This window comes from Flammeovirga sp. AWQ4_249, from assembly GCF_056161045.1.
This window is the reverse complement of record NZ_JBSWYJ010000009.1, coordinates 1-57,671: the sequence shown is the minus strand read 5'-3', so window position 1 is coordinate 57,671 and position 57,671 is coordinate 1. Positions and strand designations below refer to the sequence as shown.

The window sequence follows — 57,671 nt, the reverse complement described above, 5'->3', positions numbered from 1 at the left end:
AAAATACTAACAACTGTGACAATTTAATAACTTCAAAATGAAATGAACATGAAAGGAAATTTTTTTACACTCACTATTGATAGCTCAGATGATGACTTTTTCTCTTTGGGCACAAGACGTAGTCTATGATTTTTCAATTGATAATCAAGGCTGGACTGACTATAATGCAACGGATAAAACAGTTCACCTCGTAGATACTTATGTAGATTCTAAACTTTATGAAGTGGCTTTTTTTCAACTCCTTCGCATAATAAGGTAATTTTCCTTTCAGATGTTCATAAGTAAGTTCCTTATACATGGGATTTCCAGGATGAAAGTAAACTTCAAGTTCAGGAAGCTCCATTGTTAAAAGCTCAACAATACTTTTCGGACCTTCATTAACTTTATGAAGATAACTTTTTACGGTATTTTTACTAATACCTAATGTTCTCGCGATAGGTTTAATACCTTGCCCTTGATGATGTAAAGTCAGTAATTGTTTTATACTACTCATATCTTTTGGTTTTCCTGCCATACCTCTCTGATGTTAGTGAAATTCACTACAAGAAAGCTAAATAAAAGTATTGAAGGGGTCAGTATACTCCATCACTTTTATAGTAATTTTGAGGGGTCAGTATCTGCCATCGTGACATGAGCTATTATAGCTACATTAAGCCTGTTTTTGGGGGCAGCTTAGTCCATTGTATCCACATTATCACGCTGATCTTTTGGTATTTCTTTAAGAACTTTTATTACATCTTCAGATTTTACACCTTCAACCAAGGCGATTAAACTGCCTTGTTTTCCTCCTGCTAGTTTATTGGTGGCAATCGTATATAATTCTCCATTGGATAAAGAAGTTTCATCAATACCTATCGAGGTGGAAATATTTTCAGGAAAAAAAAGGTTATTGTCATCAGAGTGTTCATTTACCCATTCAGTAAATTCACTCAAATGCTTTTTATGACTTCGAAGAAAATTAGAGCTTTTAACACCATAGAAAGTAGAAAGACGTTGGCTACTTATGGCTTCAGTATCGAGCAAGTGCTTTTAAAAAAGACGCGTACTCTTCAGACATATGTGTTCCTTTTGCTACTAATTTCCAATCTCTTGACAATTTTAAATGATTATCTTTTTCTGCCCATCTACGACGTTTTACGATCAACTTTACCTTTTTGCCACGAATAGGGAAATCTTCAATTGTCTTAGGCTTATGAAAACCTCTTTTCTGGAGTTCTAAATGTGAATATTCTACAGGAGGAATATCTTTTTCTTTTAAATAAATTTGAAGTTCTGTGGAACTGTTGGTGTAGTCTTCTATTTCGAAGTAATCTAACATCCCTTCTGGGAAAAACAAGGCTAATAAATCATCATTCATAATGATGACAAAGATAAAAATATTATGCGGTTTGCCCACTTTTTGTTATTGACCCATAAAAAGTTGTAGAAGTATTGTTATATAATTAGTATTACAAATACAAATAACTTTAACTTCATAAAAAAACATTTTTGTTGTAGACACTTTATAGTTTATTCACTCTTGTTTATAAATATTACTTAAAAAATATATTAATGAATTAATGAAATGAACATGCAAAAAAGAATTTCTACACTAATATTTTTTATGGCTCAAATTTTAAGCTTCTCTCTTTGGGCACAAGACGTAGTCTATGATTTTTCAATTGACAATCAAGGCTGGACTGACTACAATGAGACAAGCAAAGTAGTTCAGCTTGTAGGTGACTATGTGGATAAAAAACTTTATGAAGTGGCTTACGTGGATATTGAAGGAGAGGTGAATCAGAATGAATTGAATAGAATTGACATTGTAGCTTCTAATTCAGGAGCCAATACAGCTTACGAATTTATTGTTTATGATAAAGGAAGTGCTGTTGTAAATGATGGTGTAAGGTTTGCTTTTACAGTACCTTTTGGAGCTGTCAACGAAACAATTTCAATCTACTACAATAATCCAGATTTAACAGATAATTTACTGGAAAGAATTGGGGTTAGAGCAGCAGGCGCTGAAAGTGATGTAGATCTATCTATTTCAAAAGTGACACTTGTAAACACTTCATCAAGCAATCTAGATATTGTGTATGATTTCAACTCAAAAGCAGCTGTAAATCTTACAAATGCGACAAGTGGAGCCAATGAAAGTATGTCAGCGAATGGAGAGTTGAAGGTTGATTTTGTAGGTGGTTATGATAGACTCATTTTTACGTTACCAGAAGCATTAGATCAAAGAATTTATAATCAAGTCAAAATAAAGATCAATAATAATGGCGGTCATTCTAAATGGGATATACTTAAATTTAATGCATTTGAACCAGCAGATTATGCTACGGGTGATGCGAATTGGGAGAGAAGTGATTTTGAAATATCTACCAATAATGAGTTTGTTACTTATACGATCAATATTCCTCAAAACGCCAACCTTACAGACAATCAATTCAAAGGATTTGGATTAAGGTTACAAAATAGTCAAGTTGGGTCACATTCAGTATTGATTGAGTCAGTGACTGTTGTGGCTAATGAGAATGGCTATGTTTGGAATTTTGATGAGAACGGTAATGTTGAAAACTGGAAGCCGCAAGGAGCGTCAACATTAACTCATGGAGGAGATGGTACGATTAGTTTAGGATGGGATAATGGTAATGCTTCTCCAGAGATGAGAGTATCAGATTTACATTACACTGCTGAAGATTACCCAGTCGTACAATTGAAATTAAAAAATAATACGCCAACCGCTGATGATATTACATTAGTAGCTCAAACTGATGCTGGTTTTGCTTCTGTGACATTTGTAGCAACAGCAAGTGATGCTGAATTTCAAACGTATAGCGTTGATTTATCTAGTAGATCTGCATATACAGGATTGGTTTCAAGTTTAAGGCTGAAAGGCGTTACAACAGGAGTAGCAGGAAGTATTGATGTGGATGAAGTTAGACTGCTTGCAAAAAATGAGATATCAATGGATGCAGGAACGTATGTAGATTCAGAAAATGGGCTAACTTATTTAAACGAAGAAGCTTATTTAGGAAGTGATCTAACAATTTTAGGAAGCGCTACTTCTGGTTTACCTTTACAGTATAAATTAGATGAGGCTTCAGTAGGTAAAGCCACAATTACAGCATCGGGTGTACTTACTCCTTTACAAGGTACAAGTGGTGTGAAGGTAATTGTAAGTAGTGTAGGTAATGATCAATATGCGGATGCAGAGGAAGTATCTTTCTTTGTGAAATTGAACAAAGGGCAACAAAGCATTACATGGGACCAAGATTTGACAGGGTTTACTTACACAGGAGCTGATCAAGAAGTGGTTCTAACTGCCGATAATGGTATTGAAGAATCAAATATTTGGTATAGTGTTAGTGATTATTCTGTAGCTAATGTTGAGGACGGAGTATTAATCATTAAAAATGCAGGTAGTATTACTGTTACAGCTAATGCTCCTGGTACAGATAGTTATGAAGCAACAACATTAGAGAAGGAATTAATAGTAGCGAAAGCCGATCAAACGATTACTTTTACTCAACCAGAAGATCAAGAAGCTGGAGTTGAATTTGATCCAGGTGCGACATCAGATTCAAACCTTCCGGTTTTTTATACGACTTCAGATGAAACAGTAGCTTATGTGACAGAAAGTGGGTTGATCAAAACTGTTAAAGCAGGAACAGTGACGATTACAGCAACTCAGCCTGGTAATGATAATTATAATGCAGCTACAGTAGAGCCTTCATTTGAGATTAATATCTTAAAAGGGAGCCAAACGATTACATTTGAGGATGATTTATCTTTACTTTTCTACGGTGATCCATCTGTAACACTAACAGGTTATTCTAATTCAGAATTAGCAATTACTTATACGGTCGATGATCCAGCTGTTGCCACTATTTCAGGAAACGAATTAACAATTGTTGGTTTAGGAACTACAACGATTAGGGCAAACCAAGCTGGTGATGATAATTTTACAGCGGCAGAGGAAGTGACAAAAACAATTACTGTAAGTAAAAAAGATCAATTCATTACTTTTGATCCAATTGATAAGGTAGCTGTTGATACGGACCCATTTGAATTGGTTGCCACAGCGTCTTCTGAGCTAGAAGTTTCTTTTGTAAGTTCAAATACTGAAGTAGCTACAATTTCAGGAAATACATTAACTATAGTAGGAACTGGAAGCACTGTTATTACAGCTTCACAAGAAGGGAATGAATTTTACAATAGTGCTCCTGAGGTAAGTATAACATTAATAGTAGATGAAGTATTGTCAATTGGAGATAATGTTTTTGTAAAATCATTAACTGCATATCCAAATCCAGTCAATGATTTTATGACGATAGATGGCTTAATGGACAAAGCACAAGTAGCTGTTTATACTGTAAATGGTAATATTGTTTTAAATACAGAATTATTACCAAATGAAGCTCTTGACCTTTCAGGTTTAACAGCAGGCGTGTACATGATTAAAGTACAAACAGAGAAAGATTTAGGAGTGATTAGAGTGTTAAAAAAGTAGACTAATATATACTACAAACAATCTTATTTGACTATAATATAATACCCCTCTATTCTCAATTGAGAAAGAGGGGTTATTTGTTCACTGGCTTGATATATGATTTATCATAATAATTTATAAAAAATGAAACAATTATTTTTAGTTCTACTTTTATTTTTGAGCTATACACTATTGGGGAATGATCGCCCAAACATTGTATGGATTACTTGTGAAGACATCAGTCCTTTGCTTTCTATGTATGGAGATAAGACAGCAAACACTCCAAATTTGGATGATTTGGCAGCAAGAGCAACCGTTTATACTCAAGCTTATGCAACAGTAGGTGTATGTGCGCCTGCAAGATCTTCTATTATTACAGGTATGTATCCAATTTCTATTGGAACAATGCACATGAGGACAGCGAAAGATGTAGCTTCATGGGGAAATAGAGTGTATAAGAAAGAAAGTGAGGCGGTAGATATAGATGGAAATGTAGTACCCCAATACAGTGTAGTGACGCCTGAAAAGGTGAAATGTTTTACAGAATACCTACGTCAAGATGGATACTTTTGTACGAACAATAGCAAAACAGACTATCAGTTTGCTGCCCCTGTTACTGCTTGGGATCAAAATAGTGCAACAGCACATTGGCGAAATCGTAAGGAAGGTCAACCTTTCTTTTCTGTGTTTAATATTAATGTAACTCATGAATCAAGAATATGGAAAAATAAAGATAAACCACTTACTGTAAATCCTAAAGAGGTTCCATTACCAGATTATTTTCCAGATACAGAAACAGTTCGTAATGATGTGGCTAGAGTTTATTCAAACATCGAGCTTATGGATCAAGAATTAGGTTTAAGGATCAAAGAGTTAGAAGAAGCGGGTTTGTTGGAGAATACAATTATCTTTTTCTTTAGTGATCATGGAGGTCCATTACCAAGAGGAAAAAGAGAACACTATGTTTCAGGACTTAATGTACCCATGATGGTAAGTATACCAGGACAAAAATCTTATTTTGATCAACAGATGGTTTCTTTTGTAGATTTAGCACCAACAGTATTGTCATTAGCAGGAGTAGAAATACCAGAACACTTACAAGGAAGAGTATTTGTAGGTGAAAACTCTTCTAATGATCCAAAAATGATTTTTGGCTCAGGAGATCGATTTGATGAGTTTTCAGATAGATCAAGAAGTATTATCACAAAAGATTTCGTTTATGTAAGAAACTACTATCCTAATCTACCATCCTACAAAGATGTGGCCTATAGAAAGAATATTCCAATGATGAATGAATTGATAGAAATGCATGAATTAGGAGAGCTTAATAATAATCAAGACTATTATTTCAGAAAAGAGAAAACGAAAGAAGAATTTTATGTGCGATCTAGTGATCCTTTCAATCTTAAGAATAAAATAGGTGAGAAAAAATATCAGCGTCAAATAGCCAAATTGAGAAAAGAAATGGATAAGTGGTTGGCTGATGTAGGAGATAAAGGAACAATACCAGAGAGAGAATTTGTGGAAAGTTTTTGGCCTAAAGGAATTCAACCTCAAACCAATCAACCTGTAGTTTCAATTAATAAAGGAACGGCAACTATTGTATGTGATACTCCTGGTAATTCAATTGCTTATTTATTAAGTGATCAACCAATGACACCAAATCTTGATTCAGGATGGCAATTATATTCAAAACCTGTGACATTGAACGATGCTAAATACATTTATGTGTTAGCCAATAGAATAGGGTACAAAGATTGTGAAGTGTTAGAGGTGAAATTGGAAGGACTAAAAGAAGGGAAATAATTTAGGTTTTTCATTTCTTTCTGTAGACTATTACGGTAATAATGTCTCATATATATTGAATAACATAAAAGAATGTATGATGAAATTATTACTCAAGTATTTACTCTTTTTATTACTATCGTTATTGCATATTTCTTACTCTCAAGCACAAACATTGGTGCATGTAAGAAATACAATTCCGTATTCAGAATTCAATGCTAGATTGAAAGAATATGTAGATAATAATCCCGAAAAAGCACATAAAGGAATCATTGATGTTACTGCATCTCCTTATAATGCAAAAGGTGATGGTAGTACAGACGATACACAAGCTTTACAAAATGCGATTGATGATGCTTACGAGTTTAACTTTGTCACTTTTTTACCGGCTGATAAAATCTTTATTCTATCGGATCAGTTAGAACTTGTAAGCGTCCTAGAGAGTCGTAAGTTTTGTCACAAATTTGTAGGATCATCCAATGGCAATAAACCCATTCTACGATTAAAGAATGGTAGTACAGTCAAGGATAATATTTTAGTTTATTTTCGACTTAATAGTCCAAACAAAGGAGATGCACCAGCAAGTCATTATGGAGCTATTTTCCGTAATATTCACATTGATATGGGTAATAACCCTGAGGTAACGGCACTATCAATGGCAGGAGCACAACATTGTGCCATTGAGGATATAAAGATTTATGGAGAAGACTTTAATACGGGAATCTTGAATTTACCAGGTTCTGGAGGAGCTACAGTGAATGTTCATGTTGTTGGAGGAAATATTGGGATTCATCAAAATCAATATAGAGATAACCCTACTATTGAGGGGTTAGTATTGGAAGGTCAAAAAGAATATGGTATCAAACATGAGATTACTAGAGGACCTTTAATCATTTCTGGTTTTAAAATCACTGGCCCTAGTGAAGGAGCTTCGGGTTACCAAGGTATTTTTCTAGATAAAAAATGGGGAAATGTATCTCCCTCAGGAGCACTTGTACATGGTGTGACTGATTTGTGTTTGACTGATGGTAGTATTGAAGTATTTGGAGCAGAAGATGTGGGGATATCGAATGGGTCACAAGATCTTACATTAGTAAATGTATATTTCAAAGCCCCAATAATGGTGGAAAATGGAGTAACTACTGAACCTTATTCAAGTGTTGAAGGAAGTTTGACACAATGGAAGAAAGTCAGCCGATTACTATTTACCTCTGCGATAGATATGGCATCTGTTGTAGCGGAAGGTTTGCCAATTAATGATCGTATAGCCAACTATGAATATGTGGGGGAGATTGTAGATGAATCGCCTAGTGAAGAGTTATACATGAAGCACTCTTATGATGCTGCTGACATTCCAGATTTTGATTCGCCTAATTTATTAGATATATCTGTATTTGGAGCTACACCTTTTACTGAAAACAGTGATGATGATGATGGTATTGCTATTCAAAAGGCATTGGATGAAGTAGTTGACCCTCAAAGTGAGCACTATGGAAAAACAGTTTTTGTACCTCGTGGTTATTTCGATATTACTACTCCACTGATCGTAAGAAAAGGAACTAAACTGATCGGAGCAGCAATGAATATTTCATCTATTCAGCCAAAGGAAGTTTGGGACAATGGATTGGGTGCAATAATTACAACAGAAGATACACCGGATGGAAATATAGTACTTAGTGATTTTGGTATTCTCGGATTCTTAAGAATGACTTATTTAAGAGTACAAAGTGGAAATACAATTGTTAGAGATCTTAGTACGGAAGATCAGTATCGTTATTTCAATAATGGTGAAATCTCAGCTCCCACATTGAAAAGGAAAAATGAGCAGGATGAACCATATATTGATTTTTGTAATAATGCTGGCGGTAAAGTGTATCATTTATCGTTAGATCATATACACATAAAAGATAGAGGTGCACTCGCTACGCCTTCGCCAGGTTATTACTTAGTTCGGGTAAAAGACACTCATCATCCATTGGATATGTATCAGGTAAGTGCTGAGTTTAATCCTAATTCACCACAAGTAATGGTGGAAAATGTAAGCAATTTTTCAATGTATGGTTTTAAATATGAAGGAGAAACTCAACTTCTCAATATTGAGAATTCTGACCATGTAAAAATCGTTGGGGGTGCAGGAAATTATGATTTGATTCAAGAACATGACCAAGGAATGGTAGTCATTAAAGACTCTTATGATGTTACTCTACGTAATTTAACGAGAGCGAGTAAGAAAGAAGAGGATCTCAATAAGCCTTGGGTAGTTGAAGATGACGTGGATAAAGCTTCTGGACTATATAGTCTTTTATGGTATGAAAACGATAAGGTACGACCTGAACCAAAAGAACCACTTTCATCTGCTAATGATGAAATAGCAGATATTAAGGTTTACGCTTACCAAAATCAAATTAAGATTGATTGTCAGGAACCTACTACTACAAGGGTTTTTGATCTAATTGGGCAGTTAGTAGTGCAAAGCAATGATAAAAAGATAAGTATTCATCGTAAGGGACTATATATAGTTGTTGTGGAGAGACAAAACCATTTGCCCTATGCTAAAAAAGTCTTTTTACATCAATAGAATATAAAGAGACTGTAAAACCTGAATGATAAAAGTAAATTAAACTAATGAACAAACTATATCAATATATAACAGTCGCAGTTGTTGCCATCTTGTTATCGGGTTGTGAACCCAAACAAAAGGCTGGAATTGAAGGGAAAATAGAAACAATTCTTAGCCAAATGACTTTGGAACAGAAGATAGGTCAGATGCAACAAACCTATATTCGAAATAGAATCACTGAGGTTCCAGAATCGATCAAAGAAGCCATTAGAAAAGGAAAGTTAGGTTCTATTCTAAACGCAGGAAGTCCTGATATGATTGCAGAAATGCAGAAAATAGCCATTGAAGAAAGTCCACAAGGAATTCCATTGATCATTGGTAGAGATGTAATTCATGGATTCCAAACTATTTTTCCAATTCCTTTGGGGCAAGCTGCTTCATGGAATAGAGAAATTGTGAAAGAAGGTGCGAGAGTAGCCGCTGTAGAAGCTTCAGAGGTGGGTATTAATTGGACTTTTGCACCGATGATAGACATAAGTAGAGATCCCAGATGGGGGCGCATTGCAGAGTCGCTTGGAGAGGATCCTGTATTAAGTGCTGAATTAGGTTTAGCAATGGTAAAAGGTTTTCAAGGTGACTCTCTAACTGGTAAAAACGGTAGTATTGCTGCTTGTGCAAAACACTTTATAGGTTACGGAGCGACGGAAAATGGAAAAGATTACAACCCAACGTTTATTCCAACTAACCGATTATGGAATGTCTATATCCCTCCATTTAAAAAGGCTATTGAAGGAGGATGTGCTACTGTAATGACGGCTTTCAACGATATTAATGGAATACCCGCATCAGGAAATAAGTTTTTGTTGAAAGATGTATTGAGAAAGAAACTAGATTTCGATGGTTTTGTGGTAAGTGATTGGCATTCGATGCCTCAAATGATATCACAAGGTTACTGTAGAGATACAACGCATGTTGCTGAAGTCAGTAGTAATGCAGGCCTTGATATGGAAATGGTTAGTAAAGGTTATGCAGATCATTTAACAGAATTAATAGAACAAGGGAAAGTATCAGAAGCTTCAGTTGATCAATCTGTAAGAAATATCTTAAGAATTAAATTTAGATTAAATCTTTTTGATAATCCTTATAAGGGATTACCATCTCAATCTTCAATGTTGAGTGATCAGCATAAAAAAGCGGCTGCAAAAGCGGCAATAGAAAGTGTTGTGATGCTTAAAAATAACAATGGAGTATTACCTATTTCGAACGATAAAAAAGTGGCTGTGATAGGTCCATTAGCAGATAACAAAAAAGATCAATTGGGATGTTGGGTTTTTGATGGAGTAGTAGATGAAGCAATAACGCCATTATCAGCCTTGAAAAAAGAATTGGGTAACAAGGTAAAATATGCAAAAGGGTTAAATTCACCAAGAGATTTTAATAAAGATCAAATAAATACAGCAGTCAGAGTAGCAAAAAGTGCAGATGTAGTGGTGATGTTTTTAGGAGAAGACGCTATTCTTTCTGGAGAAGGACATAGTAGATCGATTTTAAATCTACCGGGAGCACAAAAGGAATTAGTACAAGAAGTTGCCAAAGCAGGAAAGCCAATTGTAGCAGTATTAATGGCAGGAAGACCTTTAGTATTCGGAGACTTAGAACCTTATTTTGATGCGATCTATTATGCATGGCATCCCGGTACTATGGGAGGTAAGGCGATATCAGATTTACTTCTTGGTAAGCAAGTACCTTCAGGTAAATTACCTGTGACATTTCCTCGTACAGTTGGACAAATCCCTATCTACTATTCATCAATAAGATCAGGAAGACCTGCCAATGAAAAAATGTTAGGTATTCCGACAGGTACACCTTTAAATCCTGTAGGCTTGTCTAACAATTATTTAGATGTATCTGTAAAGCCTGCCTATCCATTCGGCTTTGGTCTTTCTTATACCACTTTTAAATATTCATCATTAGAAATGTCACAAAATACGATGACTAAATCTGAGCATATTCAAGTGGAAGTAACAGTCAAAAATATCGGTGAATATAATGGAGCAGAGGTAGTACAATTGTACATCAAAGATCATGTTGGCTCTTTAATGAGACCTCAATTAGAATTGAAAGATTTTAAGAAAATTCATTTAGTACCTGGAGAATCAAAGAAAGTAAGTTTCGAAATCACTCCAGAGATGTTAAGTTTTTATGATAGTAATGGAAAGGCTCAATTTGAAAAAGGAGAGTTCACTATATATATAGGCAGTAGTTCTGCAGATTTAAAAAGCGAAAAAAATATTTCTGTGTTATAAGATTGGTAAGAGCTAAACTAAAGTCTTTTCGGTTCAATTTAACAAAAAGGAGGTACTCGTTGGAATGCCTTCTTTTTGTGTTTACAAGAGAGGAATATCTCTAAATAGAAGAAGTGGAAATATTGAAAAAGTACTATTGATTTTACAATTAATGATATATAGACGATGCACTGTAGACAAGTCAAGTCTACATCACTCTATATTATTGTAGACTGATTTAGAAAGGAAATAACATAAACGATGTTGAAAACAAAAGTATGGATGGTGATAGTATTTACGATATCTACCATCCAAAGCATATACGCTCAGGAAAAATCGCAAAAACCGAACTTGATAGTAATCATGGCTGATGATTTGGGCTATAAAGATGTTGGTTTCCATGGATGTGAAGACATTCCAACACCAAACATAGACCGAATAGCGAACGATGGAGTGAAGTTTACAAATGCCTATACTTCTTATGCAGTTTGTGGCCCAAGTAGAGCTGGATTTATTACAGGTAGGTACCAACAGCGATTTGGTTTTGAAAGAAACCCTCAATATAGACCGAAAGAACCAAAAATGGGACTTCCCCAGGAGGAGAAAACTATTGCAGAAGCATTAGATCAGGTAGGATATTATTCTGGTGTAGTAGGAAAGTGGCATTTAGGTGCTCATAAATCAAATTTCCCAACAAATAGAGGTTTCGATGAATTTTTTGGTCATCTAGGGGGTGGTCATTTTTATTTCCCAAATCAATTAACACTTATAGATGATAGCGAACTTGAGAAGGATGACGAAGAAGAGGAAAGTTACCGAACATGGATTACTCACAATGAAAAACCTGTAAAAACAGAAAAATACCTAACAGATGAATTCTCGGATTATGCGGTTGATTTTGTGAGTAGAAACCAAGATAAACCTTTCTTCTTATATCTATCTTACAATGCTCCTCATACACCACTTCAAGCAAAAAAAGAAGATATCGCCAAGTTCGATCATATTACCGATGAGAAGAGAAAAATTTATGCTGCTATGGTTAGTTGCCTAGACCAAGGTGTGGGAAGACTGTTAGATAAATTAGAGGAATTAGACTTAGATGATAATACAATTATATTTTTCTTATCAGATAATGGTGGTCCTGCAAAAAGTCATTCAGACAATACTCCACTGAGAGGTAGAAAAGGAAGCCCATTTGAAGGAGGTTTTAGAGTACCTTTTGCAATGAGATGGCCTGCCCAATTAAAAGCAAACCAAACGTATGATGCACCAGTATCATCTTTAGATATTTTGGCTACAATTGGAGCTATTAATGATGTACCAGTGGATTCATCAAAGCCATTAGACGGTGTTAATCTAGTTCCTTATATCAAGGGAGAAGCAAAAGGTATTCCTCATGATATGATCTATTTGCGAATGTATGATGCAGGGCATTGGGTTGTTAGAGAAGGAGATTATAAATATATGTACAATAAGTCGGGATGGACACAATTGTATAATCTAAGTGAGGATCTAGGAGAAACAAATAACATAGCGAAGCAAAATCCTGAAATTGTAAAAAAAATGGATAAGATCCGTTTAAAATGGGATGCAGAATTAATGGACCCAACTTTTCTAGGATTGGTACACACTAAAAAATGGGTGGAAAAACTAAAGAAGAAAAAATCAAAATAAACATAATGGCAATGACGATAGTAAAAAACTTTTTAATCTTTATTACCCTGTTTTTGTTAGGATGTCAATCAGAAAAGTTTTCAGATAAAATAGTCTACTTAGATCCCAACGCGACTGTGGAAGACAGAGTAAATGATCTGATGGGCAGAATGACTTTAGAAGAAAAAGTGGCTCAGATGTGTCAGTATGTTGGCGTTGAACATATCAAGAAAGCAGAGAAACATCTGAGTAAAGAAGATTTGGAAAAAAGTGACTCACATGGGTTTTATCCAGGTCTTCACTCTTCTGAAATTAGTAAGATGGTGGAAGAAGGAATGATCGGTTCTTTCCTGCATGTTTTGAGTAGAGAAGAGGCAAATCATCTTCAGCAATTAGCACAGAAAAGTAGACTGAAAATTCCACTATTGATTGGTATTGATGCGATTCATGGTACTGGGTTAATGCATGGAGCAACCATCTACCCTTCACCTATTGGATTAGCAAGTACATGGGAACCTGAAATAGCAAATCAAGTAGCTACTGAAACGGCAAAAGAAATGAGAGCTACAGGTTCACATTGGGCATTCTCTCCAAATATTGATCTAGCCAGAGACCCTCGATGGGGTAGAGTAGGTGAAACATTCGGAGAAGATCCACTATTGGTATCTGATATGGGAGTTGCCATGATTAATGGTTTACAACAAGGTGATTTTACAGGTGATGAAAAGGTGTTGGCTTGTGCCAAACATTTAGTAGGCGGTGGAGAGTCGATCAATGGACTAAATGCAGCTCCTACCGAAATGTCAGAGCGTACATTAAGAGAATTGCATTTGCCCTCTTTTCAAGCAGCAGTAGATGCAGGGTGTTATACCATCATGGCCGCACATAATGAAATCAATAGAATACCTTGTCATGCCAACAAATGGTTGATGACCGATTTGATGAGGGATGAATTGGGTTTTGATGGCTTTTACGTAAGTGATTGGAGAGATATTGAACGTCTAAACTATTTGCATAAAATTGCAAAGGATCAGAAAGAGGCTAGTTTTATTACTGTCAAAGCAGGAATGGATATGCACATGCATGGACCAGGTTTTATGGAACCAGTACTGGAGTTAATCAAAGAAGGCAAGCTGACGGAAGAACGTATCGATCAGAGTGCGAGAAGAATATTAGAAGCGAAATTTAGGTTAGGACTCTTTGAGAATAATCAAGTAACAGAAGAACTCTATCAGAAAACATTGTTCTCTGAAGCACATCAAAAAACAGCATTAGAAGCAGCACAGAAGTCTATTGTTTTATTAAAGAACAATGGGATTTTACCACTTAAGAAAGGCAAATACAAGAATATCTTTGTGACTGGACCGCTTGCCGATAATCATAAACTACTAGGAGATTGGGTATTTGCACAGCCTGAAGATAAAGTGACTACTGTATTGGAAGGATTGAAAAAGGTAGATCCAAAAGCCAACTTCTCGGTATTTGATTACAAGTGGGATTTTAATAAATCGTACGGAGATCAAGTTTCTAAAGCAGTAGCACAAGCAAAAAAAGCAGAGTTAGCGATCGTTGTTGTAGGTGAAAACTCAGTAAGATGGAATAAAAGAGCAGAAAGGTCATGCGGAGAAAACTTTGATAGAGATAACTTGCAACTACCTGGTTCGCAACAAGAATTGATAGAAGCATTGCAAAAAACAGGAGTACCAGTAGTTGTCGTTTTCATTAACGGACGACCACTAGCAACCACTTGGATTGATGAAAATGTACCTGCTATCCTTGAAGCATGGGAGCCAGGAAGTTTTGGAGGTCAAGCCATCGCAGACGTTTTGTATGGTGAAGTAAATCCTTCAGGAAAAATGCCTATATCTGTAACTAGAAATGTAGGACAGATCAAAACATTTTACAATCATCAACCTTCACATTACAAACAAAACTATGCTGGAAGTAAAACCGGTGCTCTTTATTCTTTTGGTTATGGTTTATCTTACAGTCAATTTGAATTTAGTGAACCAATACTTTCTGATACACTAATTAATGCTGATGAATCATTGTCAGTTACTATTAATGTGAAAAATACTTCAGACATTGATGGTGAAGAAGTGGTACAGCTTTATTTAAGAGATCAATTCTCTTCAGTAGCTCGACCTGTGAAAGAATTGAAGGGCTATGAAAAAATAGCATTAAAAGCAGGAGAGTCGAAAAAGGTGTCTTTTGCCATTACTCCAGAGATGTTATCCTTCTTAGATGTGGATATGAAACGCATCGTAGAATCGGGTGCTTTTACGGTAATGGTAGGCAACTCTTCTAGAGATGAGGATCTAAAAACAGTGGAGTTTAGAGTGAATTGATAATGTCCCTCTCATCAGCCCACGACTTAAGTCGTGGGCTGATGAGAGGGATTGCGATATAAAAAAATCTACTTACCATGTTTCAAGTGTTCAGTGCTAGCGTCACTTGGAACTGCTAATTGGCGAAGTCTCCTGACTTCTCAGAAGTATTATCACAAGTGATGCCTATCGGCTAAACACTTGGGATATAAAAATGAAAAAACAAGCAACAAATGAAATACGTTCACCTAATTACAACCTTAATCTTACTGACATCTTTCAGCAGTTGTACAAAGAAAGAAACACTACAAAAACCAAATGTATTGTTGTTATATATGGATGACTTACGTCCTGAGTTGGCAACATACGGACACAAACAAATTCTATCACCGAATATCGATAGGTTAGCAGATGAAGGTATTCAATTTAATCAAGCTTATTGTAATGTTTCGGTCTGTGGTGCATCAAGAGCGAGTATGCTAACGGGGATGTATCCTGCAAAAAACTATTTTATAAACTACGCAACGAGAGTAGACAAAGAGAAACCGAACATAACAACACTTCCAGGAATTTTTAAGAAGAATGGTTACCGAACAATATCAAACGGAAAGGTTTTTCACCATCTAGATGATAAGTGGAACGACTGGGATAAAGTGTGGCGACCTTACGCATTTGAAGCTAATGATCAAGGACTTTCACCGATTGACTATTGGCAGTCTTTATGGAGAGATTATCTATTACCTGAGAATGCAAAAGTTTATAAAGAGACCAATAAAGGACCATCACATGAGGCTGCTCCTGTAGAAGACAACGCCTATATTGATGGTATAATGACGGATAAGGTAATCAGTGATATTGAAAAACTAAGTCATACTGATGAACCATTTTTATTAACAGCAGGCTTTATTTCTAATCATTTACCATTTAATGCCCCTAAAAAATATTGGGATCTGTATGAGAGAGATTCCCTCAAGCAACCTTACAATAACTTTTTACCTAAAGATGCTCCAAAAGTTTCTTACAGCTATTGGGGAGAGATGAGAGCTTATACCGACATCCCAAGAAAAGGACAAGTAAGTGATAGTACCGCAATCAATTTGATTCATGGTTATTATGCTACTGTAAGTTATGTAGATGCTTTAATTGGGAAGATTTTGAAGAAGTTAGAATCATCAAATTTAAAAGATAATACTATTGTGATTTTAGTGTCTGATCATGGTTACAATCTTCAAGAACATACTTTTTGGGCAAAGTTCAATAGTTATAAAATCACTGAAAGAGTTCCTTTTATTATTTCTACTCCATTTGGCCTTCGAGGAAAGCAAACAAATGCATTGGTAGAATTGGTGGACCTATACCCTACACTTATTGATCTATGTCATCTAACCAAACCATCTCATAGATTGGATGGAGAGAGTTTGGTGACAATTCTTGATAAACCAACTCTAGAAGGGAAAGATTATATCTTTATGAAAAATAAAAATGGGTTTTCTATTAAAACAAAAAAAGGATGTTATACTGATTTTATTGATTTAGATCAACAACAACCCATCGCTTCTATGTATTATGATCATATCAAGGATCCTGATGAAAATAGTAATGTAGTAAGTGACCCGACATACAAAGAGGAAATCAGTAGATTGAAGACAATTTTATATTCAAATTTTAAGGAAAATATGGAAGGAGGAAGGTAAACAAATAGCTGTAAAATTGAAAAGTGATGTCTACAGTAATTGATTTTATTTCTTTAAATAATCAATTATTGTAGACATTATTTGTATGTAATACTCTTCTAATAGAAGAATAATAACACAAATGAAATGAAGAGATATTACTATACAATTATATTGCTTTTACTTTCATACATTGCTTCTGCTCAAGTAGATGTTGTGGAAGAGCGACTTTATGAAATGGCTTTAAATAGTGCTATTCCTGCTAAAGTTACGGTGAAATTTAATGACTGGAGTGCAAATAAGCACATGACCAACATGCAAGACAATGGAAGTTGGAGTGACATTACTTATGGTTATTATAAAAGACCACCCGTACCTTCATTAGATCACGCAAAGAGGTTTTATCAAATTATCATGTCTTATGCTAATCCAGAAAGTAAATATTACCACAATGCAGAATGGAAAGTAAAGATTATGAAGTCAGCAGATTTTTTTCTAGCCAATTGGGTAGAATCAGGTCATTGGCATACGAATGAGGTAGAAATGGTGTCTCATTGGTACCCCGCTATACTGTTAATGAAAACAGGAGATGAATTTGGCTTTACTGATGAACAAATTAAAAGCTATGTTGCGATAAGAGATTATACTGACAAACCAGATATGTCAGGGGTAAATAAGATATATGTCAACCAACCTAATTTATTTAAAGCAGCAATTGAAGAAAATGAAACTTGGATTCAACGCTCATTGGATAGTATTGCAATAGTAGCACAAGTGATGCCTGGAAAAGAGGAAGGATTAAAAGCAGATATGAGTTGGCATCAACATGAAGAATTAGTTTATTTTAAGGGGTACGGCTCAAAGTTCATTACTATGGAATTGGCATTTTTCAATTTAGCTAGTGGTACGGAGTATGCCTTTGATGATGAGACAACCACTATTTTAGAATCATATCTGCTAGATGGTACTCAATGGGTCATTCAGAATGCTTCATACGATTATGGTGTAAATGGTCGACAAGTAGTGTTGTATAGTCATAATTCTTCTGAAATTTTATCATCGATAAAAGATATGATAGCAGCAGGATCACCTCGTGCAGCAGAGTTACAAGTAATGGCCAATCATATTGAAGGAGATAAGACAACTGTAACAGGTAATAAGAACTTCTGGATCAGTGATATGTCTGTACAAAGAGGTGAAGGATGGTATGTCTCGATTAGAAATACGTCAAATAAAAGTGTGTCAACAGAGACAATCCAAGGGGAAAATATTCGAAATGCTTATCAAGGATTGGGGAGTAAATGTATAATGATAGATGGTACAGAATATACTGATATTTTTCATGCCTATGATTGGACTAGGGTACCAGGGACTACATTTGAACAAGGAAGAAATTCTAAAACGAAGAGCTGGATCATGACGCCTCCTTTTGAGTTTGCAGGCGGTGTATCAAACGGTAGATATGGACTTACCGTCTATGATCAAAACTTGGAAGAAGGAGTAAATGAATTGCATTTGAAAAATACAGATATTGTACCTGTAGCAGCAAGAAAGCTAGACTTAATGACATCAGAAGGAGTCTATAGTATCGGGGGAGGAATATCTGCAACAGCTACCAATAGCGTATTAACTAATATCAACCAATGTAACTCAGATGGAGAGGTAAGTTTTGACGATAATGGTACTGTGAAAACATTAAACACAGACCAAGAATCGTTCAATAATTTAAAATGGGTACATCATGATGGAGTGGGGTATTATTTCCCATCTTCTCAATCTGTAACTGTGGCGAATAAAGTACAAACAGGTAAGGAAAGTGATGTGAATACAAAAGGGTCTGATGATCTGGTTGAAAGAAATGTTTTTAGTGTTTGGGTAGATCATGGAAGTACACCTTCTGATGATACTTATGAATATATCATTCTTCCAGGAACTTCAACAGATGACTTAAAAGAATGGGAAAATACCTATACTACATTACAAAATGATGATAAAATTCAAGCCGTAAGTTTCGGTAAAGAAAACGTTTATGGTGTGGCATTTTATGAAGGAAATGAAACGATTTCTTTAAATGACAGTGTATCTGTATCTTCAGATAAGCGTTGTTTATTATTAATTGAACAAACAGAAGAATCTATTTTTGTGTCTGTATCAGATCCATCAAGAGAGTTGATAGGACAAGTGAATATTACCATTTCTATGGAGTTGAAAGGTGATCATGTTAGTACTGATGGTAATGGTCATAGTGTGTTGAGTTTCGATATGCCAGAAGAAGATTTTGCTGGATCAAGTGTAACTCAAGAATATACGCTGGCAGTATTAGACCAAGAAGAAGAGGAAGAAACACCAAACGAAGAAGAGGAAACGCCAGATGATGAAGATGAGGTATTGAGTGTTGATGACCTGGCAAATAAGCTATTTATCTACCCTAATCCTTTTGAAGGAGAGGTGAACCTTGCAGGTATTAAGGAGCCAACAAATTATACTGTATCAAATATTAATGGTAGAATACTTCAAGAAGGAGTATTGCTCCAAAATGGCAAAATCAGCTTATTAGATCTTCCTAAAGGGATCTATTTTATAGCACTTGTTACTTCTAATAATAAACACGTAGTACGATTGATTAAAAAATAAAAATATGAAGTGGTTTTCTTTTATCATTGGCTTTTTTATATCACTTTCTCTTTCTGCACAAGACAAAGATACGCCTACAATTAAAAATGTACTATTTGTCATGATAGATGATTTTAGATTACAAGCAGGTGTGTATGGTAATGAGGAAATGATAACACCTACTATGGATAAACTAGGTGATGAAGCGGTAGTTTTCAATCGGGCATATTGTCAAGTGCCAACTTGTGGAGCATCAAGAGTAAGTATGCTGACAGGACTTTATCCCACAAAGGATCGTTTCTTGAATTACCAATCAAGCCATGATGTTGATGCCCCAGATGTTCCCGGATTGGGGATGTGGTTGAAATCAAATGGGTTTACGACAAGATCAATTGGTAAGATTTATCACAGTATGAATGATGAATTGGAGGCGTGGAGTAGTGCACCAACTCGTCCAAAATCTAAAAATAGTAAAGGTTTGGATTATCTGACGACTGAGGCACATGAATTACTCTCGAAGGGTGAAAAACATGGTCCTGCTTATGAAATGGCTGATGTAGGTGATTATGAATATACTGATGGATTAGTAGTGAAAGAGGCAATCGATGTTTTAAAGGAATTAGCAGAGGATGATGCACCGTTTTTCTTGGCTGTAGGATTAAAAAAACCGCACCTACCATTCAATGCTCCCAAAAAGTATTGGGATATGTACGATAGGGCTTCTATACAATTGGCAGACAATCCTTGGACTCCTGTAAATGCACCTATTAACGGCATTTATAAAAGCCCTTCTAATCCAGATGTGTTTTATTCAACAGAATTAAGACCTTATAAAGGTATTCCTGAAGAGGGGCAAGTGGATGATGAATTAGCAAAAACTTTAAAACATGGTTATTTTGCTTGTGTAACCTATGCAGATAAACTCATTGGAGATCTGTTTGATGAGTTAGAACGTTTACAACTGGAAGAAAATACAGTAGTAGTGGTAGTTAGTGATCATGGATTTCACCTTGGAGAACATGGCTTCTGGGGGAAACATTGCACTTATAATACGACGTTAAATACTCCTTTGATCATTAAGGCTCCAGGAAAAAAACAAGGTGTAAAAACAGAAGCTATCACTGAATTGATAGATATTTATCCTACAATATGTGATTTAGTTGGAGTAGATCAACCTGATCATTTGCAAGGTAAAAGTTTTACATCAGTGCTAAGTGATCCAACAATTCGCCATAAAAATGGAGCGTATTCGAGATATATTAGAGGAGAAACGTTAACAACTGACCAATATATATTTACAGAATATACTGATTGGAAAGGAGATCATTTATCGTATATGATGTATGATTTAATAAACGACCCAAAAGAAAACATCAATATTGCAGACCTTCCTGAAAATGACAGTATCACTAATGTCTTGAAAGCCTCTTTAGAGTTATACCAGAAAGAAGAGTTTGATAAAATCACACATCCATCCGATACAAGTTCAAACCCTAAGGATGAGGTACTATCTACTCGAATAAATGATGGATCACTTGTTCTTGTATATCCTAACCCATTTAAAGATAAGATTACATTAAAAGGGATTAATGGACCTGTAAATTACAGCCTAATGAGTATTCATGGAAATGTTTTGAGAGCTGGAATAACAGATTCTGATAAGGTATTAAATGTTGCATCATTATCACAGGGAGTATATTATTTACAACTCACAACAGCAGAGAGAAGACATGTAGTGAAGTTGATCAAACGTTAATTAAAGAGGAGTAATATTTAATATAATTATCAACTTCATTGTGTAGACAAAACAACACTAATACACTCTTAAATAATAGAACTACTTATAAGCAGCGATACTATCAGATATAATAGTGTTATGTGTGACTATGTATAAATGAACCAGAGAGGAATTATCACTTGAAAAGTAAAATAAATTTATTCTCTGGTTTCGTTTTTTTATTCAATATCATTTTCTAAATGAGTTAGTAAAAAATACAATTTTCAAAAGAGTAGTTTGCTATTTTTTTTAAAAAACTTGATAATCATGAAACAGATTTATTGGAATAAATGCATCTTGATTCTTTTATGGTCTTTCCTAATATCATGTAAGGGTGATGAAGTAGATATCCTTCTTGAAAGTGAAGAAGAACTGAACTGTGAAAACGCATGGAAATCCGAACAAAAAATCGAAGCTCCAGAATATGATAGCTTTGAACTTCCTGCAGTGGGTGAAACATTTAATGATCCTGTATTCTGTACTGAAGTAAAAAGGCTGACAGCCGATCAAAGCATTCAAGGATTTAATGGTGAACGAGCAATGTTTAGTCCAGATGATAAGTATTTTGTAGTACAGGTGAAGGGTGGAGTACGATTATTTGATGGTTTGTCAGGAGATATAATAGAAGACCTTCCGATAGGAGGAGATAAAGGACAAAGATTGAGATGGTCTAGAGTAGATCATTTATTGTACCATGAAGGAAAAGAACTTTTAGAATTCAATGTCCAAACAAAAGCAGTGACAGTTTTACATACTTTTGAGCGTGATTTAGGATCTGGTCCAAATAACAGAAACCTTGGTGGTGGAGATGCAAATGATTTAGATGATAACAAGGAATGGATAGTTCTTAATCATGGAGATATATTTTTTGCTTTTAATATCAAAACCAAGGAAAAAGGTCCTGAAAAAAACATGAATAGATCAGGGTTCGATTATCTAACAATTAGCCCAAGTGGTAAGTACATCGTAGCAAATATGAGAGATGCAAATCCCCAAAGTTTTGTAAGATGGAATAGAGACTGGTCAGATGAATATCAATTTTTCCCAAATTCTTGCCATAGTGACCTTTATGCGATTGATGGTGAAGATTATTTCTTAGGCAAAAGAGGATTAAGTGGAGACTACTATAATTGGTTAAAAGCAAATGATGTAGAAAATACTAATAGTATTGTTTCTGTAAAACTATCAGATGGGTCTGCAAATGAAATTCTGACACAAACGCAATATGGAGAACAGATGTTTTCTGCTGTTGGTGGATCAGGAAATAGAATGGCAGTTGTTGCTATTGAAAGTAATGGATATAATCCTAAAGATACAGGGTGGGGACGATATAATGGTGAAATCGTATTACTTGGTTTAGATGGTAGTACACCAACACGAAGATTGGTACATCATAGAGCAAGACCAACCAATGGTACTAAACATAATTTTGAAGATCAGCCTGAAGCTTGGATAAACCATGCTGGAACTAGAGTCTTTTTTAGAAGTAACATGGCAAATTACAGCGAGGAAGGTAAACATGATCTTTATATGATCATGTTGGATAAATAAATGTATATAAAGTAACGTTACAAGTAATTGTATTATCGATATTGAGGGCTAAAAAAACGATTAGATTCCCTTAAAAAAGGAGTGGAGAATATCATTTTAAGAGAAATATCCATATTCAAAATAAATGGATATTTCTCTTTTTTTAATGACTACTGTAGTTGAAATATATACGTAAAGTAGGGGAGTGATTGGTTTCAGAGAAAAAATTTAAACATTAGATGATAAGTTGTAGACACATCATTCATCCTAAACTCTTCTATGTAAAACAGTATATAATTTAAGATTAATTTTAGTATGAATTTAGTAATGAATAGATTAGGTAATCTGGGCAATATATTACTTGTGTTGGCATTAATAATTGGTACAAACTCTGTATCTATGGCACAATCAAAAGACAAACCCAATGTATTGTTTATCATGATCGATGATTTAAAACCTGCATTAGGGTGTTATGGGCATACACAAGTAATATCTCCTAATATTGATAAGTTAGCATCAGAGAGTGTGATGTTTACTAGAGCTTATGCAAGCGTACCAACTTGTGGTGCTTCAAGAGCTAGTTTATTAAGTGGTATGTCTCCTACACAAGCGAGGTTCAAGAATGCAAAGGCGACAGTAGATGTAGATGCACCGAATGCTAAAACACTACCTCAAATTTTTAAAGAAAATGGCTATACTACGATTAGTAATGGTAAGGTATTCCATACTAAAATGGATAAATATAAAGAGTCGTGGTCTAAGAAACCTTGGAGAGTAGCAGAGACTCCGGAATCAAAAAAGGCAAAAGGGGCATTACTCCCAGAAACCTATAAGGGAAAACAATTAAAATTAGCCGAGCAAGCTGATGTTGATGACTTCGCTTACGAGGATGGACAAACCTTAAAAAGAAGTATTGAAGACTTACGTAAATTAAAGAAAAGTGGTGATCCTTTCTTTTTAGCTTGTGGTTTTAAGAAGCCTCATTTACCCTTGTATGCACCCAAAAAATATTGGGATATGTATGAAAGAGATGAAATTCAAATTGCTACGAACCGTTACTTTCCAAAAGATGGGTTCAATAAATACAAAGCATATAACATTGTAGATGATAATACTTGGAAATTTGACTTAGGCAAAAAGGTAAAAAGAAATAGTGAAAAACACCATCGCTTAGTTCGTCATGGCTACTATGCGTGTACAAGTTATATTGATCAATTGGTAGGCTACTTATTAGAAGAATTGGAAGCATTAGATCTTGATAAGAATACTATCGTTGTACTTTGGGGAGATCATGGTCATATGAACGGTGAGCATGAATTATTCGGTAAGCATAAAACATTAGATGGAGGGGTAAGAATTCCTTTTATGATTCGATTACCTGAAGTTAGAGATGCGCGAACAACAGATGCACTTTTTGAATCAATAGATGTATTTCCAACATTATGTGAAATGGCAAATGTGCCTGCTCCAACAAATCAGTTGCATGGTAAAAGTTTTGTTCCACTGTTAGAAAAGAAGACTGATATAATTAAAAACAGTGTTTATACAAGGTATCATGCAGCAGAAACTGTCATTACAGACAGATATGCCTACACAAGATTTAAAACGAAAGAAGAAATGCTTTTTGATTATAAAACAGATCCAGAAGAAAATCAAAATGTAGCTGCTTATCCAGAATATAAAGAGGTGTTGGATGAGATGAGAGTATTATTAGATCAAAGAATTGAAGCAGCGAAAGTAGATGGTATTCAATAATTAAAATAATATAGGCAACTTAAAAAGTAAGGTTTCATGATGAATAATGAAGCCTTATTTTCTTTTTTACAAAATAAATAATCAATATTTCTGAACATTTGTAGACAAAATAGCACCTGCCTTCTCCTACTGTTAATCTGACATTTTTTTATAAACACTGGTTACGATGAAATGTAAGTTATCTAGAATTAATTATTTTAATTATAATGAATAAATTGAAGTTATTTTGGTTTATATTTTTTATAGCTTTTGTATGTTCTTGTAAAGAAAACTCGCTTGAACCTTTTATAACACCAACACCTCCAAACATAGAGGAAGAAACGGAAGAGCCTGAACTTATTGTTTGTGATAATTTAGGGTTATCAAAAGATATATTAGAAGCTCCTGATTATGATACATTCGTACCACCTGCTGCAGGTCAATCATTTCATGACCCAGTATTCTGTACAGAAATCATAAGATTGACTGATGACCAAAGTATTACAGGCTCAAATGGAGAACGAGCCATGTTTAGTCCTGATGATAAATATTTTGTAGTGATGGTAGGAAGAGAGGATGATAGAAAAATGCGTTTGTTTGATGGAGTTACTGGAGCTTTTATTGAGGATTTTAATGCTAGCAATAAAAGGGGACATGTTTTTCGATGGTCTAGAGAAGATCATTTGATGTTTCCTGTAGGGAATGAGCTACGTGAAATTAATGTATTGACAAAAGAAGAGACTGTTTTATATACTTTTGAAAAAACGTTAGGACAAGAAAGTGGTTGGGGATGGTTAGCAGGTGGCGATGGAAACGACTTTGATGATAACAAAGAGTGGATAATGCTCTCATTTGAGGATATTTATTTTGCCTTTAATATTAAAACTAAAGAGAAGGGTCCAGAAAAAGACCTTTCAGATTATGGAGTAGATTATTTGACGATAAGTCCAAGTGGTAAATATATAATAGGTGATCTTAGAGATATTTCTCCTCAAAAACATGTAAGATGGGATAAAGATTGGCAGAATGAAACAGCATTTTTCCCTAACTCATGTCACAGTGATTTGTATCAAATTAATGGGGTAGATTATTTCTTAGGTAAAAGAGGTCATAAAGATCAGCCAGAGTCTTGGCTAGCAGCAAATAATGTGAGTAATAAAAATAGTATTGTATCAGTTAGGGTATCCGACGGAAAGGTAATGGAAGAAGTTTTACCTTTAACTCAATATGGAGAGCAGATGTTTTCAGCTGTTGGTGGATCAGGAAATAGAATGGCTGTAGTTGCAATTGAAAGTAATGGTTACTCTCCTGGAGAAGAAGGATGGGGAGTATGTTCTGGTGAGATTGTATTACTAGGATTAGATGATAATACTGTCACTAGAAGATTAGTACATCATAGAGCAAGACCATCTGATAGTAATTTTAAACATATTTTTAATGATCAACCTGAGGCTTGGATAAATCATGCAGGTACAAGAGTTTTCTTTAGAAGTAATATGGCCAATTATACTGAAGAAGGAAAGAATGATCTTTATATGATTAAATTGGATTAAACACCTGAATACTAATGTTGAAATAAACTTACCTGGAGTGTTGGTGCATCAAGGGTTCTTTGGTAGTAATAAAATTAATTTTTCGTCTCTTCAATCAGGCGTTTATGTTTTGAATATTTTCTCACAAAGCGAAAATTATAGAATAAAGGACGTAAAGTATTAATAGAGAGTTTTTTATATTGAAAAATAAGAATATGATGAATTCCATAATTCAATTAACAATAACAATAAGCTGCATCTTTTTTTTAGGTATAACTATTCAATTGGCAAATGCACAAACCCTTGAGCACGGCCCGACAACGGTTCCGTATTCAGCATTTCCTGCACGTTTGAAAACGTATGTAGATACGAACCCTAACGAGGCACAAAAGGGAATTATTGATGTAATGCTTCCACCCTACAATGCGGCAGGCGATGGCGTTGCAGACGACACCCAGACGATACAAGATGCTATAGATGATGCCTACAATAATAACTTTGCAGTACACCTTCCTGCTAATAAAATATTTTTAGTATCACAACAACTTAGATTGATTACAACTGTTGAAAGTCGCCGATATGGCCACCAATTTATTGGGGATGCCAATGGCACTAAACCAATTATTCGATTGGTTGATGGAAGTGGATTGGGAGGTAATAATAATTATGATGATGCCCTAATACGTTTCCAATATAATAACGGACAAGGAGGAACTGAAGAATCCAGACATTATACAGCTACTTTTCGGAATATCGATATTGACATGGGTAACAACCCTGATGCAACCGCCCTTACCATGGCAGGAGCCCAACATTGTGTGATTGAGGATGTTAAAATATACGGGGACGCATTCGATGTAGGAATAAAAGATTTACCGGGTTCTGGTGGTGGTACTGTGAATGTGCACATTATAGGCGGAAACATAGGAATTTATCAAGATCAAAACCGCTCATGTCCCACGCTGATTGGATTGGTGCTGGAAGAACAAAAAGACTATGGTATTAAACTCACAAATACGCAAGGCCCATTAGTAATAGTCGGTTTTAAAATTAGCAGTACGCAAGCACTTTCTACAAGCTATAATGGAATTTATCTAGATAATGATTGGGCTAATGAGACTGTAATAGGGGAAAATACTGTTCTTGACCATGCTCTTGCAGATCTATGCCTTACCGATGGTAGTATTGAAGTGTCTCGTGCAAATGGCGTTGCAATTAGAAATGGAAGACAAGATGTGAGTATGGTGAATGTATATATAAAAGCAAACACACTCATAGAAAATGGCGTATTACTTGGGGATAATGACGACCTTACTAATCCGCCTCCTATTTCTTATGTTCAGGGGGATGAAAATCAATGGAAAAAAATCAGTCAGCATTATTATACATCTATCCTCGATAAATCGTCAGTAGTGATAGATGGACAATCTTTGAATGACAGAACAAATAGTTACGATTCTACAGGAATCATTACGGATGAAGCACCTGATGCATCTATTTATACGAAGCATTCCTACGGAGAAATACCAGACTTTAAGAATCCAAACATAGTAGATATTACCACCTATGGCGCAACAACAGCCAACCAAAATCCAGATGATGATGATGGGGTTGCGATACAGAGTGCCGTCGATGATGTAACCAATCCTACAAGTGCTAATTTTGGAAAAACGGTTTTAATTCCCCGTGGAAATTTTGGGATAGACGCCCCTATTTTGGTAAAAAAAGGAACAAAACTCATTGGGACGGCTAAGAATATCTCAACCATCTACGCGAACAATCCATGGTCCAACGATAATGGAGCCATCATAACAACAGTAGACGATGCCAACGGGGAGGTGATTTTAAGCGATTTCTCAATTATGGGGTATCTGCGCATGTGTTATCTGCGTGTTCAAAGTGGTGAGACGGTGGTAAGAGACATCATAACCGAGCAAAAAACTCGCTATGGTTGGCCTGAAAATGAGGATTGGAAAAGCGTAAATTCAAGAGAGGGATCTACTTATTTTGATTTTTCAATGAATGCTGGTGGTAAGGTTTATCATATTTCAACAGACCATCTCTCTACTGGAGACGGCTGGAATGCCCTTCCGAATATATCTACTTATAACCATTTTCGCATTAAAAACACTACTAATCCGCTTACGCTCTATCAAATGAGTATAGAACATCATGCCTTTTCGCCAAAGGTATTGGTAGAAGATGTATCTAACCTAAGCGTGTTTGGTTTTAAGTATGAGGGCCCTACAGAATTACTTCATATCGTTGATTCCGATAATATTGAAATATGTGGCGGTAATGGAAATTATTATATGGATAAAGAAGGAGACCGAACAATAATTAATATTAGCAATTCTAGTGACATTCTGTTGCGTAATATGACTCGTAAGTCTAAACATGGAAGTTATATTAGAGGTAGGGATTATCCGGTTAATGACATTACAGAATTTTGGCTAACAGATTCTGGAACCGAGGTAAGTCCATACTATAATCTTTTGTGGTATCAATCTCCTCAAAATGTTGAAGAAACACCTCCTCTAAATGTTGGTGAAACAAGCAATATTAGCAGTAAATTATATGTCTATCCCAATCCAGTAAATCACTATGTACACATCTCATCACTCAACCCAGCCTCAGATTACCGATACCGATTTGTAAACTTATTGGGTATGGTGGTCCAAGAAGGCTTTTTAGATGGCAATACGATTCATTGTCCATCTCTTCCACCAGGTGTATATGTACTTAATATTTACTCTAAAAGAGAAAACTACTCCATAAAAGTAAAAAAGAAATGATCTTTATATGATAAAGTTAGATGAATAACAATATTCAAATTTTACTATACTATAAATATATATATGATTGCTAATAGCATTAGTAAAAGACGCAATAGTTAATTCATTATTGTGTCTTTTTTATATGAAAAATTGAATATAATTATTGTACTATCGGTAATATTTGTGGATTGTTTTTCCACTATCAGAAAATATTTTTTTGATAAAGCGGATCTCATAAAAAAGATCTTAAATGATGTATATATAACACTGATAGATGTAGTTTAAAAAAAATTCTTTATTGAAATATTGTAATAAAATAACAGTCTAATTATCGCTTAATCAGAGAATAAATAATAGTTTTTGTAGACAAATTCGTTCTATATTTCTCTATAAAATGGAATCTAATACATTAAACAAATTCTGAATTAATAATGGTAGGTAAGGTTAGACTAGTAGAAAAGATAGGGTATGCATTAGGTGACGGAGCAGCGAACATTGCATGGCGTGGAGTCGCAACATTCTTATTTATTTTTTATACAGATGTTTTTGGTTTAGCACCAGCTGCCGTAGGTATATTGATGTTAGTAGCAAGGTCTAGTGACGGAGTAAGTGATGTCTTGATGGGTATAATTGGAGATCGTACAAAATCTAAATTTGGAAAGTTCAGACCTTGGATTCTTTGGACAGCCATTCCGTTAGGCGTGATTCTCTCACTTTTATTCACTGGTCCAAGTCTTAGTGAAAACGGAAAAATAGTTTATGCATATACTACCTATATTTTATTTACACTGATTTATACGGCAAACAATGTACCTTACGGAGCATTGATGGCTGTAATGACAGGAGATGATAAAGAAAGGACAAGTATTGGTTCATTCAGAATGGTAGGGGCTTTTGCAGGCGGTATGATAGTACAAGGGGCATTATTGTTTCTCGTCGCTTATTTTGGTAATATCAATCCTCAGATTAATGTAGAAAAGATCGAAAGTAAGAAGTATCAAGTAACTGTAAGCTCTCCCAATGATGTTGAAAATGCAAACATTAAAACAGAGAATGGTATTGCCCAATTTACTTGGTTTGATATAACAAAGGAAGTTCAGGATAACACAGCAACTCATGCAAAAAGTTTTAGCATGTTGGCTCATCAGAAATATTCTTTTGTAGTAGATGGTGAAGAAGGTTTAACGGCAAAAGACATTAGTTTGATCGATCAAAAGAAAGGGTATGGAAATGCCATTTATATTATGTCAGTGTTTTTATCTTTGTTTATGCTGATTACTTTTTATTCCACTAAAGAACGCATTCAACCATCTAAATCACAGGAAAGTAATTTGATGAAAGACCTGAAGGATTTGATTTACAATAGACCTTGGTTAGTACTGTTGGTGATTGGATTATTATTTAATGTTTATAATTCTATCAAACAAGGAATAGTAGTGATCTATTTTACACACTACGTACATGACCAGTTGATGGCAGCATCATTTATGGTAGGGCTTATGATTGCGTCTATTGGAGGTGCAATGATTACCACACCATTAGCGAATCGTTTAGGGAAGAAAATGCTCTTTATTTATGCTTTGATTTTTTCAGGAGCAGTGAATGCCTTGTTTATGTTCTGTAAACCAGATGATACATTGGCAATTTTTACTATCGGTATTGTATCTGAGTTTGGAGCAGCTATTTTCCCTACCTTATTTTTTACCATGTTAGGAGATGCTGCAGACTATTCTGAATTTAAAAATGGCAGACGAGCAACAGGTTTGATATATTCTGCAGGTTCATTTGCTACAAAGTTTGGAGGAGGTATCGCTGGAGCAATTATAGGAGTTGTTCTTTCTATTTTCCACTATGATGGACAAAATACATTAGCCATTCAAGGTGCTTTGCCAGGTATAGTGATGCTAATGAGTTGGATACCAGCAATAGTCTCTGTACTTGCAGCTGGAGTGATGTATCTATATCCACTAGATCAAAAGAAATTAGATGAGGTGACGATCGAACTCAATAAAAGAAGGGAAGAAGAATTGGTAGAAAGTGAAATTGATATGTGTGTGTAATACAAAACGTTGGAGTGTTTCACAGTAGTGAAATGCTTCGATGTTTTGTTCTTGAAAAAGGAATTAATACTGAAAAAAATAATAAGATGAAATACGGATTTTTTGATGACGCGAAAAAAGAATATGTAATTACTAATCCTCAAACTCCATGGCCTTGGATTAACTATTTAGGTAATGAAGATTTCTTTTCATTAGTTTCTAACAGTGCAGGTGGATATAGTTTTTACAAAGATGCAAAGTTTAGAAGACTGAATAGATACAGATATAATACTGTACCTATGGATAATGGAGGAAGATATTTTTATATCAAAGATGAAGATACAATCTGGTCTCCTGGATGGAAACCTGTAAGAACTGAATTGGATAGTTATGAGTGCCGTCATGGTATGAGCTATACAAAAATTACCGGTTCTAAAAATGATATTGAGGCAGAAACACTCTTTTTTGTTCCTTTGAAAACTTGGGGTGAAGTTCAGAAAGTGAAACTAACAAACAATGGAACATCACAGAAAAAAATAAAGCTATTCTCTTATAACGAATGGTGCTTATGGAATGCAGAAGATGATCAGAATAACCTTCAAAGAAACCTTTCGACAGGAGAAGTGGAAATTGATGGATCTACGATTTATCATAAAACAGAATATAAAGAAAGACGTAATCACTATGCCTTTTATCATGTGAATACTCCTGTAGACGGTTATGATACTGATAGAGAGTCTTTTGTTGGTTTGTATAATGAAACTTCGGGTCCTCAAGCTGTTTTGGAAGGTACTCCAAGAAATTCTGAAGCACATGGATGGTCACCGATAGCATCGCATTATATAGAAGTGGAATTAAAACCAGGTGAAAGCAAAGACTATATTTTCCTTTTAGGATATATAGAAAACCCAGAAGATGAAAAATGGGAAAGCAAAGGTGTGATCAATAAAACAAGAGCAAAAGACCTTATTTCAAAATTTGATACAGTAGAAAAGGTAGAGACAGCCCTTGCTGATTTAGCTACGTATTGGGAAGAGTTATTGGGGATTTACCAATTGGAAAGCTCGGATGACAAACTCAATAGAATGGTCAATATCTGGAACCAATACCAATGTATGGTAACTTTCAATATGTCTAGATCCGCTTCATTCTTTGAAGTAGGAATCGGTAGAGGAATGGGCTTCAGAGATTCGAATCAAGATTTGATTGGGTTTGTGCATCAAGTACCAGAAAGAGCTAGAGAGAGAATCATCGATATTGCTTCCACTCAATTCCCTGATGGAGGTTGTTATCACCAATACCAACCATTGACAAAACGAGGAAATGATGCAATTGGTGGAGGTTTTAACGATGATCCGATGTGGTTGATTTTAGGAACAGTGAGTTACATTAAAGAAAGTGGAGATTTCTCTATTTTGGATGAAATGGTACCTTTTGATAACAATGTTAACATAGTGGGTTCTCTATTTGATCACCTGACTATTTCATTTAATCATGTTGTCAATAACTTAGGTCCAAATGGTCTTCCTTTAATTGGTAGAGCTGATTGGAATGATTGCTTGAACTTGAATTGCTTCTCTACAAACCCGAACGAATCATTCCAAACTACAGAAAATAATACGGAAGGCTCCAAAGCAGAATCATTAATGATTGCGGGCTTATTTGTAGTCTATGGAAAAGATTATATCGAGTTGTGTAAAGAGATAGGAAAGATTGATGAAGCTATCCGAGCACAAAAAGAAGTGGATAAAATGATTGAGGCTGTGAAGTCTAAAGGTTGGGATGGTGAATGGTTCTTGAGAGCTTATGATTTCCATGGTAACAAAGTAGGAAGTAATGAAAACGAAGAAGGAAAGATTTTCATTGAATCTCAAGGTTGGTGTACTATGGCAGAAATCGGAAAGGAAGAAGGAATGTGTGAGAAAGCATTGGATGCCGTTAATGAAAGATTGAATACACCTTATGGTATTGTATTAAATAATCCTGCTTTTACAAAGTATGTGATTGAGTATGGAGAGATTTCAACGTACCCTAAAGGTTACAAAGAAAATGCAGGTATCTTCTGTCATAATAACCCATGGATTGTGATTGGAGAAACAAAGATTGGTAGAGGTGAACAGGCTTGGGAATATTTCAAACAGATATGCCCAGCTTACTTAGAAGATATTAGCGATTTACATAAAACAGAACCTTATGTATATGCTCAGATGATTGCAGGTAAAGATGCCTACAAGCCAGGTGAGGCTAAAAACTCTTGGCTAACAGGTACGGCTTCTTGGAATTTCTATACAATCAGTCAATATATCCTTGGTATTCGTCCAGATTATAGAGGACTTCTTATTGATCCTTGTGTTCCAGCTGATTGGAAAGGATATAAGGTCAACCGTAAATTCAGAGGAGCCACTTTCAATATTGAAATAAAGAATCCTAATGGTGTAACGAATGGTGTGAAGAGCATTACTTTAGATGGTAAACGTTTAAAAAGAAACTTTATACCAGTAATGCCGGAAGGAACTTATAATGTTATAGTTGAACTTGGAATAGCTGAAGAAGAGGTTATTGAAGAGCAACAATTAACAACATCTTACCAATAATATATAGTAAAACACTGCTTTTAGAATTACGCTATTGGCAGTGTTTATTATGAAAATTTCAACTTCAAAAAGAAGAAAAAAATGAAATTAATAAACAGACAATTATCGTTTCTAGTATTGGTACTAGCAATGTTTTCTTGTTCACAGAAAATAGCTAAAGTAGAGTTAAAAAAGGATAAGCCAAACATCATTTTCTTTATTGCAGATGATATGTATCCTGATATGTTCAATACTCGCCCTGAAGGGAAAGGTAAAAACCTAACGCCTAACTTAGACAGATTGGCCCATGAAGGAGTATTTATGACTAATCAAAAGGTGGCTTCACCTGTTTGTACTCCAAGTAGATACAATAGCCTTACAGGAAACTATGCAAGTAGAGCAGTAAACAAAGAGTTTCTAGAAGATACTGAAAAATACGAAGGACAGACTTCGATTCAATTCAACTCATACATTACTCCAGGTGTAGAGAAAACCATGGGAACTTACTTTCAGGAGTTAGGCTACACTACAGGATTTGTAGGTAAAAACCATGTGGTAGAGAGTCTTTCACAAGTAAGTCAAGATACAAAGCCAGATCTTTATGCAGACCCAACGGACCCTAAAGTAAAAGCACAACTTGAGCAAAGACATGCTTCCCTTCAAGAAGATATAAAAAACTGTGGCTTTGACTTTGCAGACAATTTATATCATGATAATCCAAGTTGGTTGGGTATAGAAGCATTGGGCTCTCAAAACATGGACTGGATTACTGAAGGTGGATTAAGGTTTTTAGAGAAATATAAAGATGAGCCAACATTCTTATATCTAGCAACGACGATACCGCATTCACCGCTTAATTCAGAAAACTCTTATGATGCAGATCCAAGAATTACAGCCAAAGGTATTTTAGATGAACCACTTGATGTATTACCAAGTAGAGCATCTATCAAAAATAGAATCAAAGAAGCAGGGCTAGAAGGTGACAAAAGGACAAACCTTCTTTGGATGGATGATGCTCTTGGAGCCTTATTAGCGAAGTTGGAAGAAACAGGAAAGATTGATAATACTATTATTATTTTCTTCAATGATCATGGACAAAACAATAAAGGGACACTTTATGAAGGAGGTATTCATTCTCAAAGTATCATTTGGCGTAGTTCAGGTTTTAAGTGTGGTAATACAAGCGATGTGAAAGTATCAAACATTGATTTCCTACCAACGCTATTAGACTTTGCAGGTTACAGTACACCTGATGAAGTTTGTGATGGAAAGAGTTTCAAAGCAGCTTTGGATGGAGAGCCTTACAAAGAAAGAGAATTAATGTATCATGAATTGGGTTTTGCAAGAGCTGTAGTGAAAGGTAATTTTAAATATTTGAAACTGAATTACCCTGAATATGCTGTCAATGCCTCACCTCAAGAAAGAGTAGCAATGCTAGATGATTACAACGAATTAAGACGTTCTTTTGGAGGTAAGGCAATTAATTTAGATCCAACACTTCCTTATGGTCACTTAGAGCTTTATCCTGGTGGGGGTGGAGCAGAACATGCTTCATATGGTAAAAGACCGGGTTTTTTTGATTTAGATCAGTTATATGACTTATCTTCCGACCCAGATGAACAAGTTAACTTGGCCAATGATCCACAATATGCAGATAAACTTGCAGAGCTGCGCCTAGAACTGACAAAATATCTATCAAAAATGCCAGGAACATTTGGTGATCTTAAGAAAAATGAAATTTAGAAACTGGATTCTATTTTCTTTGAGTAGGAAAAGTCAGATTATTACTTCGAATATATAGTTATACAGGGCTTGTTCATAAAATTTCTTTTTGAAAAAATGAATAAGCCTTGTCTTTTGAATGTACTAAATCTTCTCTAAATTCAATAAGTGATTGTTTCTTTTTCATAAAACCAATAACGACAACCTTTCAAATGATGGGAGTGTAAAATTGGGTGTTTCTACACAAAGGGATCAATATCGTCTAAGCTAATAAATTGCCTCTTTTTAGTCGTTTAAAAAACGTTTCTATTTATTATACTATTTCAATATTCTTAAAATTAATTGAGTAGCTCTTTAATTTTTCTTGAGCGTATATAATTGTTTAATCCGATATGACTATTACACCCTAAATTTTTACTTATTCTTCGAATTGAGACACCATCTTTTAGCCATTGAATTATTTGCTCTTTATGTTCATCAAATTTACTTTTTGGGATAGTACCTTTTGGTTTTCCTAACTTAATTTTTCAATAACAGCTCTTTTGAATTGAGAATATACTTTGTAGGTTTTAACATCTTGAATACCAAACTTTATTTTCAGGTTTTCTACTGTGGTAGTGTAAGGTCGATTGAACTTTGCTTGTTGTAATAGAATCTCATACAAACGAATGGCAAAGGATGATTTTAGCTTACTGACCGTAGAATAAAGATATTCTGTATAGGCTTCCTGGAGGTCTACAATTAAAGGTTTTAGCTCTTCATTGAGCTTATAAGACAGTTCTATTTTATCTATATCCTCTGCAGAATCAATGCTTCTGGCATCTCCTTGAAGAGTTGGAAAGATCACAATAGACTTAAATTTACCATCTAGTTCAATATAGAGTGGTTTCATTTGCTGTAAGGCAAACAGTGCTTTTTTGGCTTTACGATAGTCATGAATACTAGGATTCTTTTTTCCTGTATACTCTCGCATTGAGATACTATGAAAGGAATCTATATCGTTGGCTCTAACAGCTTTGGCAATACAATAGATAAATAGCTTCTGCTCTACGGCAGATAAACCTTCAGTCTCGTTATAGAGAATAAGTTTACTATGCTTCTTTACAATATCTTGTGCTTCCATGTTTGCCTTAATTTATGACCTTAATGTGTACGAACTAACGAAATCAACACTCATAATACAAGTAATTGGCTATATTTCTTCGTTGTTTTATACACATTTACGTCGGTTGGTACACATTAAACGTCAGTTAGCACACTGAACGATTCATTCTTTATTCTTTTACGTTGTTTTATACACTTCTCTTCGTTGTTTAGTACACATTAAGCGTCGGGTAGCGCACAATACATTATTCTATACATTCATTTTAGCTAATAATCGCTCTATTTTTCGTTGATTGGTACACATTAAACGTCGATTAGCACACGAAACGTTACTCTATACATCTATTTTCGTTGAACTATACATTCGTTTTCGTCAGTTAATACATTAAGTTTCGTTGTTTAGTACACATTTAAAATGTAATTTTGTATTATAAAATACTTTAAATCAATTAGTTACGTACGTATTTCTAAAACTCCTAATATTTTTAATTCTTTTAATTATTATAAAATCTTCTTTCATTTTATTCTTTAATTAAAATCATATATGAGTTATATAGAATTTATACTTCTCTTATTTTTTATTTCAAGACATCAAAATTGATTTCTTAATGTGAATTTAAGTGCTTTTTTTAATAAAAAAGGGAAATTCCGCCGATTTTTTTGAAAATAAACTCAATATTGATTTGTTTATCCACTTTTTTTAATGCTATATTGCGTTTGTAAATCATATTTGAGTTATAAAATCGGTTTATGAGCACTTTAATAGACAACATCAAATACTACAGAAAAGAGAAAGGGTTATCGCAAAAAGATATTGCGAGCCAGTCGGATATATCATTAGCGACTTATCAAAGAATTGAACAAGGAACTACTGATTTGGGAATGACAGATTTGTCGAAGATTTCTAAGGTATTGGGTGTAGGCATTGAAACATTGATGAAAAGACGTTGTAAGATTATTACTGTAGCCAATACAAAGGGTGGTAGTGGTAAAACAACGATGGCTATCCATATTTCAAAGCATTTAAAGCAAACAACAGGAAAAAATATTTTGGTGTTTGATACGGATATCCAGGAATCATTGACAAATGTATATTCTGACGATAGCATCGTGGACCTTGCGACTTTTGACCATACAAAGAAATTTGTAAGTAAAGAATCGTCGATTCGTACACAGTTAGTCAATTACATGGATGAATATGATTACATCATTATTGATACTGCAGGTTCATTTGAGTCATTTACATTCCTATCGGCGATCATTGAGTTATCAAATATCTTGATCGTTCCTTTCCAATTGACACGTATGTCAATTTCAGGAACGGAATTCATTGAAGAGTTGATCGTGGAAACAAATGCTCACCGACAAGAGCAAGGGAAGTTACCGACAACAGCCGTTGCAGTAGCAACAATGGTCAACAAGAGAGCCAATGAATTGAAAATACTGAAAGATATAGAGTTTGAAGGATTAGTAGTTTTAGAAGCGGTCATTAGTAACTCTGTGGAATATAGCAGAACAGATGACTTGTCATCAGAGTTTGGTAATCCTGCAATCCAAAAGGAGTTTAATAAGTTCATGGAAACATTGGATAAGGTAACTCATCTTACTAGCTAATTTTATTGAAACCCATTAATTGAAATTATGGCTGATTTAAATTTACTCAAAGGCAGAAAAAAGCAGAAGAATAAAATAAATGCTATGGAAAGAGCTTCGCAAAATGAAGCGACTTTAGATAGTAATAATTATATCAATAGAAATGAAGTTGTCGTACTTTCAGAGCTTGAATCTTATATTCGTAAGCAAGATGATGAAGAAGCGGAGTTATTTCGTGAGTCTATAGAAACAGAAGGAATTCGTGAGCCTTTATTATTGGTGAATGTCGAAGGACATAACAATCTATTGATTGATGGTCACCACCGTTACAGAGCATCTGAGAACTCCCCTACTGTTCCTGTAAAATATATCACAACACTTGATTCATTAGACGAGGTAAAAGTATGGATGCTGAAAAATCAGTTAGGAAGAAGAAACCTAAAGGATTTTGAGCGTATCGAATTATCAGAGAAATTACTGAGTTTTAATGCAAAATTAGGAATTGAGAAGCGAGTGCAAAATGCTTCAAAAAACGAAAGTGCAAATTTGCACTTTCGAAATGAGGACGAAAATGCAAGTGCAAAAAAGATAGATCATACCCAAAGTATAGCAGATACAGCCAATACTTCAAGACGTAATACAGCAAAGGCACTAAAGATTATTAGAGAAGCTCCAGAGTTTTTAAAAGATCAGGTTCGCTCAGGTGAAAGGTCAATCCATAGTGTTTACCAAGAGATAACTAAAAGAGCAAAACAGAATAAAGAAGTATTATTACAATCTTCATCTCTTCAAGGGAAATTGGATATGGCTGATATCCGAAAAGAAATAAAAGCTTTATGTCAATTATCAGTTCCTTTTCTTGAATCAGCTCAATTTATACTATCATCATTTATCAAGGAGTCTATCAAGGATTATAGAATCTCCAAAGACTATATGAAAGATGTCGAAGAGGCATTAGCAATAATGAATACTCCAGGCTTCTTAAAAGATGATGTGTATGTTTCTCGATTAGAGTATTTCTACGACAAATCAATTAAAATGATTAGAAGTAGAAAAAGCGATGATAATGAAGTTGATCCTGTTGATGATTTTAGAGAAAAAGCATATTCTGCTTGGGATAAATTTACAAAACTAAAAAGCCTTGAAAGAAGACTTAGCGAAGCTAGAGAGCAAGCAAAGTCATAGATTAAAGAAATAACTACCGAAGGTCGGTAGCACTATATAAATAAAAGAGGGAACCGCACCGCCAAGCACAAGCTCCCTCAATAACAATAATTGTTATGGACAAATCTACAAAAAGAATTCTATTGTTTCATTGTATCATGGAAGAAAAGGAACTGTCTTACGGTTCCCAGTTGCACAAGGATTACGCTTTGCGACTCGCTGATCAATGGATCAAGGAATGGGAAGAAATGGTTAACGGGCCTTTGAGAGAGGCTTGTTAGGAAGAAATTTGGAGCACTAATAGTTTTATATTAGTGCTTTTTAGTTTAAAATTTATTTAGAACGTTTAAGAACCATTGACTCTTCTTTTGTTAATTCATTACAGATTAGCCGAAATATTCGGGCATTTTTTATTGATAAGGAGATGCTTTATCGATTAGCTGAAATATTCAGGCATTTTTTATCGATAAGGAGATTTTTTATTGATATGATGGGATACTTTATCGATTAGCCGAAATATTCAGGCATTTTTTATTGATAACTTGAAATTTTTTATCGATATAATGGGATACTTTATCGATTAGCCGAAATATTCGGGCATTTTTTATTGATAAGGAGATGCTTTATCGATATGATGGGATACTTTATCGATTAGCTGAAATATTCGGGGATTTTTTATTGATAACTTGAAATTTTTTATCGATATAATGGGATACTTTATCGATTAGTAGAAATATTCGGGGATTTTTTATCGATTAGCAGAAATATTCGGGGATACTTTATCTATGTTAGTAACATTTTATTGAAATGATGGGATATCTTATCTAATAAGTTAATATGTGAAGGGATTCTTTATCGATAAGTTGATATATCTTACCTGTTGAAAATACTTTATCGGTATGATGAGATACTTTATCGATTGTTGAAAACATTTTATCGATAAGTTGATTTACTTTAAATATAGATAAACATAGCCATCTGATTTTCATATAGATACGTACTATAATATATTAATACTTATAAATACTATAAAATATAGATGGTACGCAGTATTTTTTATTTTAAGTATTAAAAATTCTTTTGCCTTTGGTTCGTATATCACCCATATTCAAGATAATTTATAAACCTACCATGACTAATTATATTATCATGTGCTATTTTCTTGATCACTGAAAATGATCGTTGTAAATTACTCCCTCCTCACGCACCCCACATTACTTCACTTCATTCAATTTGGCTAACGCCTGCATCTCCATTCCGTTCGTCGTGGGGTACATTCGTTGCTCGTGTTTTGGTAGGAGTAGCCGTTTGCTAGTTATTTTGATGAGTAGGAGCATTGAAGTAATTTTTCAAAAAACGATGAAGCAGTAGTCAATATTGGGAGAAGGAGGAAAGTTTCGAAACGAGTAGCTTAAAATAGCGAACTATAATGATCCGCTAAAAAGCATTAAAACGCTTATTAGCTCGCCATTATAGTTCACTTCCCGACCCAATGCAAGCCATAAATCAGCGACACTAAAACTTGAAAGTACATCGAGTAATTTATCGCTTGCTCCAACCCGCCAAACGCGAGGTACTTTCAATCAAAACCACTGCAAACTTGATACAACATTATCTCTCGTCCATAGGTAGATTTACTTCCCCACCCACCGCAGACTGTATCTCTCGTCCAATCTTTGCCGTCATCCCTAATCACTTGATGGCTGTACAACTCCACCGCCAAAAACCAAATTCAAAATATTCCATGCTAAACAAATAAAGCATTCCATTTTTTTTTAGTTTTTGGCTCCCACTGTTGCCATTGGTAGTAAAAAGAGCTTCCGTAAACTACAGCACTTTTCACCACCAATCGCCACCTTTCCAAGCCCGCCTGACGATGCTTACTTTCAAGCAGAGCTTTGCTAAATTGGTAGGAGATATTTATCTTTATGTATTACAAATAAACTATACTCAGTGTGACTAATTAAAATGAATGAACTTCAATTAGATTTGTTATGCTGGATATAAACTGTTAGCAACAAGGCAAAGGCACACATAAGAGCAATCTACATACACAATTAATATATGAGTGGATTTAAGATAATTGCAATTAAAACTGGGAAAAAGGATACATCAACAAGTACAGTAAAAGGAAAGACTGTCACACTGAATCCGTTAAAAATATTAAAAGAAAACACAATATATTCTTTTGACTCTAGATTCATTTTTGAAAACAATACTTTAGAAAAGGCAAGGGTTCTAGAATCTGGTATTAAACTATATGATTTGGAAATTGGGAATATGAAAATACCAATTAATATTAACGCAATAGTCGGAAAGAATGGTTCAGGAAAAAGTTCATTGATAGAACTAATATATTGGGCTAACTATAATATTGGAGCATCGCTAGGTTTACTAGTAAACGAAAATACAGGCAAAAAGCATAAACCGTATCAAATTATTGATTTAGAACTTCTCTATTCAATCAACGATTCCGAATTATTAAAAATAACAATTAGAGATAGGCAGGTTTTCAATGAAAGTTATCTTGTGGAAAATGAACGATTAATCTCAAATGGAGAACCTCAACCAATATCAGACCGTATCAAATTACAAGATTTTTTTTATTCTATTGTAATAAACTATTCGCAACATGCCTTGAACTCGAATGAGATTGGCAATTGGATTACGCCACTTTTTCATAAGAATGACGGTTATCAGACCCCAATCGTTTTAAATCCAATGCGAACGGAAGGTGACATATTTATAAACAAAGAGAATGACTTACTTAAACAGAGACTTATTGCGAATCTATTAGAGAGCACCATTGGTCTTGATGTCTCAAAATCTTTACGCAATATTATCAATGACAAAATTGCTACTAAATTAGTATTAAAGTTTCGAACTAAGGATTATGCAATAAAGCATTTTGAAAAAGAAGATGACATAAATATTAAACTAATTAAAGCTCTGAGCGACTACTTCAAATTAAGCATCAATTTTGATCTAATAAATAACGATGAATTCTTAAATTATTGTTTTCAAGAATTACATAAGAAACTATTAAAAATATCACAAAAATACAGGCCGTTTAATAGATATTTGGATAAAAAAACAGGTAAAATAAAGAACGTTAATGCATTTATACGACAAATCTATAAAAGTAATAGTCACATTGTTTTTAAAGTAAAAGGATTAATTCTTTACATGAAGTATTTTGAATTAATCTTTGATACCCATTCAAAGAATTGGAAAAAAAACGTAACATTTGATATTCAGAAACTTTCTGAACGTATTCAAGAAATAAGGGAGAACTTTTGGATTAATACATCAATGCTTGTTCCCCCTAAATTATTTGCGGTGGATATTATTCTAAATGATAACTTATCAATGGATTCATTAAGTTCTGGCGAGAAACAAAAAGTACATAGTGTTAGTTCAATTATTTACCATATAATAAATTTAAACTCAGTCAACAAGCTTAAAGATAGCCAAATTACAGAGGAAGAGTATTTTGGCTATAAGTATGTTAACCTTGTTTTAGATGAGATAGAGCTATATTATCACCCAGAATGGCAAAGGTCATATTTTAGTGAATTGTTAAACTATTTTGCTAAACTCAATCCAAAGAACATTGATAAAATTGAAGGAATAAATATTATGGTATTGACACATTCCCCTTTTATTCTTTCAGATATTCCAACAGATAACATTCTACGAATCGATGAAGGTTCCCCAAAGAGAATTGACATAAAGACTTTTGGTGCAAATGTTCATGACTTATTGGCTCATAGTTTTTTTATGAACTCAACAATTGGTCAATTTGCAAAAGAAAAAATAGCAAACTTCCTAGAATGGGTTGAAGTTTCTGAAGAGCCGAATGAAGATGAAAAGAAGTATTATAAAAGTATTATTGGATTAATTGGGGAACCAGTAATAAAGGACAAGTTAGATGATTTGTATAGAGAGAAATTAGGAAAACCAACTTATGAGGAGTTAGAATTGGAATTAAACAAATACAGAAAAAACTAATAATGAGACCAATTAAGATAAACGATGAACTTGAAAAGTTCGCAAAATCTTTTGCTTGCAATTTGTTTAAAGAGAAACGTTCTGATTTTAAACGTCCTCTAGATAATTTGACGGAATTATTTGATAAATATCCTTTAAATACTCACATTAAGCAAAGAGCAATAATAAAATTGATTTTAAAGAATTTGACCAGTACTTTATTAACATGTACACCAACAAAGCAACAGGAATTAGTAGATTATTTTGACAATAAGGATCGATTTAATAATATTTTCTTTAAAAATAATAAAGCTACGGAATTTTCGAAAGATATCGTTAAGGCTTTACGGTATGAGGCACTTCGACAAGACCACGCATTTGAAATAGCAAATGAATTAAAATTAAAAACATGTCCTTATTGCAATGCAATGCTTACAATTAATGTAAAAGAAAAGAAGGCTCGTTTCCAATTAGATCACTTTTTCCCAAAATCAAGGTATCCTTTCTTGGCCATATCTTTCTTTAATTTGATTCCTTCTTGTTCTAGTTGTAATCAATCAAAAAGCAATGCAAGTGTAAGATTAGGTGAGGATTTTCATTTATATGCACTAGAAACCCCAGAAGATGCATTTAAATTCAATTTAGATAAGGCTGATGTTGTAAAAAGAACAATTGGAATAAAACCCGATGATATTTCATTTAAATTTACTCATACAACAGAAGAATATGAAGATTTTGTAGATAGACATAATAACTCATTTAATATTGAAGAAATATATAATACACAAAAAGATATTATAGAAGAATTAGTCTGGAAGGCTCAAGCTTATAGTAAATCCCAAATTAATGAATTAAAAGACATTTTAAACCTACCTGAAAGTGAAGTAAAAAGAATGGTAGTTGGTAATTATATAAATAAAGAAGATATTCATAAAAGACCTCTTTCTAAATTCATTCAAGACATTGCAGAGGATTTGAAATTAGTATAAATTAAAAACAAAGCCTAGATGCTAATAAATTATAAACGTAATGCGGGGTGAAGTGAGTAATTTAAACGAAAGTGAAATAGACAATGATAGTGGTAACTTGAAAGGAGAGTGCTTTGAATCCCGCACTACGCTTATAAGTTGCCGTTAAATTAATCACTACATACCGTACTAATAAATAAAACAAAAACACTTTCCTCTTCACTCAATCCAACATCATCCTTAGAAACTAAATCCAAGAACAATGGAACTAGTTTCTCTACGTGGTACTTGTGCAGAATCACACTAGAAGCTATCTCTTTTTCCTTCCCACTCTGACGTAGTTGGCCATCACCAAAAGGAGCATTTAAAAAATTACAGGCTAATTGAATAAAGCCTTCCATTTTTAGCATGCCCCTTTTGGTTCCCACGTTGGCAGTAAGAAACAAAAAGAGCTTCCGCAGGCTACAGCACTATTTGTTCCTTACCGCCACTTACCAACCCGTTTGGCGCGAGGGAGGTAGCTACCCAACCACCAGACTAAAAAAAGGAGCGTACATCTCAGCTGAGATCAAACCCCCACCTCCAAGTGCTACAAAAGTTTGCATGGAAAAAAATGGCTCCACAAGGGTATATAAAACAGCTCGTTCCTCGCTGCCCTTGTGGGGCCATTTTTCCCATGCATATATCTTCTTTCGCACCTTGGGGGGTGGGGGCTTGCTCCAGGTGCGGTGTGCGTTCTGTTTTTTTTAGCCTAGTGCTTGGCCACCGTAGGACTACTTTCAAGCAAGCTTTTCTGCTTTTAAAATTATTTCCTTTTTCAATTTTAGATTTCCCCAATTGGTGGTTTTTAATGGGGGGCGATTCCGGTGCGTGTTCTGTTTGTTTTGCCCCAGAGTTCCTACTTTTTTGCTATTTATTTCACTGATTTTCAGGTGATTATAGTCATGTTTTTAGACCTGGTTTTATTGGGTTAAGTAGCTTATTTTCAGTATATTAGATATAGGAAATGAGGGAAAACGTTCTCTCAAATTTATCACAAAAAAAAGCGATAAAACCCTCAACGCCAATCAGTGGTTCTATCGCTTTGAAATTTTACAATTTATGCAATCTATTCATTTTTTTGCGTTGGAGCAAATTAGCTCACGCATTATTCCTTATGCTTCGTATGCTATCGCTACGTATCAGTTCATGAAGTCATCTGCTTACAGAGAGTTGGGTAGTCGTGGCAGTGTTTTAGCTGCTTTGGAAATCGGCTTTACTCCAGAAACTTCTGACATGCCATTGGCTCGTGATCTAGCTTTGTATTACCTAGCTGAGCTGAAGCGTGTTTTAGCGCCTTTTCCAAATGAGCTTAGTCAAGCTAAAAAATCAATCAACTTTGCTATCTCTTTGCATCGTATCGAATTGGAAAGAAATGCAAAAGCCATGACACAGGCTTTGCCACTTCCCACAGATTATAATCAATCGGAGGAATTCAATGCTATGGAGCTACCTTTTTAGGTGGCTTCGCCCCATCGTCTGGTGGGGCCATTTTTCTATTTCTCACTTCAAATTTCAACGCAATGAAAATAATTGATTATAAATTCGGCACAGCTATTCTCTTTTCTTCTGGTATCATCATTACGAAATCAACAAATGATTTTTACCAATTTTACATCACTAAGTTTACAAACTTTGAGCTGACAAAATCAGCGATCAAGACCCTAAAGAAAAATCAATATCCTAAAGTTGATAATGTTACTTTTGCGGATGTGATTAATTACGGGCTTGAGTATGTCAAAGGCGTTTATCAAGTGAAATGCTTTAATCTATCAAAGGATCAAGAAGCTATTTTTGAGCTTGTAAAAAAATATGCTCTTCCAGAGAGCAAATTAGATATTCAGGTCAATAACCCTTTGGAGGTTTTAGAAAATCTAAATATAGAAAGTGCCAAAAATGGCACTCCTTTTTAAAATACTTTCTTTCGATTCATGAAGGTGGGGAGCCTTTCGGCTCTCTTCCTTTTCAACGATTCTATTCTAAATCTATTCAACATGTATTTATTATTTCATTTAGAACACCTCCCAATGTCTATTGTGGAGCATGAGGTCTTTATTTCTCAAAATTTACACGATACCGGAAACGAGACCAGAGGACAAATTCATTTTCATGTCAATATTGGAAAGCATGAATTCATAGCAAGTATGAATTACACGATCTCTTACAATGTCGAAGAGTACGCAGGGGATTATTGGACACCGCCTTTTACGGAATATACCTTTCATGGCTTAGGTATTGATTATGGTTCTTTCAAGATCGTTAAAGGACCCAACAAAAAGCAGTTTACGGATGCGGATATGTTAAGTCTAAAGAGTGGTATTAAACATATGGTTATGCGTGAATCAAAAAAGATAGAAGAGGATCCTTTTTTTTACTTCGATATAGAAGAGTAAACCTTTCCTTTTTACTAATCAAAGCAAACTATTTTCTTTTTGACTTTGTGAGTGGTGCCTTCGGCACCCTTACATCGTCTTCTTATCAAACTATTTAAATCAATAATTCAATCTAAATTTTAGAAATCATGACAGCAAAAAATAAAGTTACTAAGGCAACAAATACAGCAGTAAATAATGAGGTGGCAGAACTTCCAAAAATCAAATACTATGAAGGAGCACCATTACAATACCGAGCGGATTGTAAAAACGGGAAATTCAATATCAATGGCACGCAGGATGTAGGAAAGGAGTTGACTATTAATCCTGTGGCGTGGCGCTTCTTTACGGATGATATTCTAGGAATGGGAAAAAAGAATTGGGTGGAGCTTTTCTTTATTGATGCAAACAATTGCCTTTCGGCAGTTTTATTTCATGGCTTTAGTCGTGAGAACCTGGAGGGCATTGCTGCTTCGCTTTTCTATTCTGATGTGACATTGGCAGATATCAATTTGCATATTTCTTTTGATAAGAAACAAAACAAACAAGTAAAGAGCACTTACTACATTGCGGTTTTTGATTTTGATGTGGTGGAGCCAGAAACATTGGAGCCAGTAAAGGATGCTGTAAAAGACTTGAAAATTTATAGACAAGATACCTTGAATGAGGATTGTGATTTTCAGACTATGCAAAACTTCTTTAATCCTTATCATATCGATTTTGAAATTGATATTGAAATGGTGGAGGAGTCAGCACCAAAAGAGCTAAAGCAATAATTGCATAATAAATTAGTCATAGGTAATAGGAAGCAACGGGGAGGAGGTGTCCTTCTTCCTGTTCTTACCTGTGTTTTCAAACTTTTCAATCCAATTACAAAAAATATAAAATCAGTTAACGATGAAATCAAATCAATTTTTAGCAGAGCAATCTATATTAAATCATGAATTAGCAATTAAGGAATTTGAAGCTTTTAAAAAGCAAGAGCAATTTGTGATGAATCCACATAGCGAATACAGAACTTTTGAAATGGATGAAGATGAATATAGAAAGCATCCAGCTATTGCAAACTCAGATCTATCCAATGCGAAACGCATTTTGAATGGGGAAGCGATCAGAAAAGATACTTCTGCTTTTCGTATGGGGAGGTTGATTCACTTGGCAATCTTGGAGCCTGAGAAGTGGGAGAAAAGAAAGATCTTTCTACCAACGGAGGAAAAGGTCAAAGTGGAGGAAATTGCTGATGTAGCCAATACACACCCATACCTCAAAAAGATCAACACCACCAATTTATGGCAGTTTGAGAAGGTGAATTTTTGGACTGATGCTACAACGGGGATCAGTTGTAAATGCCGAATGGATATGCATTTTGGAAAGGTGGCTATTGGAGATTTGAAAACGACCAGACAAGCCACAAGAGATGCTTTTTTGAAAGATGCGGTACGTTATGATTATGACCGTCAAATGGCTTTTTACAGTACGGCATTTGAGCCTGAGTTTTTTATGTTGATAGGGGTTTCAAAGGCAAAAGGGCATCAAGGGGAGCTTTTCATTAAGGAGTTGGCTTTTCATAGTGAAGCAATGGAAGAGGGCAGAAGGAAAGCAAACTTCCTACTGAATGAAATTCATAAGGATGCTTCACTACTCAAAGCAGTTTATGAAGCGAGGAAATAATAAATGAAATTGAATCAGATTGTATTAGGCAAGAGATTAAGGTCACAGGAGTTTCCTGTGGCTTTATTTCATTTTAATAGCTTTACTTATAATTCCAGGAATTAAAATTATCACTTAACGAATCATGAAAAAACATAGAGTTATCATTGCAGGAACAAGGACGTTCAACGATTACCAAAAGTTAGAAAAAGAGGTGCTTTCTTTTATACAACATCATCATTTGAAAATGGAAGACATAGAAATTGTCTCTGGTGGTTGTAGAGGTTCTGATCAACTAGGGGAGCAGTTCGCTAGAAAATACCATCTTCCTATAAAACGATTTTTACCTGATTGGAGCAAAGGGAAAATTGCAGGTCCTTTAAGAAATAAGGAAATGGCGGAGTATGGAACGCATTTGGTTTGTTTTTGGGATGGAAAGAGTCGGGGAGCGAATGGAATGTGTAAAATGGCTTTGAAGCAAGGTTTGAAGTTTCGTTTGATAGACTATAAGAAAAGGTTGATTGTTGAAGAATCTTTGCAGCTTCTTTTTAAAGAATAGTATTTGATTATATGTTTTTGAGTGGCCTATCTTCTGTTTTGGAGGTAGGCTTATGAGTACAACTGTTCATACATGTGAAATGTATAAACAATTTCATGTGAGGGTAGTGGTAAATTGATGGGAGACTTTGTCTCTCGCCTAGGTTTTTGTGGTCTTTACCCACCCACCGGAGAAGGTAGTAGCTCGTTTTTAGGATAGTGGTTCCCTAATTCATAATTTTAAAGTCAGATTATGAATTATTAAAGACATAATTCAATTATATTATTATCAATGTTTTAAATTTGTAACATCGTTATTAATTACAAACATCTTTACCTACTAAAATGAATAAAATCCTTTTTATTATTCTCTTCTTTACGTCCTTTAATTTAGAGGCACAAACTCAAAATGCATATAATTTTGTAGAGGGTTTTGAATACTCGTTAAAAGAAAATTTACCGAATATTCAATGTTCTCTTAAAAATAATACAATGAATTTAATTTATGATTCTTATGATTATGCATTAATGATTTCATCTGTTACAGGTATGAATAGTAAGGAATTATTAGAAATAATTAATAATTCTGATAGTACTTTTGTTGATATGTGTATTGACTCATTTAAAGACTCACTTAGTACTTATACTAAACAGAAATTTCACAAATATAATATTACCAAAGTGCATATTTGTATGCAAACTTCTAATGGGAATGTAGTAAGTTATGGTTATGTATATATATAATCCGTTTGATGGAAAAACAACCATATTCTTACAATTTAAGCAAATAGGAGATCTAAGAATTTAAACTTTTTACTAGCAATAGTAAGTGATACTAGAGGCATTAAATATATGACCTAATAGGGCAATTCAAAAACAAATAAACATTTTTAATTTAAAATAAAATTAACATGGGACGATTAATTGGAATGGTTTTCATATTTGTAATCAGTGGAATAATCTTTATGTTAAAATCTGCTGCAAGTAAAGTTACAGGTAAAGAAGATGTGTCTTTTAAAGAAGAAACTACCAAAGTAATGAACAAAACTGCAAAAGGTGTAAACTGGATGAATGAACAGTGGGAAGAAGCAAAGAAGAATGCAAATAAAGAAAATCAATAATTTACTTTATGAATGATTTTCTGAGTTTAGTATCAAAAGTATTTCTTGGGGGATTAGCATATGTAATAGTTTCTAATACCTTCTGGTTGTTATTTGGTTCTCGTGTTATTCAGTTTTTACCTGGAGTTAAAAATGATACTTCTTTTAAAGAAACATTAAGAATATCAATTATGATATTATCAGCAATAATTGGTTCTATTATATATCTTTTAAAGAGAGTACTATTCTTTAAAACTTCTCTAAAAAAGGAAATTTCTAAAATGATTAAAATGAGCAGTAGGGTTTTTAAGAAAAGGTTATAACTGCATTTTAATTAATTTTAAACTACTAACACCGTCATTATTAAATGAATTTATATACCCATAAAAACTCATTTAATAATGACGGTGTTAGTTTTTTATGAAAAATTCATACTTAATTATAAATATATATTTTCAATATGAAAAAGTTAATTTTTATCAGCCTATATCTTATTTCTGGTAATTTATTTTCTCAAACGTTAAACTTAAACGATTTCAACACATTAATTTCTAAAGACAATTGGACTGAAGTTAATCAGTATCTTCAAACAAAATCTTGGGAGTATTATAATTCAACGAAAGGTGGTGATAATGAATCCGACATTATCGCATGGTCTTTTAATAAGAGTGATTATAATGATGAGGCAAATGGATGGTTTTATATTTATACTGTTGAACAAAAACCTGAAAAATTGACTTATGTTGTTTACAACAAAGACTCTTACAATCTAATTCAAAGGAAACTTTCGATCTTTGGTTATAAACTTTACGATAGTAATATTGATAATGACGTATTAACATCGAAATACAAAAACAAAAACAACTATCTAATTATTAGTACCGAAAAGAATCAGAAAGAATATGAATCAAGATCTATAACTGGTTATAGGTTTACATTAATTAAAAAAAATGGTGCTTTTGATAATTTAAATGGTATAAAAAGATTATATCATGATAATGGTAATTTACAGTATGAATACCAATTAAAAGATGGAAAAATAAATGGCTTTTATAAATCCTATAATGAAGATGGAAACCTTGTACAAGAAGGGCAGATATTTAATGGAAATAAAACAGGTTTAATAAAAGAGTATAAAGAAGGTATTATTGATTTTGAATACACCTTAAAAGAAGGTGATATGAATGGCCCATACAAGTTGTATAATGAGTTTGGAGAAGTTAAGCAGGTTGGTACAATGAAAAATAATGTAAAATCTGGCCTAACTAAAGAATATGAAGATGGTATTTTAACTAGACAATATACATATGTGGATGGTATAATAGAAGGTTTATTTAGTACATATTATGATAATGGCAATATTAAGTCAACTTGTATTTTTAATGATAATGAAAGAAATGGCATTTATAAAAAATATGATATTGATGGTAACTTATTGGAAGTTGTAAATTATAATAAAGGGCTAAAATATGGATATTCAACATCAGTATACTATTTCGATGATAGTAATGAAAAAATTGAATTATCAGGGAATTATGTATATGATAAAGAAAATGGAAAATGGGAATTAACTTATACTAATGAAAAAGGAGAAAATCGAGTAATTGGAATTACTAACTATGAAAATGGTATTAAAAATGGAGCTTTTATGGAAAGTAAAAGTGATTCATTAATTTTTGGGAATTATGTTCAAGGAGAATTAAATGGTAAATATTATGTATACAAGGATTTAGTCAAAAAGTTTTTTGGAGGTATTATAAATACTGATACTACTAAGATAAAACTTGTAGAAAAAGGGTATTTTAAAGGTGGTGAAAAATTTGGAGATTGGTATAACTATAGCCTTATCAATGAAACTTTAATTAGTAAAAAACAATATAAGAATAATAAACTAAATGGTATTTCATCTTTTTACTATGATGAAAAGTACACTAAACATAATGATGCTACTCCTGGTGAACTATATTTATCAGAAAATTATTTGAATGGTAAATTGGATGGTGTCTTAAAGCAATATTCTTACATGGAAGAATATAAAACTTTATGTGATTCCTCAGATGGAATTTTAGTTAACGAAGGTGACTCTTGTTTTAGATATGAATATCACAAAGAATACTTTGAAGCTAATTATAAGGCTGGTGAATTAGATGGTTATTTAATATCAAAAAATAAAAAGGATGAAATCCTTCAAGAAGGTTATTATAGAAGTGGTAAAAAAAATGGTAAATGGATAGAATCTTATACATTTCTTGATATTATATACGAGACTCAAAAAGGGAAGTATAATAATGGAAAAAGAATTGGGGTTTGGAATACATATTTTAATGATGAATTACTTGAGACTGTTAAATATGATAATTTTGGTAATAAATTAGCAATAACTAAATACAAAGAAAATATAAAAACAGTTGATTTTTACTTAAATGAAAGTGAATTGAGTTCTATATTAGTTTATGACACAAGTGGAGTAAATATATTAAGAAACATATCAATAATTAAGAATAAAAATAATTATTATACCATTGTAGATAAGATTCATAAAGAAGATGGGTCTAAGGTTTTAACAGAATATTCAGTAAAGTTTAATGATGGTTTTTCATACTTTAACTTCCTTGAAGAATATAAAAAAATGGATGATGATAAAATTAAAAATGGAAAGTATATAGAGTACGATATTAATGACAATGAATTAATTGTAGGTCAATATTCAAATGGAAAAGAGTCTAATTATTGGAAAGAAAATATTATTGAGCAAATAAGTATAGAAAGGTATAAAAATAGTAAACTAACTAAAGATGAGATTTTCTATTATTATGAGACTAAAGATAAATATAACGGAGTTTATAAATATCACCATGAAGATGGTAGTCTTGAAGTAATTAAAATAAAAGACGGTAAGAGAAATGGAGTTACTATTATATATAATTCTAAAGGTGAAAAAATAAAATCAACGAAATATAAAAATGGTTTTAAAAAGTAATAGAGATGCTTTATCAAAAAAGGTTTATAATCAAAACTTAACAAACAATGGAATTTTTATACAATTTGTGTTACACTCGAATAATCGATAATGTATCAATTTATTGTATATTATTATAAGTTAGTCAAGATTAAAACATTTACTTTTAACTATTTTTTCTATAAATAGAATAAACTAAATTTCGATATAATTAACAAATAAGTATATTATTATGCCATCACTTTTAAAGAAAGTATTGTGTCTATTAATTTCGTGTTTCATTATTTCATGTAATAAACCTGGGAAAGAGACAATTGTTACAGTACAGTCTGGAGATTTTTTAGGAAAAATAGCTCAGTTTAATCGAGTATCTGTGAATGATTTAAAACTATGGAACAATCTTAAATCAGATAACATTTATAAAGGTCAAAAGCTTAAGGTTTATACCAAATCAGAAACTATTGGAGATTTAAAATTTGGTATGTCACCAGATGAAATAATAACAACTCTAGGAATACCACCAAAAGGGATTTATGAAGATGAGAAGTTAAAGAGTAAAATCTTTAGATATAACGTTTATGGTAATAATATTGGAACGATAGACAATAAATCAACTGATAATTTAATGTACTATGATATTCAGTATGTTGATATCGTTTTCTTGAATGACAAATTCTCTTATATGTCTTACCAATATCGTAATCTTAATTTTCAAGATTTTTACGACGATATGATAAGTGATGGTTTCAAACTTAAAGAAGTTGAGCAGCTATATTGGTTTGGAGCAGGAGAAATCTATGGTACTAAGGTAAAAGTATCATTAAGTAATATGGTCGAATCGGATGTAGTTTTTTGCTCATTCTTTGCAGAAACAGAGGAAGTAAATAATTTCTTAAAAAAAACTGGGAGGTTTGATTTCGATTATGATGTTTACAATGAATTAAATAATTAGGCTTAAATACAAATAAAATATAGAGATTTGATTTTACCATTAATGAATTCTTATATATTAAATACCAAAGTATTAACAATTTTTTCATTAAACAGATTATTAAAGAAGTTTGAAATTGGGACATTTTGTACTATTAATAAGCAATAAAGTGATGTTAGATAAAGGTAAATAAGTTATACTATAATAGTTTGTAATGTTTGTAAAATTAATTCAATCAGTATAAAATTATCACTAATTTTAGCACAAATTGTAATGCAATATTTATTATTTTTACCTTTTAAAATCAATAATGAAACATTTTGTTAAATATTTCCTTTTATTTGTATTCTTTATATGTTCAAATTTAGCTTATTCTCAATCGATGGCTGACTTAAGTTTAGGACCAAATAATGTTTTTAAAATTACAGGTCTTCAGCTTTGGTGTGGTAATCAAAGTAGTTGTAGTGTTGGAGGTATTGATGGTATGGTATTAGGAATGAATGATGATCCTTCTACAAAAAAATGGATGACAAGTGTAGATGTAATTGGGATTATGTTCGTAAGTAATTATCAAGTAGGTAATAATTCCTTTTTAAGTTTTAAGAATAATGCAAACTATAATTATGGGATAAACCTTAAAATTAATAATGGTAGATACACAGCTTCTAAGGGGAATATTATGTATATCCTTGAAAAACATGATGGAAGATTAAGATTTTATTTTTATAAAATTGATAGATATGATTCTTTTTATGAAAAATACTTAAGACCAAAATTTTAATGACACTCTTTCACTAAGTGTATAAATACTAAAAGTAAGGATTGGGTTTAAAACCTGATCCTTTCTTTGTATATGACTTGAAATTGATTCAAAATTACTCAATTTGGGAGTGTAAACTGAACGCTGTCCGTAACTTTTAAAGTTGACACTCTTTCATTAAGTAAGAACTTAGACAATATCTTTCCTCCTCACCTTACTAATCGTATGCCTAGAGCATCCCAAAATATTTTGAATCTGAGAGTAGGTCTTGTTCATTTCAAGCAGCTCTCGGATTTTTTGTTGCAGTTCTAAATTCTCAGGTCTGCCTTTATACTTCCCTTCGGCTTTGGCTTTTTGTACTCCTTCAGCTTGTCTACGTTTACGGTCTAGGTAATCCTTGCGAGCCGTTGCCGCCAAAATATCCAACATCATTCCATTGACTGCAGACATCACTCTACGCTGAAACTCATCTTCAGTTTTTACGAAAGTGTGAGAAGTAGGGAGGTCCATAGAAATTACCTTCAGCTGATTTTCCAAGATGATGGATTTTAGCTTCTGCCAATCGTCTTCAGAAAGTCTTGTGATTCTGTCGATCTGCTCAATGAGAATAGCATCTCCTGGTTCTGCTAAATCCAACAGTCTAAATAGTTCTGGTCGCTGAAGTTTGGCGCCCGATTCATTTTCGATGAACCAACCCGAAACTTTCAATTTCAGTTTTCTTCCAAATTGTAATAATGATGCTTTGGCTCTGTTGGCATCTTGGTCTTTAGTGGAAGCTCGAAGGTAGGCGTAAACTCTCATTTTGACTCAAAAAATGTATGTATATCGTATTACGAATGAAACTGCTAAAAATAGCAAAAAACCACATAAAACAGTGCATTTTACATGGTTCTTTAAATATAGTGCATTATACATACAAAATCAATAATAATGCACTAGGTTTTAGCTAGTGCTTGAAAGGTATACTTAAAATGAACCAACAGTGGAAATAATCCTAAGTATTATTTTTTTATGTGGTTGATTAAAATCAGAATATTATTTGGTTTGGAAGGGAAGGAATATTTTTTACAAAAATTGGTGATTATTGATAGAATGATACCTAGTTGTTGGAATCGTGAAGGGACCTCAATAAAGGTGCAAATACACCTCCTTTCCCTGTTAGAGATTTTCCTGATAAGAGTTGTTTGAGTGCCAAGTCTCGCATTTTTTGAAACTCAGCACTCTCTTTTTGTGATTGCTTTGCCATAATTTTCAATATATAAAATTTAAAAATTACGGACAGCGTTTATTTTATACTCTCCCTAAAGACATATTTTGCATGTCTTTAAATTGCTCCAAGAGTTTTAAGTTGGGACTTTGGATTTCTTTTTGGGGATCAAAACCATTGGCGTATTGCGTGGCGACTTGATCTATTCCTTTTTTACCAAATCCTACTGTGACTCCTGCCACTATCCCCCAATCATTGTATTGGTAATGATAGTTGATATCAGTATGTAAAGTGATGACTTTGTCTTTTTTATTTTTCCATGCGTAACCTCCTCCCACACTGAGATAATTTCTTTGTGCTTGCCATCCATGATCTAAAGTCAACATTCCTTTTCTCTCTTCTCCCAATCTGTATTTTAGCTTGCTTTCTGCTAACCAACGATCAGCGATATCCAAGTTCAAGGAATCAGTATTGAAAGAGATGTTTAACCCAAACAAGGCTTCTAACTCCCATCGTTTGTAACGGTAGCTCAGTCCTATTGTGAGGTAAGGAGCAATAATCCAATTTTCATTTAAGGCAATATCTCCTTTTTGCACTTTTGTATTAAAGGGCATTGTTCCTACTCTACCTCCTACAAAAGGTACCAATTGTGGTACTTCTCCCATTTGCAACAAGCTGTCTTTCAATTGTTGTTGTTGGAGGAGAGCTTGTTGCTGTTTTAATTGGGAGAGTGAGGGGTAGGTTTGTGAGAATGCTACTCCTTGGATTAGAAAGAATGATATGTAGAGGAGATGTTTCAAAGGGATTTTTTTTAGATTTTATCAAAATAGAGGTTTGTTAACTATGTTGTATTTTCATACCAAACATAGGTATAAATAAACACATTATATTAGCCTCGATAAATATCTCTCAACATTCTTCAAATCATATTTACAATGTGAAAAAATATCTAAATTTAAGGTAAATAGATATGAATGTTTTTTTAATTTCACTCTATAAAAAAGATAAAAAACTCGCTTTATACTTATCACTTCCTTCTTTGGTATCTTTTTTTTAAAAAAAATACCTGTAATAGTAAGTTCGTCTTCTCTTAAGAATATTGTTTTCTGTTTTAAGAGAACCAATAATAATATTAATATGAAGGAAGACATCATAAAAAATAATTTTGAAGCAGCCGGAAACTTAAAATAAAGATATCCTATAAAAGCCAAAAAAATTATATTGAAGTAAAACAATAATCTGCTGATTATTGTTTGATTAATTGATAAATACACCTTATTTCTTTGATTCATATTTTGCTCGTATTCCTAATTCAAAACTTCCTTCTGCAACAAAGAAGACACCAATCTTACCTCCTGTTGATAATGACATACTTGTTGAGGCTTTATCTTTCTCTAATTCCGTTTTATTTGATAACTGTACACCTGGAACTCCTACCCCAATAGTTTGTTCATACTTTATTTCGGATCTTTTCCCTGCAATTTTTGTACTAGTTTGATATGTTACTTTTTGGCTAATTTCTGCCATTTCTCCTATAGAATATCCAATACTTTTCTTCACATTATCATCCATAACATCAATTTCTTTAGAGAAAGAAACTTCTTCATTAGGATTATTAGTCCCTAACTGAAACGTTGCTTCTCCCGATAGACCTACAATTGTAGATGATCCAGCATCACTATCAATATTTAATGATTTTACACCGATAGCTGCTCTTGGTCCCACTGTTACACCAACTTCAGGTTTAGCGTAGACTTCAAAAGTTAAATTGTCTCTAATACTTTCCTTTGCTTTTTCAATTTTATTATTTATGTATTTAGCTCCAGAAATTGCAAGTTTTTTACCTTGGGAATAGAGCATATTTTTCAATCCATCTTTAATTTCTCCTGGAGTCGGAATAATTCCACTTGGAGCCATCCCATCTGGATCAATAAACCTAATCGGATTATCAAAAGCATAATTATAAACAGAGTGCCTTCTCATCTTCTCTGCCAACGGATCCACCACAAACCATCTCCCCAAACTAGCATCATAATGCCTAGCACCATAATCAATAAACCCTATCTCTTCTTGTTTCTGCTTTCCATTGTATTGAAATTTATGATCCGGTGTACCTTCCTTCTCAATACCCGCCATATTCATACCAAATGGATTTGTATGGATTATCCAAGAGAATGACTATAATTTTTATCATATTCTACACCATCTCTCACACATGCAAAAACTCTTTGAATTAATTT

At 33.8% G+C, this 57,671-nt stretch carries 41 protein-coding genes and 1 pseudogene; 33 read left to right on the top strand and 9 right to left on the bottom strand.

Annotation, left to right across the window (positions count from 1 at the left end; all coding sequences use genetic code 11):
* Positions 1 to 133 precede the first annotated feature (133 nt).
* From ACXAHM_RS09300 to ACXAHM_RS09290, 3 genes are all read right to left on the bottom strand, one after another.
* Complete coding sequence (locus ACXAHM_RS09300; protein WP_474960157.1) at positions 134 to 514, bottom strand: helix-turn-helix domain-containing protein; 381 nt, start codon at positions 512 to 514, stop codon at positions 134 to 136.
* Positions 515 to 672: 158 nt separating this feature from the next.
* Positions 673 to 1,023, bottom strand: a complete 351-nt coding sequence (locus tag ACXAHM_RS09295) for a hypothetical protein (RefSeq protein ID WP_474960156.1) — start codon at positions 1,021 to 1,023, stop codon at positions 673 to 675.
* A complete protein-coding gene (locus ACXAHM_RS09290; RefSeq protein ID WP_474960155.1) occupies positions 1,010 to 1,396 on the bottom strand; it encodes an ISAon1 family transposase N-terminal region protein in 387 nt (128 codons plus the stop codon). Before ACXAHM_RS09290 ends, ACXAHM_RS09295 begins: the two co-directional genes overlap by 14 nt.
* 207 nt (positions 1,397 to 1,603) lie before the next feature.
* Here ACXAHM_RS09290 and ACXAHM_RS09285 point away from each other — a divergent pair, with 207 nt between their 5' ends.
* The 16 genes from ACXAHM_RS09285 to ACXAHM_RS09210 all read left to right on the top strand — a co-directional run bounded on the left by ACXAHM_RS09285 (position 1,604) and on the right by ACXAHM_RS09210 (position 35,078).
* Positions 1,604 to 4,498 carry a T9SS type A sorting domain-containing protein gene (locus ACXAHM_RS09285; RefSeq protein ID WP_474960154.1) on the top strand — a complete coding sequence of 965 codons (2,895 nt, stop codon included), beginning with the start codon at positions 1,604 to 1,606 and terminating at the stop codon, positions 4,496 to 4,498.
* Between the two features lie 123 nt (positions 4,499 to 4,621).
* Positions 4,622 to 6,283, top strand: a complete 1,662-nt coding sequence (locus ACXAHM_RS09280; RefSeq protein ID WP_474960153.1) for a sulfatase family protein — start codon at positions 4,622 to 4,624, stop codon at positions 6,281 to 6,283.
* A 76-nt stretch (positions 6,284 to 6,359) separates the two neighbouring features.
* A complete protein-coding gene (locus ACXAHM_RS09275) occupies positions 6,360 to 8,840 on the top strand; it encodes a glycosyl hydrolase family 28-related protein (RefSeq protein WP_474960152.1) in 2,481 nt (826 codons plus the stop codon).
* Positions 8,841 to 8,887: 47 nt separating this feature from the next.
* Positions 8,888 to 11,128: a beta-glucosidase BglX gene (gene bglX / locus ACXAHM_RS09270; RefSeq protein WP_474960151.1), complete on the top strand. Its 2,241-nt coding sequence runs from the start codon at positions 8,888 to 8,890 to the stop codon at positions 11,126 to 11,128.
* 240 nt (positions 11,129 to 11,368) lie between these two features.
* Positions 11,369 to 12,781 (top strand): sulfatase-like hydrolase/transferase, encoded by a 1,413-nt coding sequence (locus ACXAHM_RS09265; protein ID WP_474960150.1) that lies wholly within the window; start codon positions 11,369 to 11,371, stop codon positions 12,779 to 12,781.
* Positions 12,745 to 15,108, top strand: a complete 2,364-nt coding sequence (locus tag ACXAHM_RS09260) for a glycoside hydrolase family 3 N-terminal domain-containing protein (RefSeq protein WP_474960149.1) — start codon at positions 12,745 to 12,747, stop codon at positions 15,106 to 15,108. The genes ACXAHM_RS09265 and ACXAHM_RS09260 overlap by 37 nt, the downstream gene beginning before the upstream one ends.
* A gap of 212 nt (positions 15,109 to 15,320) precedes the next feature.
* Positions 15,321 to 16,781, top strand: coding sequence for a sulfatase (locus ACXAHM_RS09255; protein ID WP_474960148.1), 1,461 nt, complete (start codon positions 15,321 to 15,323; stop codon positions 16,779 to 16,781).
* Positions 16,782 to 16,907: 126 nt separating this feature from the next.
* Entirely contained in the window at positions 16,908 to 19,394 is a 2,487-nt protein-coding gene (locus ACXAHM_RS09250; RefSeq protein WP_474960147.1) for a polysaccharide lyase family 8 super-sandwich domain-containing protein, read from the top strand.
* 4 nt (positions 19,395 to 19,398) lie between these two features.
* Positions 19,399 to 21,129, top strand: a complete 1,731-nt coding sequence (locus ACXAHM_RS09245; protein ID WP_474960146.1) for a sulfatase-like hydrolase/transferase — start codon at positions 19,399 to 19,401, stop codon at positions 21,127 to 21,129.
* 288 nt (positions 21,130 to 21,417) lie between these two features.
* Entirely contained in the window at positions 21,418 to 22,701 is a 1,284-nt protein-coding gene (locus ACXAHM_RS09240) for a hypothetical protein (RefSeq protein WP_474960145.1), read from the top strand.
* 378 nt (positions 22,702 to 23,079) lie between these two features.
* On the top strand, positions 23,080 to 24,435 hold the full coding sequence (locus ACXAHM_RS09235; protein ID WP_474960144.1) for a sulfatase: 1,356 nt from the start codon (positions 23,080 to 23,082) through the stop codon (positions 24,433 to 24,435).
* A 206-nt stretch (positions 24,436 to 24,641) separates the two neighbouring features.
* Positions 24,642 to 25,967, top strand: coding sequence for a hypothetical protein (locus tag ACXAHM_RS09230; protein ID WP_474960143.1), 1,326 nt, complete (start codon positions 24,642 to 24,644; stop codon positions 25,965 to 25,967).
* A 179-nt stretch (positions 25,968 to 26,146) separates the two neighbouring features.
* The gene (locus tag ACXAHM_RS09225) at positions 26,147 to 28,741 is read left to right on the top strand and encodes a T9SS type A sorting domain-containing protein (RefSeq protein WP_474960142.1); all 2,595 of its coding nucleotides are present in this window, start codon (positions 26,147 to 26,149) and stop codon (positions 28,739 to 28,741) included.
* Between the two features lie 413 nt (positions 28,742 to 29,154).
* Positions 29,155 to 30,783 carry an MFS transporter gene (locus ACXAHM_RS09220; RefSeq protein WP_474960141.1) on the top strand — a complete coding sequence of 543 codons (1,629 nt, stop codon included), beginning with the start codon at positions 29,155 to 29,157 and terminating at the stop codon, positions 30,781 to 30,783.
* 86 nt (positions 30,784 to 30,869) lie between these two features.
* Complete coding sequence (locus ACXAHM_RS09215) at positions 30,870 to 33,356, top strand: glycoside hydrolase family 94 protein (RefSeq protein WP_474960140.1); 2,487 nt, start codon at positions 30,870 to 30,872, stop codon at positions 33,354 to 33,356.
* Positions 33,357 to 33,437: 81 nt separating this feature from the next.
* Positions 33,438 to 35,078 carry a sulfatase family protein gene (locus tag ACXAHM_RS09210; protein WP_474960139.1) on the top strand — a complete coding sequence of 547 codons (1,641 nt, stop codon included), beginning with the start codon at positions 33,438 to 33,440 and terminating at the stop codon, positions 35,076 to 35,078.
* A 493-nt stretch (positions 35,079 to 35,571) separates the two neighbouring features.
* Here ACXAHM_RS09210 and ACXAHM_RS09205 read toward each other — a convergent pair whose 3' ends face one another.
* Positions 35,572 to 36,180, bottom strand: a complete 609-nt coding sequence (locus tag ACXAHM_RS09205) for a replication initiation protein (RefSeq protein WP_474960138.1) — start codon at positions 36,178 to 36,180, stop codon at positions 35,572 to 35,574.
* Between the two features lie 731 nt (positions 36,181 to 36,911).
* On the opposite strand from ACXAHM_RS09205, the gene ACXAHM_RS09200 reads away from it, so the two are divergent.
* The 5 genes from ACXAHM_RS09200 to ACXAHM_RS09180 all read left to right on the top strand — a co-directional run bounded on the left by ACXAHM_RS09200 (position 36,912) and on the right by ACXAHM_RS09180 (position 43,897).
* On the top strand, positions 36,912 to 37,775 hold the full coding sequence (locus ACXAHM_RS09200; protein WP_474960137.1) for an AAA family ATPase: 864 nt from the start codon (positions 36,912 to 36,914) through the stop codon (positions 37,773 to 37,775).
* 27 nt (positions 37,776 to 37,802) lie between these two features.
* On the top strand, positions 37,803 to 38,939 hold the full coding sequence (locus tag ACXAHM_RS09195) for a ParB/Srx family N-terminal domain-containing protein (RefSeq protein ID WP_474960136.1): 1,137 nt from the start codon (positions 37,803 to 37,805) through the stop codon (positions 38,937 to 38,939).
* 1,141 nt (positions 38,940 to 40,080) lie between these two features.
* Positions 40,081 to 40,233, top strand: a complete 153-nt coding sequence (locus ACXAHM_RS09190) for a hypothetical protein (protein ID WP_474960135.1) — start codon at positions 40,081 to 40,083, stop codon at positions 40,231 to 40,233.
* Between the two features lie 749 nt (positions 40,234 to 40,982).
* On the top strand, positions 40,983 to 42,929 hold the full coding sequence (locus ACXAHM_RS09185; RefSeq protein ID WP_474960134.1) for an AAA family ATPase: 1,947 nt from the start codon (positions 40,983 to 40,985) through the stop codon (positions 42,927 to 42,929).
* A 2-nt stretch (positions 42,930 to 42,931) separates the two neighbouring features.
* Entirely contained in the window at positions 42,932 to 43,897 is a 966-nt protein-coding gene (locus ACXAHM_RS09180; protein WP_474960133.1) for an HNH endonuclease domain-containing protein, read from the top strand.
* A 149-nt stretch (positions 43,898 to 44,046) separates the two neighbouring features.
* Here ACXAHM_RS09180 and ACXAHM_RS09175 read toward each other — a convergent pair whose 3' ends face one another.
* A complete protein-coding gene (locus ACXAHM_RS09175; RefSeq protein WP_474960132.1) occupies positions 44,047 to 44,304 on the bottom strand; it encodes a hypothetical protein in 258 nt (85 codons plus the stop codon).
* 673 nt (positions 44,305 to 44,977) lie between these two features.
* Between ACXAHM_RS09175 and ACXAHM_RS09170 the strand changes: the two genes are divergently transcribed.
* The 12 genes from ACXAHM_RS09170 to ACXAHM_RS09115 all read left to right on the top strand — a co-directional run bounded on the left by ACXAHM_RS09170 (position 44,978) and on the right by ACXAHM_RS09115 (position 54,245).
* Positions 44,978 to 45,376: a hypothetical protein gene (locus tag ACXAHM_RS09170; RefSeq protein WP_474960131.1), complete on the top strand. Its 399-nt coding sequence runs from the start codon at positions 44,978 to 44,980 to the stop codon at positions 45,374 to 45,376.
* A gap of 62 nt (positions 45,377 to 45,438) precedes the next feature.
* Entirely contained in the window at positions 45,439 to 45,828 is a 390-nt protein-coding gene (locus tag ACXAHM_RS09165) for a hypothetical protein (RefSeq protein ID WP_474960130.1), read from the top strand.
* 81 nt (positions 45,829 to 45,909) lie between these two features.
* Positions 45,910 to 46,308: a hypothetical protein gene (locus ACXAHM_RS09160; RefSeq protein WP_474960129.1), complete on the top strand. Its 399-nt coding sequence runs from the start codon at positions 45,910 to 45,912 to the stop codon at positions 46,306 to 46,308.
* A gap of 128 nt (positions 46,309 to 46,436) precedes the next feature.
* A complete protein-coding gene (locus ACXAHM_RS09155; protein ID WP_474960128.1) occupies positions 46,437 to 47,063 on the top strand; it encodes a hypothetical protein in 627 nt (208 codons plus the stop codon).
* Positions 47,064 to 47,184: 121 nt separating this feature from the next.
* Positions 47,185 to 47,958 carry a PD-(D/E)XK nuclease-like domain-containing protein gene (locus ACXAHM_RS09150; RefSeq protein WP_474960127.1) on the top strand — a complete coding sequence of 258 codons (774 nt, stop codon included), beginning with the start codon at positions 47,185 to 47,187 and terminating at the stop codon, positions 47,956 to 47,958.
* 124 nt (positions 47,959 to 48,082) lie between these two features.
* Positions 48,083 to 48,496: a DUF2493 domain-containing protein gene (locus tag ACXAHM_RS09145; RefSeq protein ID WP_474960126.1), complete on the top strand. Its 414-nt coding sequence runs from the start codon at positions 48,083 to 48,085 to the stop codon at positions 48,494 to 48,496.
* A gap of 323 nt (positions 48,497 to 48,819) precedes the next feature.
* Positions 48,820 to 49,218, top strand: a complete 399-nt coding sequence (locus ACXAHM_RS09140) for a hypothetical protein (protein ID WP_474960125.1) — start codon at positions 48,820 to 48,822, stop codon at positions 49,216 to 49,218.
* Positions 49,219 to 49,385: 167 nt separating this feature from the next.
* Positions 49,386 to 49,595: a hypothetical protein gene (locus tag ACXAHM_RS09135; RefSeq protein ID WP_474960124.1), complete on the top strand. Its 210-nt coding sequence runs from the start codon at positions 49,386 to 49,388 to the stop codon at positions 49,593 to 49,595.
* An 8-nt stretch (positions 49,596 to 49,603) separates the two neighbouring features.
* Positions 49,604 to 49,897, top strand: a complete 294-nt coding sequence (locus tag ACXAHM_RS09130; RefSeq protein WP_474960123.1) for a hypothetical protein — start codon at positions 49,604 to 49,606, stop codon at positions 49,895 to 49,897.
* 137 nt (positions 49,898 to 50,034) lie between these two features.
* A complete protein-coding gene (locus tag ACXAHM_RS09125; protein WP_474960122.1) occupies positions 50,035 to 52,554 on the top strand; it encodes a toxin-antitoxin system YwqK family antitoxin in 2,520 nt (839 codons plus the stop codon).
* Positions 52,555 to 52,765: 211 nt separating this feature from the next.
* Positions 52,766 to 53,485: a LysM peptidoglycan-binding domain-containing protein gene (locus ACXAHM_RS09120; RefSeq protein ID WP_474960121.1), complete on the top strand. Its 720-nt coding sequence runs from the start codon at positions 52,766 to 52,768 to the stop codon at positions 53,483 to 53,485.
* A gap of 289 nt (positions 53,486 to 53,774) precedes the next feature.
* Entirely contained in the window at positions 53,775 to 54,245 is a 471-nt protein-coding gene (locus ACXAHM_RS09115) for a hypothetical protein (protein ID WP_474960120.1), read from the top strand.
* 168 nt (positions 54,246 to 54,413) lie between these two features.
* On the opposite strand, the gene ACXAHM_RS09110 is transcribed toward ACXAHM_RS09115, so the two are convergent.
* From ACXAHM_RS09110 to ACXAHM_RS09095, 4 genes and pseudogenes are all read right to left on the bottom strand, one after another.
* Positions 54,414 to 55,025, bottom strand: a complete 612-nt coding sequence (locus ACXAHM_RS09110) for a recombinase family protein (protein ID WP_474960119.1) — start codon at positions 55,023 to 55,025, stop codon at positions 54,414 to 54,416.
* 307 nt (positions 55,026 to 55,332) lie between these two features.
* Positions 55,333 to 55,470: pseudogene (locus tag ACXAHM_RS09105) on the bottom strand (IS256 family transposase); the annotation flags it as partial.
* A 44-nt stretch (positions 55,471 to 55,514) separates the two neighbouring features.
* The gene (locus tag ACXAHM_RS09100) at positions 55,515 to 56,231 is read right to left on the bottom strand and encodes a hypothetical protein (protein ID WP_474960118.1); all 717 of its coding nucleotides are present in this window, start codon (positions 56,229 to 56,231) and stop codon (positions 55,515 to 55,517) included.
* Positions 56,232 to 56,706: 475 nt separating this feature from the next.
* The gene (locus ACXAHM_RS09095; protein ID WP_474960117.1) at positions 56,707 to 57,573 is read right to left on the bottom strand and encodes an RHS repeat domain-containing protein; all 867 of its coding nucleotides are present in this window, start codon (positions 57,571 to 57,573) and stop codon (positions 56,707 to 56,709) included.
* Positions 57,574 to 57,671 lie beyond the last annotated feature (98 nt).

Excerpts from the sequence above, each read along its gene's own strand:
- ACXAHM_RS09300 (WP_474960157.1), bottom strand. The coding sequence starts at position 514 with ATGGCAGGAAAACCAAAAGATATGAGTAGTATAAAACAATTACTGACT.
- ACXAHM_RS09285 (WP_474960154.1), top strand. The coding sequence starts at position 1,604 with ATGGCTCAAATTTTAAGCTTCTCTCTTTGGGCACAAGACGTAGTCTAT.
- ACXAHM_RS09280 (WP_474960153.1), top strand. The coding sequence starts at position 4,622 with ATGAAACAATTATTTTTAGTTCTACTTTTATTTTTGAGCTATACACTA.
- ACXAHM_RS09275 (WP_474960152.1), top strand. The coding sequence starts at position 6,360 with ATGATGAAATTATTACTCAAGTATTTACTCTTTTTATTACTATCGTTA.
- bglX (WP_474960151.1), top strand. The coding sequence starts at position 8,888 with ATGAACAAACTATATCAATATATAACAGTCGCAGTTGTTGCCATCTTG.
- ACXAHM_RS09265 (WP_474960150.1), top strand. The coding sequence starts at position 11,369 with ATGTTGAAAACAAAAGTATGGATGGTGATAGTATTTACGATATCTACC.
- ACXAHM_RS09260 (WP_474960149.1), top strand. The coding sequence starts at position 12,745 with ATGGGTGGAAAAACTAAAGAAGAAAAAATCAAAATAAACATAATGGCA.
- ACXAHM_RS09255 (WP_474960148.1), top strand. The coding sequence starts at position 15,321 with ATGAAATACGTTCACCTAATTACAACCTTAATCTTACTGACATCTTTC.
- ACXAHM_RS09250 (WP_474960147.1), top strand. The coding sequence starts at position 16,908 with ATGAAGAGATATTACTATACAATTATATTGCTTTTACTTTCATACATT.
- ACXAHM_RS09245 (WP_474960146.1), top strand. The coding sequence starts at position 19,399 with ATGAAGTGGTTTTCTTTTATCATTGGCTTTTTTATATCACTTTCTCTT.
- ACXAHM_RS09240 (WP_474960145.1), top strand. The coding sequence starts at position 21,418 with ATGAAACAGATTTATTGGAATAAATGCATCTTGATTCTTTTATGGTCT.
- ACXAHM_RS09235 (WP_474960144.1), top strand. The coding sequence starts at position 23,080 with ATGGCACAATCAAAAGACAAACCCAATGTATTGTTTATCATGATCGAT.
- ACXAHM_RS09230 (WP_474960143.1), top strand. The coding sequence starts at position 24,642 with ATGAATAAATTGAAGTTATTTTGGTTTATATTTTTTATAGCTTTTGTA.
- ACXAHM_RS09220 (WP_474960141.1), top strand. The coding sequence starts at position 29,155 with ATGGTAGGTAAGGTTAGACTAGTAGAAAAGATAGGGTATGCATTAGGT.
- ACXAHM_RS09215 (WP_474960140.1), top strand. The coding sequence starts at position 30,870 with ATGAAATACGGATTTTTTGATGACGCGAAAAAAGAATATGTAATTACT.
- ACXAHM_RS09210 (WP_474960139.1), top strand. The coding sequence starts at position 33,438 with ATGAAATTAATAAACAGACAATTATCGTTTCTAGTATTGGTACTAGCA.
- ACXAHM_RS09205 (WP_474960138.1), bottom strand. The coding sequence starts at position 36,180 with ATGGAAGCACAAGATATTGTAAAGAAGCATAGTAAACTTATTCTCTAT.
- ACXAHM_RS09200 (WP_474960137.1), top strand. The coding sequence starts at position 36,912 with ATGAGCACTTTAATAGACAACATCAAATACTACAGAAAAGAGAAAGGG.
- ACXAHM_RS09195 (WP_474960136.1), top strand. The coding sequence starts at position 37,803 with ATGGCTGATTTAAATTTACTCAAAGGCAGAAAAAAGCAGAAGAATAAA.
- ACXAHM_RS09185 (WP_474960134.1), top strand. The coding sequence starts at position 40,983 with ATGAGTGGATTTAAGATAATTGCAATTAAAACTGGGAAAAAGGATACA.
- ACXAHM_RS09180 (WP_474960133.1), top strand. The coding sequence starts at position 42,932 with ATGAGACCAATTAAGATAAACGATGAACTTGAAAAGTTCGCAAAATCT.
- ACXAHM_RS09170 (WP_474960131.1), top strand. The coding sequence starts at position 44,978 with ATGCAATCTATTCATTTTTTTGCGTTGGAGCAAATTAGCTCACGCATT.
- ACXAHM_RS09165 (WP_474960130.1), top strand. The coding sequence starts at position 45,439 with ATGAAAATAATTGATTATAAATTCGGCACAGCTATTCTCTTTTCTTCT.
- ACXAHM_RS09160 (WP_474960129.1), top strand. The coding sequence starts at position 45,910 with ATGTATTTATTATTTCATTTAGAACACCTCCCAATGTCTATTGTGGAG.
- ACXAHM_RS09155 (WP_474960128.1), top strand. The coding sequence starts at position 46,437 with ATGACAGCAAAAAATAAAGTTACTAAGGCAACAAATACAGCAGTAAAT.
- ACXAHM_RS09150 (WP_474960127.1), top strand. The coding sequence starts at position 47,185 with ATGAAATCAAATCAATTTTTAGCAGAGCAATCTATATTAAATCATGAA.
- ACXAHM_RS09145 (WP_474960126.1), top strand. The coding sequence starts at position 48,083 with ATGAAAAAACATAGAGTTATCATTGCAGGAACAAGGACGTTCAACGAT.
- ACXAHM_RS09140 (WP_474960125.1), top strand. The coding sequence starts at position 48,820 with ATGAATAAAATCCTTTTTATTATTCTCTTCTTTACGTCCTTTAATTTA.
- ACXAHM_RS09135 (WP_474960124.1), top strand. The coding sequence starts at position 49,386 with ATGGGACGATTAATTGGAATGGTTTTCATATTTGTAATCAGTGGAATA.
- ACXAHM_RS09130 (WP_474960123.1), top strand. The coding sequence starts at position 49,604 with ATGAATGATTTTCTGAGTTTAGTATCAAAAGTATTTCTTGGGGGATTA.
- ACXAHM_RS09125 (WP_474960122.1), top strand. The coding sequence starts at position 50,035 with ATGAAAAAGTTAATTTTTATCAGCCTATATCTTATTTCTGGTAATTTA.
- ACXAHM_RS09120 (WP_474960121.1), top strand. The coding sequence starts at position 52,766 with ATGCCATCACTTTTAAAGAAAGTATTGTGTCTATTAATTTCGTGTTTC.
- ACXAHM_RS09115 (WP_474960120.1), top strand. The coding sequence starts at position 53,775 with ATGAAACATTTTGTTAAATATTTCCTTTTATTTGTATTCTTTATATGT.
- ACXAHM_RS09110 (WP_474960119.1), bottom strand. The coding sequence starts at position 55,025 with ATGAGAGTTTACGCCTACCTTCGAGCTTCCACTAAAGACCAAGATGCC.
- ACXAHM_RS09095 (WP_474960117.1), bottom strand. The coding sequence starts at position 57,573 with ATGAATATGGCGGGTATTGAGAAGGAAGGTACACCGGATCATAAATTT.